Consider the following 42,220-nt stretch of genomic DNA (forward strand, 5'->3'; position numbering starts at 1 on the left):
GCTGCTAGAAGCTGGCCTGGGTTTAAAACTTGCTGAGTCAGTACTCCATTTACCCATACCTCAAAGTAATAAGGAGCTGCTAAGAGAGCTGCACTTACTGTTTTGAAGTCGATTTTGATCGTTGTTGAATTTGTTGCAATTGCAGTCAGTGCTGTCACATTAGCTGGGGGAGTAGTTGGCAATGGTGGTGGAGTTGTTCCAGAAACATCGACAATTTCATAATTGTCATATATAGGATTGGTGGAATTATAAATAGATAGTCCGTGATATACGTTGGATTGGTTAGCTGGATCACTTACTTCCATAGTAAGAACATCATTTAAATAGAAGAGAATTCTTGGCCCTCTTAATTCAACAGCAATTTCATCAGGGCTGCTAGTGTCTGATATTGACTTCTGTGCTAAAACATAAGATGTAGAACCAATTCTTCTGATTATATTCCAATTGATACCGGAAGCTCTTGTTACTTGATACTGATCATTACTCCCTACTGGTAGCAAAGATCTAATCAACAAACCTGATGAATTTTGACCTGTTCCATAATCAACTACTTTAGCTTTAATTCTGATATTATCTGATTTTCCATTTGTAATTAGAGAAGTGGCTCCATAAACAATATCCCCGCCCACTCTATTCTTTACAGCGCTATTTAATACTCCAAGATTACAAGGCACAGACAAGGTTGAATAGGGTTCCCAACGATGCCCAGAGTCACTGATTCCTAAAATCGAATGATCGTCTCTGCTAAATGTATCCAATATATCGCCAGTTGGAATGGAAGCGAGCTGAGTAACAGTTGAGAAATAAGCCGATTCTGACTTGATTGATCCGTATACAGCTAAAACTTTAAAGTTATAAATCGTCCCAGGATTTAACCCTGTTATGTCTATTTGTCGAACACTCCCTGTTGGAGTATAGTTTGTTAGTGTCCAAAGAATATCATCTTTATATACTTCATAACTAGTTGGAACGCCAGTATCAGTAGGTACTGTCCACTGAAGTTTAATTGAGTTTGAAGTTATTGTAGACGAAGAGCTTGCCTTAAGTGCAGTAGGAGCAGCATGTTTCGTAAAGGTAGCCTCAACTCTAGTGCTTGCGTTTCCTGCAACATCAACTCCAAAATACTTAATCGTTGTCGTCTTGGTTAAATTTATTGGGGCTGAATAAACTAAGCTTGATGCAGTTGGAACACTACCATCTAAAGTATAGTAGATGGTTGCTGGTTCATTTGAACTTAATGTAACTGACTCTGAAGTTCCAAAATATCCAGCAGCAGGACTAATTAAAATAATTGGCGGAACCGAATCTGTATTTGTATAAGTTTCACTACTAGGGTCGCTCTTGTTTCCAGCTATATCTACTGCAATGGCAGTTACAACCACACTCTGAGCTATGTTTAGTGGAATTGTATATAGGGTGCTTAGTTCAGTGGGTATGCTGCCATCAAGAGTGAAGTAAATGGAGCCTGGCTCGTTAGAAGTAATAGTTACCGTTTTTGTACCTGAAAATTCTCCACCTGAAGGCGAGATAGTCACAATTGGTTTTTGTAAGTCAGCGATAATGTATTGTTTCGAACTAGGTTCACTTTGATTGCCTACCAAGTCTTCAGCGAAGTATTTAATTGTAGTATTCGTAGTAATTTGTATAGGAGTGGTGTAAATAGTGCTTATTTGGGAGGGTTCAGTTCCATCGATTGTATAATAGATTGTTGCTGGTTCGTTTGTAGACATCACAACCGATTGTGTTTCACCATAGGTTCCAGCATCTGGTATCAAAGTGATAATTGGCGGAGTAATATCAGAACTTTTAGTTGTGACTGTAACGGATACTTCTGTAGAAAGGTTATCAGATGTGTCTCTGGCGCGAACCTTAAATGTATAAGTTGTTAACTCTAATAAGTCACTAACATTAAAAGAAGTGTTTGTAGTGTTTCCAATCAGTGAATTCCCTTTTAGAATGTCATAGGATGATACATCCGTAGATGCACTTGCCGTCCAGCTAATTGTAAGAGAAGAGTCGAGAAGGTTAGAAACAATTATCGAAGATACCGGCAAAGGATTCTCTGTATCATCCAATTCAATTAGCTCTTCAGCAACTAAGGGGACTGTAACAATCCCATTTGCTGTAGGGACAGAACTTGCATCCCATGCACCGTTTTTAAATGTAAGAACGTAGCCCTCTTGGGGATCAATTCCGTGAAAGTTGACATCATCCAGATCCTTTAAATATTTAGCTTCATCATCATTAGGCAATTCTATCACATCTTTTCTTAAGAATTTTAATATACTTTTTTAATTCGCCTGCATCCTTTTCAATTGCAGCTGCTGCATTTCCTTGAACTTAAAATCGCCAAATTGACTCATGCCTGATCCGGCTGCTTCTGCATTGGTTTCACCTCCCAAGAGGATTCGTCCACCCAAAGGCTGGCTCTCAATTAAGTCCTCTTATTATATAGGCCAAAATGTACGTCGGTCGTACGTCAAAAGTTTTTGGATTTTATTTTCTCTTTGGCCCGATCCACATATTGCTGCGCACTCCACTTGGTGATTTGCAGCTCCGCTGCCACCTCGGTAAGGCTCCATCCGTTGGCCATATGGAGGATGTAGCACTGCCTTTCGCGTGTTGAAAGCTCCAGAAGAAAGTAAAAGATCCTTGCTGGCTGTCCGTTTGAGCTTGGTGTTCGTGTGATTCGTGCGATTGTAGCTAAAGAGAGGGAATGGCTGTGGGTGGAAGAGCGGTAGCGTCCGCCTTTAAAGATTTGTTCCAACCCCTCATCCATTCCAATCAAGGGAACAAATCTTTAACAGCGGCTGGAGCCCACAGCCTTTCCCTCCGCATCGCACCCAAGTCACGAAACACGCCCGCTCCTCAAAGGACGCCGCAAGGCGTTTTACATAGGGTTCTATAAAAGTTAGAACTGTTTGGCTCACAAATCGTTTGCTATGATTAACCGTACCAGGTTGCAGATGCCCAAAGTTGGGACCAATCTTGAAATACCTGTTAGTTAAGTGAGGCGATTGTGGCTTGTGATTGAGAGGGGGAGGAGCATTTGAATATGTATCATTTATTTTCAAGAAAGCTGATAAGTGCATCGATTTCAGCATGTTTATTTGTGGTGGTCTATGCACTTTTTGTGCCCAGTCATTGGGTTCATTCGTATACCTCTTGGATCCAGTATATAAGCCACGCTTGGAAAGCTATTCCTATCTATTTAATGTATGCTTTTCCGGTTATCTTGATTTATGGAACGTTAACATCATTAATAAGTGAGTATCTTCTATATAATTTGATCAAATTTACAAAAATAAACCGGCAGTCAAGAGCTATAAAAATCCTCATTTTAGGCATATTGCATCTTGTGTTTGGACTTGTTCTTTTATATATCAGTTTACTTGCTGCTTTCTTGTTTTTTCTAACAGATCTTTGGCTTGCTCATAAGCGGCGGAAATATGATTTGGTATTGGCACTCAAGAGTTTTCTTATTCCGGTTTGTTTATTTTTTATATGTATTGGTTTGATTTGGTTTTTCGATAAAACGTCATAATGCACTAACCAGAAGAAAGGAAGATGAGACGCTAATGAATCTAATCAGGAATGTTTCATGGGTAATGATATTTTTGATTTCTTACTGGGCAGGATTATTTGCTTATGAGCGTACTCTGGAGGTTGTTTGGGGAGAGACTCTTGGAGGGGATAAGACAGCGGTAGTTTTTTGGTCCTTATTGGCCTTTGTAGTAGTACTAGTTCCGTTATATCTTTTAATATGTTACATGATCAAAACTAAAATAAGCCGTACAGCTACGCGCATGCTTTGTTATCCTTTTTTGTGTGGACTCACTTTTATTTTACCTACAGCTTTTATTATGGCTTCTTTCGGGGGTGGGAGTCTTTTCTCGGCGGAGGCCAGGTTATTTTACTCGTTTTTTATCGCATCCGGGATCGTATTTGGTACAGGCTACGGATTGATTTCAACTGTGCTGACATCCCCAAAATCTTCGAGTATTTAAATAGGTGAAACGTTTTCAAAAAACAATTGACCCTTTTTGGAAGATCATGTTAGTATGAAGTCATACTTTTGGGAACGTTTGCAAAGATGGGGAGTCAGGTATGAATTCGACCATTAAAGACATTGCGCAAAAGCTGAACATTTCCACCAGCACAGTTTCCCGTGCGCTGAACGGAAATTACGGTGTTCATCCAAAAACGATGGAGAAAGTGATGGCTGCCGCTCGGGAGATGAATTATGTTCCGAATCTTGGCGCCAAGCAGCTTGTAGGAAAAGGTAGTAATCTGATCGGCTTTTTCATTCCGGAAGTAAATTGGGAAGCCAGGCCGGATGGAGTGATTTCGCTGCTTCCACATATGAATCCTGCTTTGCAGGAGCATGGCAAAGATGTTCTGATTTTCTCAGTCCCTCCATTCAGCTATGTACAGGGGCGGCTGGGCGAATGGATTGCTATGCGGGGGCTTGAAGGATGCATTTTTGAAACGTATTTTACAGACGAACACCCGATTGTTCAGGATGCACTGGACCTGGACATTCCGAGTATCAACTTCAGTGGAGCGCTCGGGCCTCGTTGTTCGTTCGTGCAATCGGATAATTACGAGGGTGGAGTGAGCGGCGGCAAATATTTGCTTGAACAGGGACACCGTTGTATCGGCTACGTCAATGGGCCTCCGCATCTAAGTATTTGCAAGCAGCGATACGCGGGTTTTTGTGCTGCTTTTGCTGAAGCTGGTCTGCACTATGAAACTGATTTGCTGGAGAATGGCGATTTTACAGGTACAAGTGGTGGTCATGCAGCTATGGAATTAGTACTGCGCAGACCTGATATCACTGCGATTATGTTTGCCAGTGACTTAATGGCAATGGGGGCGATCAGGACTTTGCAGGCAGCGGGAAGGAGAATTCCCGAGGACATTTCCATTCTTGGCTACGACGGAAAGGTTTTCAGTGCTTATAGCTCTCCCCCTTTAACGACGCTGATGCATCAATCATCACTTATTGGCACAAGGGCAGCTGAAATGCTGATAGATCTCTTACATGGAGGGACCGGAAAAGGTGAGTTTGTCTCTCCTTCGCTTGTCGTTCGTGAGTCCGCGGCTTGTATAACGAAGTAAGTAACAAAAGCGCTTCCTAACGCTGTGGAGGTGCTCAAGGTTAAGGAGACTATGGAGGTGCTCAAGGTTATGGAGATTATGGAGGCTAGAGGGGCTAGAGAGGGTAGAGAGGCTCTGAACGAACCGATCATTCGTGTCTCCGACGTGAAACGAACATTCGGAAAAGGGACGGGGGCTGTATCGGTATTGAAAGGAGTGGACATCAGCCTGCCTGCCGGAAAGCTAATTGCCTTCAAAGGCCGCTCAGGCTCAGGTAAGACGACGCTGATCAATCTCCTCGGCACACTTGACCGCCCTACAGAGGGAAGTATTATGTTCTGCGGCCAGAATATTACGGGGATGTCCGACCAACAGAGGGATAAGATCCGGCGCACGCAGATGGGACTCGTGTTTCAATCGTTCGCGCTGATTCCGCTTATGTCCGCTTATGAGAATGTGGAATTTGTTTTGCGCATTGCCGGGATTCCGGCTAATGCCCGCAAGGATGCGGCGATACAAGCCCTGGACCAGGTTGGGCTAAAGCCCCGAATGCATCATCGTCCGTACGAGATGTCGGGCGGAGAGCAGCAGAGAACGGCCATTGCCCGAGCCATCGCGCATAAGCCGAAGCTCATCCTGGCTGATGAGCCAACGGCAGAGCTGGACAGCCGGACAGGCCTGCATATCATTAAAGTTTTTCGCGATCTGGTAGAGAAGCAGGGCATGACTATTGTGCTGACGACTCATGATCCGGCTATTATAGAAATCGTCGACCATGTATACGAACTGGAGGATGGACAAATTGTTGCGCATCATTAAACCACTAGTAAAGCTTTGTTTGGCTACCGTAGTTGTAAGCGTTTTAGCTTCATGTTCGCTGCTTCCGAAAGAAGAGGCTGAGCTGACTCCTCCGCTCGTCAAGCCTGCTCAAGAAAACTACAGCACGGCAAAGGTGGAAAAGGGGACGCTCACTAAGGCTATTAATGGAAGCGGTACCTTTGAATCTTTATCAACCGACATTGCCCAATTCACGGGGCAAGGCGGACGAATTGATAAAATCATGGTGAAATCCGGAGATCAGGTTAAGAAGGGCGATGTGCTTGCCCAGCTCCTTCTGGATGGCCTGGATTTACAAGTGAAGGAGCAGGAGCTGGCGCTGGAAAGGGCGAAATATGCCCATGACCAGGCATTGGGCGGGGACAAGCAGACTCTCAAAATCACAACCCTCCAGCTTGAAATCGAACAAATCAAGTATGACCGAATTTTCGCTCAGTTCAGTAGCAAGCAGCTGGTAGCCCATATAGATGGTCAGGTTGTATTTGCCGAATCTCTGAAAGCAGGAGATTTCATCGAACCTTATCAGACACTCGTCATTGTGGCCGATCCAACAAAGCTTCGCATTGCCTTGCGCGTAGAAAATCCAAACGATATAGCCGAAGTAGATGTAGGTGCAGCTGCGGATGTTAAGGTAAGCGACGAGCTTGTGAAAGGCAAGGTTGTCCAGACACCGTCTTCCTCTCCGACCACGCCTAACAAAGAGCTGGCCGATAAATATGCCAAAACCCTATACATCGAGCTTCCCGTGCTGCCCAAAGAAATTTCCATCGGCCAAATAGCGGATGTGAAGATTATTACCCAGCAGCGCGATAATGTTGTAAAAATTCCAAGAGGCGGCCTGCGCTCTTATATGGACCGCAATTTCGTGCGTATTTTAGAAGATGGCAACCGCTTGCGTGAGATTGATGTAGAGCCAGGGCTTGTTGCCTCAACCGAAGTGGAGATTATTAAGGGGCTGGAAGAGGGCCAAGTCATCGTTTTGCAATAGCTGATTCCAGTATTCTTAGTGTTAGGGAGGCTTTGTTGTGGGCTTATTCGTCATGATTATTCGTAAAATGGTACAAAATAAATGGCTCGTCTCCAGCATGTTCTTCGGCATACTGATGACCGTTGCCCTTGTCGGAACGTTGCCGATCTATTCCGAAGCGATCCTCTCCCGCATGCTGGTGAAGGATCTGCAGAATATTCAGGTTCAGAATAACATATACCCGGCCAGTCATTGGTCTACAATGAATTTTTATCATGAAACGCCTGAGAAACGCTTGGAAGCTATCAAAGATCTGGACCGTTATATGAAAGAAGAGGCTGCACCAAGCTTTGGTATTCCAGTCAAGGAGTTGGTCATCGAACGCAGGACCCAATTCATTCGGCTTATTCCCGAAAATGGTGTGGAGGACGAGAAGAGAAAAGATCCTGTCACATCCTTAAGATCTTTAAGCGGGTTGGAGGCGCATATTAAGCTTACTGATGGAAGAATGCCCTCGAATGTGCCGGTTGATGGCGTATATGAGGTTTTGATGACGGAAGCAGCTATGAACTGGTATCAGATTGTGCTGGGTTCTGTGTATCAACTCGTTGACGAGAAGATTCAAGGCACGGTGAAAATCAAACCTGTAGGCCTGTTCACGAAAAAGCAGGATGATGATCCTTATTTTCGCAATACGAGTTTGAGTGATCTGACCTCCGTTTTCATTGTGAACGAGCAGCTATTCGATAATGAATTCCTAATCGCTAACAAAATACCGGTTACAGTAAGCGGATGGTTCTTCATTCTGGACTACACCAAGATGGAACTGCGGAACGTCGATCAATTTCTTGCAAGCGATCAGGGGATTAAAGCGATGATAAGCAGCAAAAAGCCCCAGTTCCAAACCGAGTTGGCTGTGCCTGCGCTGAAAACCCTTACGGCATATTTTGATCGGGCCAAGCAGTTGAACAAGCTGATGTGGTCATTAAACGTTCCTGTACTGATCATGCTTGGTTTCTACATGTTCATGGTGTCGAATCTGATTATAGATCGGCAGAAGAATGAAATTGCGATATTGCGCAGCCGGGGTGCTTCAAGATTGCAGATCATGCTCTCGTTCGCGCTGGAGGGGCTGCTGCTGTGCGCTATTGCTTGGGCAATCGGACCTCTAATCGGGATCGGCTTGACGAAGATGCTTGGCGCTTCCAATGGTTTTCTGGAATTTGTGCAGCGTTCCCGGATGACTGTGCGGCTAAACGGGCAGGCCTACGTGTATGGAGGCATCGCAGCGGCGATTTCATGGATAATGATGCTCGTTCCTGTCATCCTGGCAATGAGAGTGACGATTGTAGGGCATAAGCAGCAGCTCGCCCGTGTGCAGAGAACGCCGTTCTGGCACAAAATATTTCTGGATGTTATTCTACTCGGCATTTCCATCTATGGCTTGTATACGATTCAGAACCGCTTGAAGGTCGTGAACAAGCTAGGGCTGGATATCGAGGATCTTCAGATTGATAACATGCAGTTTATTATGCCTGCCTTGTTCGTGTTAGGTAGTGGTTTATTCCTGCTGAGGCTTTATCCTTTGGCCTTGAAGCTGGTCTATTGGATCGGCCGCAAGTGGTGGCCGCCGTCCTTGTACGCGACATTAATTCAGGTGGGCCGCTCTAACAGCCAATATCAGTTCCTGATGGTGTTCCTGATTATGACGATCGCCATCGGCGTGTTCAGCGCGGGTGTCGCGCGCACGCTTAACACCAATACAGAGGAGCGCATTCGATATGGCAACGGGGCTGATTTTATCGCTCAGGCCCAGTGGCCGAATGATGCGCCTCCGGCTGAACGGCCGCGCGGCCAGGCGGCAGAAGTATCCAAAGTGGATTCGATGACACCGAAGGTCACCCATTATCTCGAGCCTTCCTTCGAACCCTTTCAGAGGTTGGCAGGCGTAGAGCAAGCAGCTAAGGTGTTCATTAAGAACGAAGCCTTATTTACCGTAGGCGACCAAAGCGGGATGGCCACTTTAATTGGCATTGATACCGATGAATTTGGCCGCGCAGCCTGGTTTCCTAAACAGCTTCTTGATCACCCCTTCTATGAGTACTTAAATTTAATGGCTCAAGATTCAAGGGCCGTGCTTATTTCCAAAACGTTAGCTGACCAGCGTGGCATCGGAAAAGGCGACACCATCTATGCAGGCTGGCAAAATGTTAAGCCGCAGCCCTTCGTCGTTTACGGGATTATCGATTACTTTCCGACGTTCAACCCCAACCCGCCCTTGGGTTCGGTAGATGCTGCAAATAATGAATCGAAGCAGAATGCGCCTATGCTCATAGTGGGCCATCTCTCCCGCATTCAATTTCAATTGGCGCTGGAGCCTTACCAGGTGTGGCTGAAGATGAAGCCAGGCGCCTCGACCGCGGAGCTGTTCAACAGCATTAAGGAAGAGAATTTAAGGTTGACGAGTATCGTCAATACGCGCGAGGAATTAGCGGCTGCGAAGAATGATCCGTTCCTTATGGCGCTGAATGGTATATTAACGCTCGGATTCATCATATCTATTTTGATAAGTTTCATCGGTTTCCTGCTCTACTGGATCTTATCACTTAAGGGGCGAACGCTTCAGAACGGAATTATGCGTGCGGTAGGGCTATCGCTTCGCCAGTTAATTGGGATGTTGGCGCTGGAGCAACTGCTGACATCGGGTGTTGCGATCTTCATCGGTGTTATGGTCGGTAATTTGGCCAGCCGCCTGTTCGTTCCTAATCTGCAGAGTGCTTTTAATCCGAGCAACATGGTGCCTCCATTTAAGGTAGTGTTCGAAATGATCGATTTTTACCGCTTATATTCGATCGTTGGTTTGATGCTCTTGCTTGGTCTGGGTATCCTGTCTTACATGCTTTCCAGAATCCGGGTTCATCAGGCGCTAAAGCTGGGGGAGGATTAACAGATGATTACATGCGAAGGCTTGGTCAAAATATACAAGGCGGAGGAGCTCGAGGTCTTCGCGCTGCAGGGACTTGATCTGACTGTGGAGGATGGCGAGCTGATGGCGATCATCGGCAACAGTGGAAGCGGCAAGTCGACGCTGCTGAATATGCTTGGTGGCCTGGATCGCCCATCAGCCGGTACGCTCGAGATTGACGGGAAAAATATGCTGAAGATGAACGAGCGCGACCTTATCCTTTACAAGCGGGAAAGCGTTGGTTTTGTCTGGCAAAATAACGCAAGGAACCTGATCCCCTATCTCACAGCGCTTGAGAATGTAGAGCTCCCAATTCTGCTTAACGGGGGCCGCAAGCGTTCCCGGGCTTTGGAGCTGTTGGAGGCGGTTGGACTCACCCATCGGCGGAAAAACAAGCTGCATGAACTGTCCGGTGGTGAGCAGCAGCGGGTAGCGATCGCGATCGCACTGGCTAACCATCCCAAACTGCTGCTCGCCGATGAGCCGACCGGTTCGGTGGACTCCCGCATGGCGGATCAAATTCTGGATTTGTTCCGTGAGTTAAACCGGACGATCGGGATTACCATCGTCATCGTTACACATGATCCGCTGCTCGCGAAGAAGGTAGACCGCGTCGTGGCCATTCGCGACGGCAAAATCTCCTCCGAGATGCTGCGGCGCAAATCTTACAAGGAGGAACTCGAGGAGCTGGAGCAGGGCATTGCCCAAAGCGAGGAGGAAGACTCCCACGTAGAATATGCCATCTTGGATAAGGCGGGCCGGCTGCAGGTTCCTTCCAGCTACCTCGACTCCATTGGCGTGAAGGATTCGAACAAGGTGAAGCTGGAGCTGGTTGATGGGAAAATCGTGCTGACCTCGCCTGATGAGGCATAGAGGGGAGAAGAGGATGCACTTAAGATACTTGGGATATTTGCTCGCCTGTGGCTTGTTGTGCATCACTTTAATTGGCTGCAATTCTTCTAGCAATCAGCTTGCTTCCACACCTGTTGCCTCCACCGACTTTCTGCAATCTTGGAAGTGGAAGAAGTTGGGCGTTGGTATTCTTGATGTTTTTCATACGACAGATGGGATTATATTATATCCTGAGCCAATAAATGCTATCGGATTAAAGGGGAATTCTGGAAAAGAGCTCTCTTTAGGAACGAGCGCCTACTATATTCGCACTGCTGATGAACAATTTTCAAATCCCGAAATGATTGAAGTTATGGCGAAGCCTTTTGCTTTTGGAATGGGTTTTACAGTGAAAGATCAGTTGTTTCCAGCTGATGGAATATCAAAGAAAATGAGCAGTGGAGAGCTGAATGGAGTCCTTGGAGATGAAACGAACTTATGGCTGGCATCGGAGGATGGCAGTTCGTTAAAACCGATATTGAGTACGGAAGGTTATGATGAGCTAAACGAAAAGGTCAAAACTGACGAAGAAAATACAGGCGAAAATAAGTATATGTTAAACTGGAGTTCAGATCCTCATCCTATGTCGGACGGGGTCAAGCTTGCTTTTATATCCAATAGAAAGGGTATCCTTACGAAACAAAGAGGACAAAGCATTTATATAGTAAACAAAGATGGCAGCGAAGAAAGGCTCCTTCTGGATTCAGCAAAGTATGGTAATATGACCATTATAGGAACAGCCAAGGATTTGATTGCCGCGGATAACGACAAGGATGCTCTAATGATTGTCAATGTTAGTAGTGGTGAGGTAAGAGAATATTCCATAAATGGCATGTCAATCGCGATATCGCCTAATGGGGAGACAGTCCTGTTTCGCAAGGTGAAAGATGCCACTGTCCAGAAGGATTTATGGCTGCTAGATGTAGAAAGTGGCAAGGAAACGATAGTGACAGATTTTCCGCCAGATTATTTCTTCAATACAGAAGGGGAATGGTCCCCTGATGGGGCCAGGTATGCTTTTTATGGTAACGGCTTGGAAGTCACAGATAAAACTAAAGGCTACAGGGACAATAATATACTACTAGTTATTGAAACCGCCTCTGCAAGCATAACCTCTTACGGAAAACCTGAAGGAACTGCCAGCATTTATCCGCTTGGAACCAATCATTGGATCGACGCTGAGCATGTGCTCGTTTACCTGGACGATGACACGGCTTGGATCGCAAAAGTGAAGTAGTCAAATATAGGTAGGGAGCTTGCTTTACCGCGGCTCTTTTTTTTATGGACTTATTAGAAAGGGTAGCAGCAGCCCACCCTCGCTGAAATGAGCGTGTACTCCACTTAACGATGTTTTTCATCGTTAAAAGAGGCAGAATGGCCTTTCAGGGTGGTTAAAAGGGATTTTAACGATGATTTTCATCGTTAAAGCAAGTTTGTGGAGAGGATCTGCTACTTTAACGATGAAAAACATCGTTAAAGTAGCAAGTCCTTCTCACCTGCGCGTGCTCTTCTTCCCCAGCGCCTGCGCCCGCCTTTAAAGATTTGTTCCTACCTCTTCATCGATACCACTTAAGGGAACAAATCTTTAACAGCGGCTGGAGCCCACAGCCATTCCCTCCGCAACGCACCCAAGTCACGAACATGCACCTCAAAAGACGCCGCAAGGCGTTTATCTCATTGAATTGACTATTGAAATAGACTTGTCATTAAGCTAAAGGTCAGATTAGCACAGCCTGCAACTAGCACCAATCGAGCATGAATGTTAGAAAAGTGATAGAATATAATCAAATTAGAGAATGCATGAATCATGTTCTCTAGCTCAAGCTAAGTGCGGTCTTATTAAAAAGCGGTGAACGGAGAGTGTGCAGCGTTGAAAATAAAGGTCATTATTGCCGATGATAACTCCTTTATCCGGGAAGGCATGAGGATCATACTAACCACCTTCGATGAGTTCGAGGTATTGTCGACAGTTCAAGATGGTCAAGAAGCCGTTGATTTCTGCTCGCAGAATGAAGTAGATGTGGCTCTGCTCGATGTGCAGATGCCCGGTATGAATGGTGTGGAAGCGACCAAGCTGATCTCTGAGCAGACAGGAACCAAAGCGCTGATCCTGACCACCTTCGATGACGAGGTGTTTATTCTCGATGCGATCCGCAACGGGGCGAAGGGATATCTGCTCAAGAATAACGATCCGGAGCGAATCCGGGATGCCATCATAACCGTTTACAACGGACATAATGTGCTGCAGGATGCTGTGCTGGATAAGTTGAAATCTAGTTTGCTAGCAGACAAGGATAAAGATAAGAAAGAAGATAGAGGCAGTAAGATCGACAGAAGCTTGTTCACCGATAGAGAGCACGATATTATGTCTCTCATCGCGAAGGGGCTTTCCAATCGTGAAATCTCGAAGAAGCTGTTCATCTCAGAAGGCACTATTGCCAACCACATTACTTCTATCCTAAGCAAGACGGGTCTTACGCACCGTACGCAAATCGCGATTTATTTTCTGACTGGGGAAGTGAATTAGATGACGGAGAGGGGAACCCCTATAGAACTCTGGACAATGGGCATCAAAGCGATTATCTTGAGCTATGTGGTCATCCAATCCTATTTATCTGGAGCTGCGATTTCACCCTGGTATATGCTGTCCATCCTTCTCTACCTATGTTTGAATATATCCATCCATATCGCTAAGAAGGTTAGTATCACGTCGATCGCGCTTCTGCTGTCCATGCTGGTTATCGCTGCGTCCTCATCATACATACAACCTTGGCTTATACTCCTGCTCCCTCTGAGCATATACGAACTCTTCACTATATACCTGCGTAAACGCGGAATTATTCTATTCCTCATGCTGGCTCCGCTCTTGTTGCTGTCACAAGGATCTCAAGCCATCTTGGTTACATACGGTCTCGTTGCGATGCTTAGCTTCCTCTACTACCACTTGCTTAACACTTACATAAGTAGAATTGCAGGCCTCAAAGAGGACTTAGAAAATAGGCATGAGCACATCCAGCAGTTGACTAAGAGTCTGAATGAGAATAAAGAATATATTAGGCAGTCCGAATATACGTTTAAGCTGGAGGAGCGCAACCGGCTGTCCCAGGAAATTCATGATAAGATTGGACACTCGATGACGGGTGCATTGATCCAGATGGAAGCCTCGAAGCGCTTGCTCACCTCCGATCCGGACAAGTCGGCTGAGCTGCTGCAGAATGCAATCCATATCTCTAAGGACGGAATAGAGAGCATTCGCCTTGTGCTCAAGAATATGAAGCCACCGACGGAGCAGCTAGGAATGAATCGGATGAAATTATTCGTAGATGAATTCTCCGCGAAGCATCCAGTTAGAACCTCGCTCACCCATGAAGGAAACGTCGACATTATTACTCCGATCCAGTGGAAGGTCATTCAGGAGAACATCCAGGAAGGATTGACCAATGCCATGAAATATTCGAATGCCACCGTCGTCTCCATCCACATTGAGGTACTGAGAACCTTGATCAAGGTCGAAGTATCGGACAACGGTAAGGGAGAGCAGAAGGTGATCAAAGGCTTGGGAATCATTGGCATGGAAGAACGGGCAGCAAGCGTAAATGGTACGATAATTGTCGATGGCTCAAGAGGCTTCAGTGTCACTACATTAATTCCTCACGGATAAAGATGAGTTTTACGATGATTAGATAGGAAGATTCTCAGGGGTTAAGGATGAACTTGTGCACTGTCGCAGGGGCATCCTTTTTTATTACAATTACATTATCCTAAAGACGAAAACGGGAGTGTGACGAATGAACGTACTTGAAATTAAGCAGCTTACGAAGAAATTTGGGGATTTTATAGCGGTGGATAATATCACGATGTCCGTGAAAGAAGGCGAGATATTCGGATTTCTGGGAGCGAATGGAGCAGGTAAGAGTACGGTCATCAACATGATTGCCTCTCTGCTCCGGGTTACTAAGGGTGAAATTGAAGTTATTGGCAAGAGTATTGCTAAGCACGGTAAATTCGCAAAAATGAACATTGGGATTGTGCCGCAGGAAATGGCTATTTATGAGGATATGACAGCCTACGAGAACGTTCATTTTTTCGCCGGATTATACGGACTTAGGGGGGCAGAGTTAAAGGAGCGCGTGATTGAAGCACTAGCATTCGTGGGACTTGGCGATAAGCATAAGAGCTATCCCAAAAATTTCTCGGGCGGCATGAAGCGAAGATTAAACATAGCCTGTGCAATTGCCCATCGGCCTAAGCTGCTCATCATGGACGAGCCAACGGTGGGTATTGATCCGCAATCACGCAACTATATTCTTGGTTCCGTGAAAAAGCTGAATGAAATGGGCTGTACGATCATCTACACCAGCCATTACATGGAGGAGGTTGAGGAGATCTGTACAAGAATTGCCATTATCGACCATGGAAAAATCATCGCGGAAGGAACGAAAGGTCAATTAAAGGCTATCATTACGACTCAGAAAAATATAGGTATTGAGGTCCGTTCGGCAGAAAATCTGGATAGGAACAAGCTGGAGGGAATCGCAGGCGTAAACCGGGTTGAAGTAGAGGATCGAATCCTTAAGATCACCTCTGATTCCGAGGTCAATAACTTGAACAGGATCATCCAACAGTTGATGGCAGACGATATTGAAATACGTTCAGTGGAAGAGAATGAGCCTAGTTTGGAGATGGTGTTCCTGACATTGACAGGTAGAAGCCTGCGGGACTGAAGAGGCTGAAGGAATAAGGAGGCCAAGGGAAAATGAATGTATTCAGAATAACGCTCAAAGAGTTAAAGGTCATCCGCGATCCCAAGATGCTTTTGTTCTTGCTGGTTTCGCCGCTGTTAACCATGCTCATTCTGGGGACGGCTCTTACGAATGCTTTTAACGGCAGTTTAACGGTTGGGGAAATCAATGTACTCTATAAGAATAATAGCTCATCAAGTGAGTTCTCTAAGTATTGGGACAACTTCACGGGGCAGATGCGTCAAGCCGGCATTCAACTCGAGGAGGCAGACGAGAAGACGGATGGGAAGATTGAAGTGAAGAACAACCGCTATGCGGGATACGTCGAGATTTCGGATAGTGGGCTGGAGTATTACAGCAGTAGTCAGAGCTTGATTGAAAGCGATATTGCTCAGAGTGTACTCAAAGCTTTTACAGATCGTTATCGATTGGCGGCTGAGGTAGCCGGAACAGACTCGGAGCAAGCGGATGCGATCATGGCCGGAAGCGGCGGTGAAAGCTATGTGGTGGAGGAGTCGCTAAATGCGACAAGAAAACCAGGTGCTATGGACTATTTCGCTATAGCGATTACGACAATGATTATTTTATATAGCGCCCTGACGGCCGCTCATTTAATAGACGGTGAACGCAAAAGGAACACAGCTGTCCGATTGCTTGCGTCACCGGTGACGAAAATCGAAATTTTTGCGGGAAAATTAGCAGGGATTGTCCTGCTGAATTTAATACTCACGATTGTCGTAGTGCTCATTAGTAAATACATGTTTAATGCCTATTGGGGAGAAAATTTGGGCCTAGTTTTTCTTACGCTCTTTACTGAAATCATATTTGCTGTGAGCTTGGGACTAGGGCTCAGCTATGTTATCAAGGGTAAGGCGTCGGGCACTGTTGTTATGATTATTATTCAATTGTCCGCATTTCTCGGAGGTTCATACTTCCCGGTCGAGGAGGCAACAGGAATCATGGCAACCCTCGCATCTTTTTCTCCACTGCAATGGTCCAATGCTGCACTTCTTGAAATGATCTACGCAGACAGTCTGTCTGCAGCGGTTAACGCCATGCTGTTAAATATCGGCTTCGCGGTCGTCTTGCTTGGTACCGCAATAACGATGATGCGCAGAAAGGAGGGGTTGTAAGGATGAGAGACACGTTATGGCTGATCCGAAAGACATTTATTTCTACCTTTAAGAATTATTTGAATCTTTTTCTATACTTTGTTTTTCCTGTTATGGCAATCCTGCTCGCGACCTTGGTCCAAGGAGGCTCGGGAGAAGCCAAACTGAGAATGGGCATTGTTAATCATGATGGAGGTCAGTCGATCACTAAGGGAGTTATGGATACGGTGGGCAGACAGGATTCCATGCTTGTAAGTGAGATTGAGGAGCTTGAGATAAAGGAGCTGATTGCCTCAGGCGAGCTGGATGCAGCAATTATTCTTCCTGCAGGTTTCGCACAGAGCTTGATTGCCGGCAAGCCCACAAATGTTAAGATCGTGTCCATTAAGGGGGCGCAGGTTACCGGACATGTGAAGGCGTCCTTGGATCAACATATTAACAATATGGCTTCGATCGGCCAGGTGGCTAAAGGAAATGAGGCTAATTTTAATGCCCTTTATAAGAAATTTCAAGAGTCAGGCTTCGAATTATCAGCAGAGAAAGTAGAGGATCAATCCGTAAATTACAACAAAACCAATCAATCAATAGGTTACTTGCTCATCCTGATGCTGGTGTGCGCTTCGAGTTTATCTGGAATTCTTATTAAGGAAAGAGAGAATAGAACCTATTATCGACTATTATCCTCACCGATCAATCCCAGAACCTATGTCTTATCTAATATCATCGTTAATTTGACTATGATGATGCTGCAGATTGCAGTGACACTGTTGATCATGATAAATATGTTCCGTATCGATCCGGGTATTCCTTACTGGAGCATGTTCCTGATTCTTATGTTATTTGCTTTGGTGGCGATAGGTTTATCACTTGTAATCGTAGCATTCTCAAGCAGCTCTTCAGCAGCCAGCGGAATGCAGAACATGATCCTTATTCCTAGCAGCTTGCTGGCTGGATGTATGTTCCCAATTGCTTTAATGCCAGCAACGATGCAGCAGCTCGCTCACTTTCTTCCCCAGTATTGGCTGCTGGATACCTTTAGTAATCTACAGCAAGGGGTATCCATGGGGGAATTATCATTGAACCTGATCATTCTTGTTGCTTTTGCCGTGGCCTTATTTTTAATCGCCGTCTATAAGTTTGGCAGGAACAATGATACTCGAAGCTATATTTAAAAAAATAAGCTAATCCTACAAAATGTTAAACAAGAACGGAGAGGAGAGGGCAGCTTATGAGTCAAGGTATACAATACGTTCGAGACCTGCTGCACCGCATGACGATCAAGACGGACGAGCAAGGGAGGGAAATTAAGAATTCGCAAGACCAAGTGTCTTGGAAGGCGCTGCGTGAAGCGGAACGGTTGGATGATCCGGCCATGATCGATGCGGCGAAACAAGTTTTGGAGGAAGCTCGGGACGATGAAACAAGGGCGAACGTCTGCTTCCTATGGAGCCATCTGGCGAAAAATACGGGGCATTCCCAGGCCGTCCGCCTGATGCTGGACGAGTTCGCGAAAACGACGAAGATGCAAACGAAGTCGCGGATGATGTGGTCGTTAGCCCGCGTGCCGGAAGTGCCGGATGCCGAACCGTTCCTCGCGTTATCCGGGTCGCGCGATGGTTCGATCCGCAGAGAAGCGCTTCGGGTGCTGGCCCGCTGCCGACCGGAGGAAGTGAAGGGGCGTTTGATTGAAATAATCCGCCGCTCGAACGACGAGTACGACATCATCTATACGCTATGGGCGCTGAAGGAGCTCCGTCTGGGGGAGGCGCTCCCCGACGTGCTTGCGCTCATCGAATCCCCCAACGGCGAAATTCGCAGTCTCGCGATCCGCTTTGCCGCCGATTTCGGGGAGGGCGCTAATGTGCCTTTATTTGTAGCGGCGCTTGAAAACGACAGGTCGCCCGATGTGAAATGGAGCGCGATGGAAGCTCTCGACCAATGGGGAGGCGCTTCAGAAACGAAAATCGTCTTGAGCCGGGTCAAAACAATTGTATCGCGGCAGCGCAAAGGGGGCGGGCAACTTCCAATGAGCGAACTGATGCATGGCATATCTTTTCTTTGGAAAGTAGCGCCGAATAAGGAAGAAGTCAACAAGCTGCTGCAAGCGCTGCGCACCTCGAAAGCGGATAAGCTGTTCGAACACGAGGCGAAATGGTTGGCCGAATTGATGAAAGGTTCGTCTGGAGGCTAATAAAATAAAAAGCCATTTCCGTTACTATCACTCTGTTGTGTGTTCCGCTAGCAGGCTATCGCAGCTTGCTTTTTTTATTACGCTAACGGGCCGTACAGCCCCGAAATATGGTATTATTATCATGGTGCAGAGCAGTTTACTTAAACTAAAATTCATAATAGACGGCATTTACATAAGAACGTACGTGCGATATGATAATTTTGCATATATATCCCAATATTGAGTTGGCGTTGGATTATTGGGTTACATTTAGTGAATTTTATTTAGGGAGTGTGTCTGCATGGACAAGAATTCTGTTTATAGAACAAACATTATAGGCGGTAGTGAGGTTGGCGCCATCTCGATCGACATGGATAAGAGTCTTGTTCATGAAACAAACAGCTTATTTTGGGATACAAAAGGAAATGATGTTTTAGGAGCAACTTCACTTCCTCTTTATGGAGCATTTGTCTCAGAAGAAAAATGCCAGATTTTTGGCGATGTCTCAGGAAAAAAGATACTAGAAATAGGCTGTGGAAGCGGTCATTCTTTGCAATATCTGGGGGAACGCAAAGCATCTGAACTATGGGGTATGGATATATCAGAAAACCAAATCGAGAAGACAAAGCAACATTTGACGGAGTGCGGTCTATCAGCAAAATTAATCTGTTCTCCCATGGAAGAAGAGTGTGGCATACCAGAGGAATATTTTGATTTTGTTTATTCGATTTATGCAATAGGGTGGACAACTGACCTTGAGGGTACTTTTCACCGGATTGCTTCTTACCTAAAAAAAGACGGCGTATTTGTTTTCAGCTGGTCTCACCCTATACACAAATGTGTTGCTGTAGAAAATAATATGCTTGTTTTTAAAAAATCTTATTTCGATGAATCTTGGTATTCGCTATCTCTTGACGGAAGTACGCTAACATTATCGGACCGTAAACTATCAACCTATGTGAATGCGTTGGCAAAAGCGGGATTTGTCATTGAGCAAATGATCGAGCAATCTGATGATGAAATTATACAATCGCATAACAGCGATTTTGCAAAAAAAGCAAAGATGCTTCCTGTAACTTTTGTAATCAAGGCAAGAAAACTATAGAAAGACGTTAGTTAAAATATTACAGCGGCAATTTAAGACTGTATTTTCTAGTCTAAGTGTGCCGCTGCGTCTCTGTGTGAAGTTGGAAACTGGAAATTGTAGGGCGTTATTGAAATGGCTAAACTGATCTACGCTGCTAATGTATCTTTGGACGGTTACATTGAGGACGAGCTCGGCAAACAATGACAGGTACTGGCTTGATTATGGATACCTTTTTGGAGCGATATTATTGAGATGTGGGAAATGGAATAATACTCCCTTGTTACAAGACTCATTACGCTAGCGGGCAGTATGCTGAAAAACAAACTTATTTATTGTCACAATTGTTACATAATCACGGTGGGATACAACCACATTTTTCAATTAAAATTAGCCTGAGGTGAATGACAATGGAACAATCGAAATCATCTAAGGAACAATTTGTTCACTCTATATTTGAAAGTATTGCTCCGAAATACGACTTCATGAATGACCTGATAAGCTTTCGCAGACATAAGGCATGGAGAAAGTACACCATGAACAAGATGAACGTGAAGCCGGGAAGTACGGCCATCGACCTATGCTGCGGCACATGCGATTGGACGATTGATCTGGCACGGGATAGCAGGACTGGACAAATGGTTGGATTGGATTTTAGCCAAAATATGCTTGATCATGGTGCTTTTAAAATTCGGGAGCAAGGATTGGACAAGCAAATCACGCTAGTTCGAGGCAATGCGATGCAGCTGCCTTACGAAGACAACACCTTCGATTATGCCACAATAGGACTTGCGCTGCGTAACGTACCGGATTTAGTGACTGTTATCGAGGAAATGCAAAGGGTTGTAAAACCCGGGGGCATGGTTGTCTCACTAGAATTGTCGAAGCCAACGTGGCAGCCTTTTAAAGGACTTTATTATTTTTATTTTCAAAATATTTTACCGCTGCTTGGTAAATTGGTAGCCAAGAGATATGAGCAGTACAAATGGTTGCCCGAATCATTGATTCACTTTCCAGACCATAAGCAGTTGGCTGATATTTTCAGAAAAACAGGGCTCAATCATGTAAAAGCTTATCCACTTAGTGGAGGCATTGCGGCACTTCATATCGGCATCAAGAAGCAGGAATCGGAATAAACGTACTTATGGACGGTTTAGCATGCGCCGCTCATTCAATGATGTGATAAAAATACCGGAAAGAATTACTGGCTTCCACAATAGAATAGAATATATAATTTACCTAAAGGCTAAAGAACCTACTTGCTGCAACGTACTCGTCCCGCATTTTTTATGATGATGTAATTCGAAAGCAGGTATATCCTATGTATGATAGCAAGGTGAAGGCAGACGGTCCCGAGGAACGCAGAGCTGTCCAGATTGACCGGCTGGAACGGCACTATTTGGTAGGGCGGGACATCGAAATTCAGTATTTCCTGCAGCAGCTGACAGTCGGCGGACAACAGGGACGGATCTTGAATCTTTATGGTACCGGAGGCGTAGGAAAAAGCTATCTAATCGATGAGTTCCGCCGGCTGGCAGTGAATGCGAATGCCGCCTTTCTGCTGATGGACAGCCGGGGGTTCTCTCATACACCGCAGGGCTTCTGCACGCAATTGTTGCGTATGCTCGGCTATCCGATGGAGAAGCTGCAGCAGATTACCGATCCGCAGGCGCTTCTGGAGCTATGCCATGACATCCTGAGGGAAAAGGCGCTGAATCAGAAGCTTGTCCTCGCGTTAGACACTTTCGAGGATATGGGTGATATGGAGCTCTGGCTGAGAGAGGCGCTCCTCCCCCAATTGTACCCGGAAATCCTGATTCTCATTGCGGGAAGATTCCCCTTGCAAGGCATATGGCTCAGTTCTCCGGCATGGCGCCATTGGATACACCGGATGCCCGTTGGGGATCTGGATTATTTGTCCGTTAAGCAATATCTGGAGCGCTCGGGCATTTCTCAGGAGCCGATGATCAAACAGATTTGGATGAAAACGAGAGGACATCCGCTCACGTTGTCCTTGATTGTCTCGACGACGATGTTTCAGAACATTCAGGGCTTGGAATTGGTGGATGAAATCGAAGTGTTCGAACATATTCTGAGCATTTGGTTAAAAGAGGTTCCGGACGACAATCTTAGGGAGCTCGTAGAGACTGTAGCTTTACTTCGGCATTTTAACCAGGAGCTGCTCTCCTATGTATTGGATAGGCAGGTAAAGACGGATTTATTCCAGCGGCTGGTCGGACTTTCCTTCATTCGGAGAGTGGATAGGGGTTGGATCCTTCATGATTTAATGCGGGATGCCATCGGCTATGAACTGCGCTTGCGCCAGCCTGAACATTACGACAGGTTATGGAAGCGATGCATCATGTATTATTACAGCAGGATGACTAACCCGTCCAAGAGAAAGACGATCACATGGGAAGCCGTCGAGTGGTACTTTTATATTGGCGATTATGTTGTCCGCAGTCTCTGTTTTCAGAAATTGACTCCGCATCTCATGGAGCCGCTCAGTCCATCCAATTGGGTGGAGGCAGAGCAGTATTTGGACAATCGTCGTATCAATCTGAAGGAAGTTTGCCTTCCTCTCCTGAACCCGGAAACGGGGGAGAGGTTCGAGTATATACTTTCTAAAGAAGCAGGTTTGTACTCGATTAAGCATATTCATCTTCGAGAGCTTTACGAGCTCGATCCTGGCACTGTTAAGCTGATGAGAGATCAACAGGGGGCAATTCGCGGTCTGACGGCAATCATTCCGATTCATACAGGGACGCTTGACTACTTGCTAACTCATCCGCTGTCATCTGCTTATTTCCAAAGTCTGCCGGACCATAAGTTAAAGGAGCTCCGGGTGCCGATTGAACATATTGCAGGTTATTTTGTGAAATCGATCGATGTGTCGGATTTTGAGGATGAGGCGACACGTACAACTGCAGGGCTAACGTTCATCTCACTGCTTATATCTTCCGATTTTGTCGTGACGACGGGTCCTCCGGACCTCTCTTTCTTAAATGAATTCCATCTTAGCTTGGGGTGCGAGCAGGTGAAGAACGTTGCACATTACGATTATGATAGTAACACGCCTACGCCCTATTACGTTCTCGATAAGAGGGGCGGCAAGCTGCAGGATTATTTGAACAAAATAATAGCGTCCTTCGGCCTTGTAGATCATTCCAAACAGCAGGATGATGGTATGGAGATGCTATCCGAGCGGGAAAAAGAAGTGGTAGGGCTGCTAATGAAAGGTTATACGAATCAAGAAATTGCGGCGGACTTGTATATTACAGAAGTAACGGTCAAGAAGCATTTGACAGCGGTATTTCGGAAGTTGAATGTCAGGAATCGAACGCAGCTGGTTAACAGCTACATGAAAAAAACATAATGATCGTAAGGAGACAAGTTTTCTTTCGGGAGAGAGCTTGTCTTCTTTTTTTATTCGTGAGGAGAAAGAAAGTATACCTGAATTCGACTATTTTGCTACGTTTGTATAATAGAATGCGTGAAGGCAAGATGGTATTCTTAATCATGTTAGAAGCTTTTATTGAGATCATAATACTTAATTTACGGGAGGAATAATAATAATGTCCAATGAAAATGAATCAAAAGATTTAAAGCTTGAAGATTTGGAGAAGCCATTGACGGAGACAGAAATGAAAGAAACAACTGGCGGATCGAACTATTTCTATACTGATCCCATTACCGGCAAACAAATAATACAAAAAGGTAGTCGAAGTTCAAACTAAAGCACAAGTTAAAACGATATACTCGGATTGCAGCAATGATTGGATTCTTTTAAAAACAGATTGTTGAAATGAAAAAACCTAACTATCGTTAGGTTTTTTCCAGTTCAATGTGAAGAGGTGGCTTATTATGGACGCTATGGAGCTAGTAGCGTTTAACGTGAACGGTACGGAATGGTCTCTACGCGATGTACTAAAGCTTGCGTGCATGGAGGGACGCTTTTCTGCTGTCGAGGATAGCATTCGAAGAGTCATTATGAAGGAATTTGCAGAAGAGCATAAGATATCGATCGATGAGCAGGAATGGAAAGCGAAAGTCAATGAGCTGCGACAGCAAGTGGGGTTATATAGTGCAGCAGAAACTTTGGCTTGGCTTAAAATGCGAGGGTTGGAGATGACTGATCTGTTCGAGTCGGCCAAAGCCTGGCTTCTAACGGAGAAGGTGAAGAGGATTGTATCAGAAGATAAGATAAACACTTATTTTCTGGAAAATAAACTGTCCTTTGATAAAGCAATTATTTCTCAATTAATAGTCGGCAGCAGAGAGCAGGCGCAAGAGCTGCTGTTTCAGCTTGAGGAGGGCGAGCCCTTCTACCAGCTGGCGCAAACCTATTGTTTGAACAGCAGCAGCAAGTACGACGGAGGGTACGTTGGGGCGGCTGGACGAGCTGTGATGAGCGGCGAAGAGGAGTCATTTGTTTTCAGTTCGGAAGCCGGACAATCAGGAGGACCTTTTCCAATCGGATCTTGTTATCGATTGCTGTATGTTTGGGAAGTGATTCCGGCTGCACTAACAGAGGAGCTTAGGATCAAGCTTGCTGATTTGATTTATGAAGAGTGGCTGAACGAAGCTGTGAAAAGATCAAAAGTCGATATTAAACTATGGGGCTATTTGGCAGGGGAGCCATTAGGCTGATCGTTCAGGAGGCACAGGAATGCGCGATTTACATCATATCATTTTGGATACAATCCCTATTTTTCAGGTGCTGTCGCCACAGGAGAAAGAAGAGTTATTTGCTTCCTTTGAGAGGCTTTCTTTCCATATGGGAGACACGATTATTGAAGCTGGGGAAAGAGGAGAATCGTTCCATCTCATCTTAGAGGGCAAAGTACGAATGATCGGTAAGGATGAGGATGGCAAAGAGCTCAATTTCGGATTAATGGAAGCAGGCTCGCATTTCGGACAGGAAGCTTTGTTGAATGAAGAATTTCAGGAGCATACGCTGAGGGCATCGGCGAAGCTTGAGCTGCTGCGGTTATCTAGAACCATGTTTATGCAAATGATCGACGAGCACCCTGAATTGAGGGTGTACTTACTTGAACAATTGGCCGATGATGCGATGCGCAAATTTCTGAAGCGGACGGCGTTGTTTGCCCCGCTGCATCATCAGGAGCTGCGCTCGCTGCTGGATATTATGGTTATGAAGGAATATGCACCCGGCCAAGCGATTGTCAGTGAAGGGGAGACAGGAGATGCGTTCTATATCCTTCGTACCGGTACGGCTTCCGTACTGAAGGAAAGCGAGGGGAATCGGAAGCTTAATATCGTCAAAGCAGGGGAGTTTTTCGGGGAACTCGCGCTGTTGACCGGGGACCCTCGAAAGGCCAGCGTTATAGCGGACGAAGAGGTTTCCGTGTTTAGTCTGGCTAAGAGCGACTTTGATAAGTTGATTCTTAAGTATCCGAAGGTCAGGGAAACGATTATCGGTATTGCTTCTGCTTATTTACAGAATGCGGTAACGAGCGTTGCCGCGAAGGATAGCGCAGCTTATGCTCCCGAAAGTGTTACGGAAGAAGCCGAACAGGAGAAGCAGCGGTACGGTGGACGAAGGACTTGGCGTTTAAGGAACCGGTTCCCGGTACGTATTCAGCAAAGTGAGATGGACTGTGGCCCCACCTGCCTCTCGATGATCGCCGAGCACTACGGCAAGCGATTGAGCATTCATCGGCTCAGAGAATTAGCACAAGTCGGGTTGGAAGGAAGCACGTTATTCAATCTGTGCAAAACTGCGGAATTGATCGGCTTTCAAGCGGAAGCGGTCCGCAGCACCTTGAAGGGACTCGCCGAGCAGACGCTACCCGCTATCGCCCATTGGAAAGGCAATCATTACGTCGTGGTCGTAAAAGTTGACGAACGATACGTGACCGTGGCCGACCCGGGCGTTGGGTTACTGACCTATTCGCATGATGATTTTCTGAAAGGATGGACACTGAACACGGTGTTCCTGAAGCCAGTGGAAACTTTCTTCACCCAAGAAGAGTCGAAACCTTCATTCAGGCGATACTGGGCTTTTTTTGCCTCCCACAAGCGGGCGCTGATCCACCTCCTATGGATGACACTGCTATTACAGGTTATTAACCTGGCACTCCCACTTTTTACTCAACAGGTGATCGACCGTGTGCTTATTGGTAGAAATTATGATGACCTGAACGTCATGATGATCATTATGCTAGGGGTCTCGCTTCTTACCCTGCTCGTTCAATCGATAAGAGAATGGGTCATTGCGGGTACATTCATTAAAATTGACATCGACATGATCATGAGTTTTTATCGTCATGTATTTCGCTTACCCATGCGATATTTCGCGACACGCAAAGTGGGCGACATCTTGACGCGTGCCGGGGAGAATCAGGTCATCCGGCATTTCCTTGTAACGAACAGTATGAATGCTGTGCTGAATGTAATGACGATTGTTGTTTACATAGTCCTTATGTTTACCTATAGCGTTACGTTGGCTTGGATCGCCCTGGCGTTCATTCCCTGCTTCATTGCTCTTACGCTGATCGTGACTCCCCTTATGAAGCGCAACAGCAGGAAGCAATTCCAAGCCGATGTCGACTTGCAGAACGTATTAGTAGAAGCTATCGGCTCTATGCGTACCGTGAAAGCTCTCGCAGCCGAGGACGAGGTAAGGAAGAAGGTGGAGGGGAAGTTCCGTCAAACTACTTTTGTCCAAATGAAGGGTTGGAAAATCGACATCTTCTCAGGTTCTGTCGCCACTGTGCTGCAAACCTTAAGCGGTATAACCGTACTGTATGCAGGGGCTGTATTTATTATCGGGGATAAGCTGACCGTCGGGGAACTGATGGCTTTTAGTGCGGTGTTTGCACTTGTTACCGATGCGGCGCTAGGTTTAATCGGAATGTGGGATGAGTTTCAAGGCGTACGGATTGCCTTGGAACGGCTTGACGATGTATTCGAGACGGAGGTGGAGGAAGCCGACCTGAACCGGTTGACAGCACTACCGAAGCTTACGGGTGCGATTACTTTTGAACGCGTATCGTTTCGCTATCATTCTGACGGGAAGAATATACTGCAGAACATTACCTTCGACATGGCGCCAGGCAAAACGACTGCTATTGTTGGTCGAAGCGGGTCAGGGAAATCGACCTTGGCGAATTTACTGCTTAAGCTATATGCTCCAAGCAGCGGGGTGGTTCGCATCGATGGGTATGACCTGCAGCGGGTGCAGGCTGATACGCTCCGTAAGCAAATCGGAGTAGTACAGCAGGAAGCTGGACTTTTTAGCGGAACGGTTCATGAGAATATTGCTTATCAAATCCCCGATGCTTCGATGGATGAGGTGATGGCGGCCGCCATGCTTGCGGGGGCACACGAATTCATTATGACATTTCCGAGTGGCTACGATACACAGGTTGGGGAGCGGGGGGCGAGCCTATCCGGCGGGCAGCGCCAGCGTATCGTCATAGCACGGGCGCTGATCGGCAATCCGCGTATTTTGATTTTCGACGAAGCGACGAGTGCGCTCGACAATGAATCCGAGAAGACGATTCAGCGGAATATGAGTACGATACTCAAAGATCGAACGACCCTCATCATTGCACACCGGCTGAGTACGATTCGGCATGCGGACCGCATTCTCGTACTTGATCAAGGTGTTATTGCAGAGTCAGGTACTCATGAGCAGCTAATGATGGATAAAGGTCTTTATCACATGCTGGTTAGTCAGCCGTTAGATTAAGTACTAAAGGAATTTCCCAATATGCTACGAAAGTTCAACATAAAACAACAGGCTGCAATAGTGGCCTATTGTTGCGTTAACGGGCAGTTTAATACAACTAACGGTTGCAAAATCAAACCAACGATTCCACTAGAACCCGATTTACGTTATTATATCATTATGCATAGCAACCAACCGCAAAGAGTTAGCTATGGCTCAAATACAATTTGGTGGTATCGCTTTGCTTTGATTAACTCTGTGATATGCTTTAACAGGCATAGTTCAACTCAAAAAGGAGGAAAAGAACTTGGAGAGCAATCTTACTCCTAATCAACGTAAAAGACAAAAAGAGCGTGAAATTATTGATGAGTATCACAAATTGGTAACTGAAGAAGCTCTGGAACCCTTGTATCAATCCTTTTTGGAATGGAAATCAGGGGCGTTGCCATATTTCGAACTAACTGAACTCATTCATCTATTCCATAAAAAGAACCAGGGCATATACAAGGACTTTGAGTACACAGGTGGTAATCGCCTCATTCTGCTTGCCAAAATGAAATTGGGCCGGTTAACTGAGAAAGATATTATAGAAAACGAGCGGCTTCTGGAACTATTGGGATATGAGGACAAACCCGGAAGCAGCCCGCTCTCCGCCGAAACGAGCGTACGCCCCACTTAACGATGTTTTTCATCGTTAAAGCAGGTGTTTCAGGTCAATCCGTCACGTTAATGATGATTTTCATCGTTAAAAGAGGGCGGATGGCCTCACAGGGGCTAAAAGGGACTTTAACGATGTTTTTCATCGTTAAAGTAAGGATGTGGAAGGGACCTTATGCTTTTAACGATGAAAATCATCGTTAAAGCAGCAGCTCCTCCCGGTTGTGCGAGCTGGCGGGGCCGTTCTTCATCCCCAGTGCCTTTGCCCAGGGGAAAGGTCCTCCAATCCAGAGAAAAATCCTTGCTGGCAGTAATAGGAAAAATAATTCAAGTTCCTACTCGGGAACTTGAATTATTTTTTTTCTTCCAGCTTGCCTCGTTACGCTAACGGGCAGAGACGGATTATATTAATCGTTAGGTGCATGAACTAGTAACTTCTTGTTATACTAGAAATTAGAAAAAGCAGATAGTGGAATCTGCTAAGGGAATCATGAAAATAGGCAGAATAAGCCCAAAGGAGCATTGGAATGTTAGTAAACATAAATGGTACAACGATATTTTATAGAACAGCAGGAACAGGATCACCACTTATCTTATTACATGGTAATGGTGAAGACCATCATATTTTTGATAAGATAATAGAGAAATTGGAAGACGATTTTAGCATTTATGCAATTGACAGCCGGAATCACGGCCAGAGCCTGAAAACAGGGGATTACTCTTATGAAACCATGTCTGAGGACATTTATGCATTCATACAAGCCTTGAAACTAGAAAAAGTTAACGTTGTTGGTTTTAGTGATGGTGCAATTGTTAGTTTGATTCTTGCGATGAATCATGGAGAGTCTATTGAAAAGATGGCTCTGCTGGGGATCAATCTTAAACCAGAAGACTTTACGGAGGAAAGCTATCAATTCGTCATGGATACCTACAAAGAGACAAATGATCCTCTGTTTAGATTAATGCTTGAGCAGCCCAATATCGAACTCAAAGATGTCGAGAAAGTGAAAACTCCTTCTCTAATCATTGCTGCTGATAACGATGTATTTAAACCGGAAACTTTTGTGAAACTTACAGAAGCCTTACCTAATGCGGAATTGAAAATCATGAAAAACCATGAGCATGATAGTTATATTGTAGACCAAGATATTCTATATGCAGATTTAGTTCGATTTTTCAAATAGATATTGCTCATTTTTAGCTGAGTCCGCAGGTAAACAGAAATTCACTAACGATCTTTATTTTTCTGCATCTGTGTAAGGCACTATGGGATAAAGTGAAAGCCAAAGGATTAACCCTGACAGGTTCTTTTCCCCACATCCATGATATGAGACAAGGGAGGCACAATGGACAGATCAAAAGCGATTCTGACGTTGTTGGCAGTCAATATACTGGCTGTTCTGTACATCGGCTACACGATCAATGCCGCGATTCTCAACAATGGCAATAAGACAAAGGCGGAATTTCAAAGTATGCAACAGCAGGTGCAGTTGCTGGAGAACCAGATCTTAAACGGTATCAGCCGCGAGCTGGCTGCCCGGGCCGACAAGGTGGAGAGGCTCGACTATACATTAACCGGGGCTGATCTGGCGCAGAAGAACGCGAAGGTCACTTTACAGGTTGCGTTGAAAGAAGTAACTTCCTCTGCAGTCATTGCGGTGTCTTTGCGCAGCGACGGGCAAGATCAGCCGCTGGAAGCGGTGCTGGAGCATCAGGGAGGCATGCAGTACGGAGCAGAACTGGAACTGTCGCTGGAGCACAACTACGAGCTGACCGTGTGGGAGCGGGGTGACGCGGGGCAGAAGCAACTAAACGCCGATTCGCGCCGGCTGCCGCTATTCGACGATGTGTACCGTAATAGAATGATCAGTCCGAGCACGGGCACCGGGATTTCAAATGAACGGTTAAATGCGGAATTTTCTTTTTTATTGAAGGATTTAGGGATTCCGGGAACACAGCTGGAGACGGCGCTGCTCCGAATCAACAGAGGCGATAAGCTTTATGACGAGATCGATGTGACTCAGCAAGCGACGCCGCGCTCAGATGGGTATGCGGGGATTGAAGAGTATTACAAGGTAGCTCGAGCATCCGGTCAAATCGATAATTCCGTGACGTTGGAGCAGTTTGCCCACGATAGCGACTTTGATCCCTTTCAGATGGTTTCCATCGAAAAGGCTGGCGAGACATTAGCAAACGCACGGTACTCGTTGTATTACACGATCAATTTTAACAAAGATTATCCGGAACTGAAGCTCACCCGCGATTCGGCCGGACAGCTTTCCTTCCAGTGGGTACTGCGCTTTAAGGACGGGTATGAGTATTTGAATTAAATGGACTGGCTGCGTTGCCGGCTGCTAGGGGATATTGTCCCGGGCGGCTGGTTTACGTTTGCTTGATAGGAAATAAAAAAATATTTACTTCCTTTGTCGATTTGACCATTGTTCATTCGTCGTATTCATGTAAGGACAAATTCAAGTGGAAAGGTCGTTAATATTATGGGAGCACAAATTCACTCTTATTTGATGTCGGAGGATGCAAGAGGTCAGGCGAATTTTTACGTGGAGTCACTTGGTGGCGAAGTTCAGTTTCTTACTACATTCGGTGAGACACCAGGAACACCCGAGGCGATGAAGGAAAAAGTCATGCATTTGGCTTTGACAGTGGCGGGCACGAATACGTTAATGATGTCCGATTCATTCGAGCCGGTTTCGTATAACCGAAGTATCAGTATTTCCTTGAGCTATGACGATGTGTCAGAAGCCAGTACGGCATATGCCAAGTTAAGCGAGGGCGGCGAAAGCAAGTATCCTTTCGCTCTTCAGCCATGGGGTGCTTATTATGGAGAAGTCATAGATAAATTCGGTGTAACATGGATGATTACCAAACAGTAAGAGCTTTCGGAAGATTTGTTCGGAAGTCCCGTGGAATGAAAATTGTGTGAGCGCAAGACGTCAGCAACTGCTGAAAATAGCAGGAAATCCACTAACAAAACACCGCAACCCTGTCATTCGGATTGCGGTGCTTTTGTTCTCGTTCAAGCATCCTTCTATCGTTCTTGTGCAAGATGTGCGTCCAATTTCTCCATCAACTGCAGCACATGCGCTCGCCATTCGTCCCAACTTGGCGTTTCCTGCCACAGCTCTGCCAAATCCCGCTCGGGGTCCCCATCCTCAATGTCATTCCAAATATCCTTCAGATGCTGCAGCAAAGCGTCAAGCGCGGCATGATCAGCCGTGAACGCTTGTACTTGCTTTAAGGAGCGTTCTTCGTACTCCCAACCACCATTCTCCTGAAATTCGATATACAGCTCCGCGAGGCCCAGCGCTGTTTCGTCATAGAGGAAATCGTCCGCTCTGAGCTTCACCATCAACTCAGCCAAATCCACCGTTTCACAAGGAAGCAGTTCCTCTATCGCTGACAATAGATCCAACCCTTCATCACTTTCCAACGCTTTGATTCCCCATGCTCCCATTTGATGCCCTCCTGTCACTGTCATTCTCTTTCATTATATGGAGCGTGTCCAATGCGCGTCAAATGTTACCGGGACTCCTTTTATTAAACTAAAGGGCAGGATAATTCCAATATGTGGTATTATTAAAATGCGGTACTTCGTTCTTGATTAATAACTATTCATATAAGGGAGCTGTCGTTAGTGAGAACCCTAACAGTTGCGACTATTCAACACAATAGCACTGTACCCGATCAAAAACTGAATACGGAGATTGGGCTACGGTATATAAGAGAAGCGAAAATGCTCGGAGCAGACATCGTCTTATTTCCTGAGTGTTGGATCACGGCATATGCCTTTCCGGATATTGTTGAAACGAAGCTGCCTCAAACAGAGATCGAAAATCATCCTGATTTCAAAGCATGGTATGATGCGGCTTTAGATGATAACAGTTCACCGATAAAAGAATTTCAGGATATTGCGAAAGAGTTGTCCATTGGAATCGTGATAACAAGTTTTACAAAAGGAACAAAACGACCTCAAAATTCGGCGTTTGTAATTGACAGGAGCGGAGCTATTCTATTGAAGTATAGTAAAGTACATACCTGTGATTTTGATGCAGAGAGAATGCTGGAGAGCGGTACGGAATTTAAGGTTTGCGATTTTGATGGTGTCAAGATCGGTATAATGATTTGTTACGACAGAGAGTATCCTGAAAGCGCTAGAATACTTATGTTAAAGGGGGCAGAAATCATTTTGGTTCCCAATGATTGTGGGACCATGAAACCAAGATTACAGGCGCTTTCTACAAGAGCATATGAAAACATGGTTGGTATAGCCATGGCAAATCCTCCAGGCGAGAACGCAGGATGTTCCTGTGCATTTAGTCCGGTAATTTGGGATCACAATGGTAAATCAGTCGATAACACGATACTGGTAGCAGACGAGATGACAGAGGGTATATTCATCGCAAAATTTGATTTAGATGAACTGCGAAGCTATCGGGGTAATGAAATGATGGGAAATACGTTTCGGAAAGTACATGCATATAAAGATTTATTGAGTGATAAGGTAGAAGAACCTTTTATACGGACGTAATCATAAATTGAAGGTAAATGGTTCACCATTATTATTCAGCTAATTGGGAACGAGAACTGAATAAACACCTAGGACGAGACTGCCGACATGAACGGCAGTCTCGTTAACCTAACGGGCAGTTTACAATATCAGTGACTGGAACTTTTTGGGGCTAAAATTCGTCATTATGGACAGTATAGTCACTACTAAAAATGGAAAGAAGGCTGACAACATGGGAATGCGTGGATATTACTTTGCTATGGATGACAACCTGGTGAAGCAAATCGCAGCAGGCGACATTGCATTGAAGAGTTTGAAGATAGACGATTATCCCGGACTGGACATTGATAGATCCTGGGAGGCGATTCACTACTTGCTTTGTGGAGATATTTCCGATGGAGAGCCGCCTCTTGGCTATGTTGTTCCGCTGACGTCAGACAAAGGTATCGATTTTGGCTCATTCGGGGCGTTTTCCTTACGCGCCGAGCAAGTTGCAGAAGCGCTTCAGGCTATGTCTGAACTGGATGAAGCGCAGCTCCGCTTGCGGTATGATTTCCGGGCCATGGTCAAGGACGAGGTATATCCTCTTGAGCCTGGCACTGTTTCTGACGAGGATGAGGACGAGTTCTTTTCCTATATGCTTCAGCATTTTAGCAAAATCCGGCGTTTCTGCAGCCAAACTGTAGCCGAGGGCAAAGGTCTCATTTTTTATATTTTCTGATTCCAATAATTTGAATCATCGCAAGCGGCAAAAAAATCATTACATAGGCTCATGGGATTCCCCGCCTAACTTCATATGGTTGGACATAAGAAACGACCCCGAGCTTAGCTAAGGTTCGGGGTCGTGAAACTTTTATTTAATGGAGGCTTCATAAATGTATTGAATGGATTTGGAAAGCACCCCGTTGAACTCACCATCGGTTGCCCGGCGGTGAGATCCTGCGATAAAGCACGTGAGAAGCTCGCGATCAATCCGTGATTTTGTGCCAGCTTTTCGTTTGCTTCCGCTTGCGAATAGCCGCCTGACAAAACGACAATGCGTACAACGTGCGGGTCCTTCATCAGATCATTGCAGAAACTGTTTTCCGTCGGTATGGAAAGTTTAAGCATGACCTTCGCGTCTTTTTCGAGGGTTGATAATTGAGCGGAAATTTCGTCCTTCAACAGTTTTCCGATGCTACCTTATCCGCGCTGTAAATATCCACTTCCGACTCAATGATCGGAACCAGTCTGCCGCAGCTCCTTTTTCATTTATTAAGCTTACGGGCAGTTAAATGCGACAATATATAGTAAAATTATCCATAAGAGATGAGGTGCTTTTATCAAGAAAAGAAATGCTTTCCTAATAGTTGCCTTATTGTTGTTTGTGATGGTTTATACAGCTCCGAATACTCAAGATTATAATATTTACCTCCATAAGGTCCATGGCATTGATTGCGATAGTAGCACAAGCTCCAATTGCTTTCACACCATAAATGACTTGAAGTCGGCACATACCACTCATCTACTTATTTTTATGACAGCAGAAACCCATATATTTGGAGAAGAAGACAATAAAATAAGAGTATTAGGTATTATTAATCACTTCTTTATAATAGAAAATAGTCTTCATCCTCAATCAGATGATAACATAGTTCAAGAATTATAAAACTTATAGTGATCAAATACCGACTAATCCTACTAGCTGGTCATTAAATAAAATCGTATACGAATTAAATGACGAAGTAGAACTAAAACATATTGCGATTAATGGTTTTACGATAACAAGCCTGGGAGAAAAGTATCCAGGAGTTGAACGCTTTGAATGTATTATTTCAGTGAACCTTCCACTAGAAGCCGAATGAAGTTAAAAAGGAAATCGGACCAGACTTATTAAGAGTGTTTATGAGTCCTACTAAGAATGAAAAACTATGTGAAGTTGTTTTAACGGCTAGAGAAATATATAAGAATTACATCGAGAAGTTAAAGTGGCTTATGCAAAAAAAGAGACACTACGCAATCTATTAGAGCTTTATATGTACGAGTTGAGTTCTTATCCGATTAATATCCACCTAAATGGTGGCTTTTTTAATTTACCGGAACATATTCTTGTCATTTCTCCTTGTCAAGATTATAGACCGATTGCCGACAAAAGAACAACAGTATTCAAACGTTGTATTGTTATCAAGAAAATCATTATTAATTAGTATACTATTTGATATTAACACCTGCACTTGCATAACCTACAACGGTATTCAAAAGCGTAGTTCCTGCCGCTGTTGCTGAAAATACCATCAATAAACGGTCACCTTCGGATACAGAAATATCCAAATCGGAATTTGTCCCCCTGCTGCTGGCGCCAATCGCAATTGGACCCGGGATAGGTGGGGCTAGTGTTACAATGGCACCTGGAATTGGACTAAAGATGTTGGTTGTTGTTTCAGTGAATAATTGAGCTGTGATGGTTATAGTGGTTGTTGCAATATCCAGTGCTACTGCTGCGCTAAAAAATCCAGAAATAGATTTTATCGTTCCATCGCGGGGGACTGAAAATGCCATATTAAGAAGCGTTCCAGCAGCTCCTGTGAGATTTATCACCCCACCTGCCAGTGCGATATTGGAAGCAGAATTTCCGAAGCCGATGAGCCCCGTAGTTCCAACTAATCCAGTCGCTAGGGTAGTCAATGTAACTGGAAGTCCAGATGCATAAGGAATTATCGCACCAGGACCTGCATCGCCTTCTCTACCTCTTCTGCCCCGGGAACCTCTTGGGCCCTGAGTTCCTCTAAGCCCTCTAAGCCCTCTAAGCCCTTGTGGAGCTTTCACACAAACTTTTGGTGAAGGACAAGTCACCTTCACTACTTTCTTCTTTGGACAACTCATAAATGAACACCTCCGATTTAGTATGCTCTATCTTATGAATTGTCTCTTATTATAGATTGGACTTGCATCTCATTTTTAATAGACTTCAAACTATTTTATGGAAAATAGTTTTGAATGGTTTTTAAAGTTATGACGGCGATCTAATAAGCCCATTTTTACGTATTAGAATTTTGATAATTGAAGGATGAAACCAAAATAGCACATGGAACCTTTACATGCTTAGGTCCATGTGCTGCTTTATGTGGTGGTGCAGTTGTTTTAAGTTCTTTCCCTATCTCGGCTTCGCAGTCCAGCCAATCCAACTAGTCCGAGAAGTCCAAGCCAACCCCAGTTATTTCCCCTATTATCAGTTGCGTTGGTCCTGTAATTATTATTTGTATTGTTACTACCTGCAGCTGTAGCCCCATTTATGTTCGTTGAGCTGACGCTTTGCACTCCTGAATATGAAGTCGGGTGTTCCATATCCATTTGATTTTGATTCGCAAAAGCCGGTACTGAAAGGATAACAGCCAAGATGATTGTTATCAAAAGTGAAATAGTTTTTTTCATTTAATGGCCTCCATTTTTTATTTAAGCTTTCACTAATTCCGGTGTTTTGATTTGAAGAGGGGGCGGGATAAGCCAGCCTTTTTCCTTATTCATTTTTAATATACGAAGGCCCATCGCGGTTTTTGCGAGATGATATTTGGCAAATAGGGCACCGATATCTACACGCACGGATGAACCCATCACTTGGCTGCAAGTCACAAGTCCGATTGAATTATCCGCGGATATGGCTGCCGCGATCTCCGGATCACTGAATCTTGCTCCAACAGGAATATCTTCTAATTTTGCTTTCGGCTTATCGGGGAGCGCTGGTGCTGGAATAACACCATTATCTTTAAGCAGTGTGTCGCACTCTTTCTCTTCTTGTTTCGCCTCATTGATCATGTCTTCAACCAAATTCTTCAAATCCTTATCACCGGTATGGTTGAGATAAGACTGATAACAAGAAATAGCGCTTTTCACTGCCAACGAATAACTCCACACATTAAATATTTCGCCGTAATGCATTGGCTCGTCCTTTGGATTACCACTAAGTATTCCCACTAAATGTTTTCCTCCTTTAATATATATTCAATGATAAGATCCCCTCTTTTGGGCTAAGTATTCAATCCACAAAGTTATTTTTTACTTGAAACTAAAATAGCCCTCACCTGGGCTGTGAAGGCTATTTTATATTTTAAAATCATTAGGCGGTCTCGATTGCTTCAATGGAGTCTGCAATAGTTTCGAACCTCTGGTCCTTGAATCGTTTTTTATTGATTCGGTACCCGACGCAGTCATCATCAATATCCGCACCATCACGTACTTGAATATCAACACTGAGATGCGTGTGTACGGTTACCCACATCAAGATATCCCCCTCAACCCCATAAAGGGCAAGCACAGTTTATATATTTTATTCAGTCACTCCTAAAGTGTTATCGATGAAATAACGCTTGCTGGAATCCTGCTTTCCTTGCAGCAAGCCCCAGGTTCATTAAGGTTGAAGCAGTCTACGATCCCATCTATTTACTTATTCCATTGATTCTTTCTCAACATCCGTCAGCTGCCGACCTATGGCCATCTCCAGCATGATTTGATTCAAGCGCTTCTTCTCCTATAGCAGTCTCGCTAAGTCGCCTTTGATGTAATCCAGCGGCGCTAATGATTGTGCGTATATCCTCGGCGTTAAGCTAACAGGCAGGTTAATGTAGTGGAAAGCCCATGGAAATTTGACAGTAAAGAGCTTCATAAAACATAAATTTTTATACAAAAGTTGTCATTTTATACCCAAAATATGGTACATTTGAATTTGGAGGGATACTAATATGTACATAATCGGACAAATTGTGAATTTTATTTTTTTCTTATCTCCCTGGGCAGTGATATACCTGCTGTATCGTTTTTTAAAAGTGTACGAGTCGAAAAAACGTACAGATGAGGAACTACATCGTAAACTCGATGAATTAAACAAACATATTGCAGAAATAAAGGAGAACATGAGTTAATTGGAATAGATAGGAGACTTTTTTTCTGCAGCAGTCATTGCGCTAACGGGAGACTTTAGTTTAAGGATACAAGGAGCAGTTTGCCGCGGCAGTTGCTCCTTGTTTTTATTAAGCTAACGGGCACGATAGCAAAAAAATAGGACGAAATCCTCTTTTACATCATGTATCAGTAATTGGTAAAATTAGCACATGAAATAGCAAGGGAACAGCCCTGATACTATCATAGCTGGTTGTGCTGATGATAGGCTTGCGCTGTACTCACAATATGACTAGATAAGGGTTGCTAGAAACTGGAGGAATGTGTATGAAGATAAAAGTATCTAAGAGATTGGAAACCCATATGCTGCCCAACCAAATATGTGACAACGATTATCAATACTTTATCCTTGAACCGAATGGAAGATGCTTGCTTTATAATCGAAGCCTTTCATTGGTAAAGATATTGGATGTATCGATAATGAAAACAGAGAAATCTTGGGAGACAAATTATCCGTATCACATTGATTTATCAAATAAATGGATATGCTTATATGGGGAAACGGGATTACAAATATATGATTTTGAAGGAAGAGAACTCTACGCGTTACAACAAAGTGTGCTGGCTATTTCTACTGCCCCGGATGGTTTCATATGGTTGGCAATCAATGTCGATAGCAAGCAGGTGGAGTGTAGATTAATCAATATTACCACAAAGAAAAGGGCTTCAGTTTACTTGAATGACCCTATGGCGGGCATGGTGCCAGATGGAGAACATGCCGTTGAGATTTTGGGGATACCTGGAATAATAGATGAGGTCTGTTTATGTCTTAGTGATGCTCAATGCAGCATAAAAACATATTGTATAATAGAAAACAATGGACAACTTGAGATTTTTAGAGAACTTGAGGATGATTTTTATCCACTGTGTTTTTCCGACAATGGTCTGCAAGTGTTAACCAGAACTTTTGGAGATTTTGATGGTGTATTCAGGGTTTATTCGATTCCAGAATGGAAGGTTGTGGGGGAAGTAAATTTCCCCGATGAAGAATCCATGTTTTCTATGACTGGATTTTACTTAAACGAACATACGGCTTTGATTTATGAGGAAAATATAGAGGAATACTGTTGCCTGAACGTCGATAGTATGCAGTTGGAAAAACTGGAAATAGACTGGAATGGATATGACAAAGGTATCAATGATGAGATTTTAAACGACTATCAGATTTTCAAGAGTGGAAATGAACTTTTTATACGAGTAAAATACCCTAACGAAGAAGGTTGGTATTATTGGGTTGAAAAGTCCGCGTAAAGCGGGCTTTTTTTAAAATCGGAAGAGATTGTCCGATGTCCACGGATTTTTTTTGACGTTCCACTGCTAAGCTTTCGGGATATCAAGTGTTTTCCAATGATTTGGCATTTCATGCATGACGAGTTTCATATGAATTTGTTCTGGAACCCCCAAGAGTTAAAATTATTTTGAACAGATAAAATTATCGGGAGGCACATATGCGAGATATAGATTACAGCAATTATTATTGGCAAGATGATGAAGTTAGATTGCGTTCCATATAGGCTGAAGATTGGGAAAGTTGTTACATAAGCGGATATGATACTCCTGCACGTCGTCTTTTAGAATGTGCTATTGAATTACCACCTACAATTTCAGGGGCAAAAAAATTCACAGAGGAAAATGCTGATTTTTCTTCAACTAATAGACGAAAAATGTTTACTATTGAAAATTTGAACGGAGAAAGTATAGGTGGTATCAATTTAAACAGTATCGACGAGAGAAATGGAACATTTAGTATAGGTATAGTGATTGATAAACAGTACCGTGGTAAGGGGTATGGTACAAGGGCTATGAAAATTCTCTTAAAGTATGCTTTCTTTGAACGAAGACTTAATAAATTCAATGACTATGTTCTTGAAGGAAATGAAGTTTCTGCGAAGATGATGAAGAAACTCGGCTGTGTTCAAGAAGGTATACGTCGACAGGTCGTGTATATAAATGGCCAATATTTAGATTTTATTTTGTTTGGTTTAACTAAAGATGAATTTATTGAGAAGCAAAAAGTGGATTGAGAATTGCCACTAGCGGGACACGATAGTTGAGGAGCTTGCATTGCCGCAGCTCCTTTTTCGTTTATTAAACTAACGGGCAGATTTGTTGAATTAAGATATGTTTTTGAATGAATTTCTGCTACGATTTAACGATAGCATTTATTACCATATTGATTGATGGCGAGGGGGCTGTTATTTTTGGACAGTGAAAAAATAAAATTTCACAATCTCCATTTACCAAATGAGGTACGAGTGTTTCAAATTCCTAAAACTAATATTCGAGTGTGGAATGAAAAAGTAATGGTTTACGAAGTTAAAATTGATGATGCGATTGGTGGGAATTTCACTTTTAGGCATTATTCATTTTATGATAAATGGTTTGAAATAAACATTACTCTTGATGCAAGTGGTAAATTGATTACTGAACCAGGACCAATTGATTGGAGCTTTAACTGTGATATATGTACGCCTTGTTTTAGTAAAGGGACTAATTTTTTTAATTTAGATTTGGAATTAGACATCTTAGTTAGTAATGACGGCAAAGAATATGTAGTTATTGACGAAGACGATTTTGAAAATGTAATTAGTCAGGGACTCCTAACTGTAAACGAACGTATTGGAGCAAGAAAAGGACTTGAAAACTTAATTCAATTGATATTATCAGGAAATCTAATTTCATATTTGGAGGGCATTTGTTCTTTTACAGATTTAATCAGTTTATCCGACCCAATCCCATACAATAAATTGCAATTATCTGAAGTATCTTTATTAAATATGTCTGAAAGAGAAAGTTATTACGGTAAAGAGCTTGAGAGCTAAGAAGGAATTCCTATTGTGGTATCGGATACGATAGTTGAGGAGCTTGTATTGCCGCCGCTCCTTTTTCATTTATTAAGCTAACGGGCAGGATACTTCAAGCGATAAGGTGTCAATTGACGTGGGAACGTATGGTCGATATGCTGGTTATAAGTTCCATATAACATAGTAACTCTTAATTATCTCTGAGGAGGGATGGTCCAAGTGTTTATGTGTGAAGTGTTGAGAAAGAGGAGTATGAGGCTGGCGGGATTAAGTTTCTCCGGCCCGTTGTCGGAGTTTCCGGATGCGTGCGTAAGAGTGGAATTGGAACTTTATAAAAGGAAACAAGATTTTACGCAATTAAGAAGTCCGCATATCTGTTACAGCCCACATTACGAAAAAGGGAATCTCGGCACCTACTGGGCTTGCTTCGAGGTGGAAAATTCGGCGGCGATACCGCACGGAATAACAGCATTTGAGTACCTCAACAGAAGTATGCGAAGGTGATTTGTGATGGTAATTCCATAACGGAAGCTTATCAATGGATTTATAAATGGATCGAGGAGAATGGTAATCAACGAAAATCGGACGTATACGAGATTGAATGTTATTACAAGAGCATCGATAATGATGCTGTAGAAGAAAAAGTCGAGATCTGGGTGCCGATTGCATAGAGAATAATTGCATAATTACGCTAACGGGACACGATTCAAAAGTTGCAAAGGGAGTGATATCCAAATGAAGCTATATCTATTTCGTCACGGGGAATATGATCGCAACAGTCAACTGGTTAACGTCCGTGGAATTTTCGATCCTCCGTTAAGCTCCAATGGGAGAGTTCAAGCCGGAGCGCTTGAGTCCCGGCTTCAGGGCATTTCGTTTGCCCGACTTTATTCGAGCGATTTCACCAGGGCACTGGAGACGGCGGCATTATTAGAGCATCCGCTGAAGTGCGAGACACGGGCCGAGCCGGCTTTGCGAGAAATCTTCTCCACCTTTTCCGAAGATCAAGTCGAAGCCGCTGTGGAATCGCTCCTGAGCTTTTTACGTAGCATCCCGGATGAGGCGGGACATGATGTCGCGCTGGTCACGCATGGTACTCTGATTCAATATTTAGTCTGCTATGTATTAGGGATGGAGAGAACAAAACGCGTCAAGATTGGGCCTGTCAAGGAATGCGGCATCACGGTGCTGCAGCGGGAAAACGATATCTTTAAACTACTCAGCTACAACGCATAAGCTACTGCAGACAAGAGGCAAATGGTTGAATGGGAAATGTAGCGAGATAAAGAACGAGGCTGGCGACATGATAGGCAGCCTCGTTTTGCCAACATCATATTCCAAACTGGTAAAAAATACTCCAGATAGTTCCACTTAGAATCCTTTGTGGGACGAGTTCATTCCGCTAACGGGACACGATAGCTAAGGAGTTGCTACGCAGCAACTCTTTTTTCGTACTGGTAACATCCCATTAAGCTAACGAGGAACGATAGTTGAATCTACTCATACACCGCGGCAGCCGGCCATACGATCGGCTGCCGTTGTTCGTTGAAGTAACGGGCAGGATACTGAAATTATATCTTCATTCCCTATCATTTCAAGATAATGTAGTGACGTAGGCACCCCTCAAAAATCCACCTTCTTTATTAAATCTTTCGTTTGTATCCTCTTAATTACTTGACAAAAGGTAACTAGTTAGATATTTTAATACATAACCAGTTATCTATTGTGGGGGTGGAAA

The 42,220-nt window shown here is 44.3% G+C and carries 38 protein-coding genes and 1 pseudogene (1 of these 39 running past the window's edge); 31 read left to right on the forward strand and 8 right to left on the reverse strand.

Annotated features, from left to right (window positions below):
* Positions 1-2,252: the 5' portion of a chitobiase/beta-hexosaminidase C-terminal domain-containing protein gene (locus tag J2Z66_RS34100; protein WP_209977251.1), read on the reverse strand. The gene continues 127 nt to the left of window position 1, outside the view; 2,252 of the gene's 2,379 nt are visible here — the first part of the coding sequence; its start codon is at positions 2,250-2,252; its stop codon lies beyond the left edge, outside the window.
* A gap of 227 nt (positions 2,253-2,479) precedes the next feature.
* Entirely contained in the window at positions 2,480-2,767 is a 288-nt protein-coding gene (locus J2Z66_RS34105; protein WP_245376060.1) for a sigma factor-like helix-turn-helix DNA-binding protein, read from the reverse strand.
* 282 nt (positions 2,768-3,049) lie between these two features.
* Here J2Z66_RS34105 and J2Z66_RS34110 point away from each other — a divergent pair, with 282 nt between their 5' ends.
* The 23 genes from J2Z66_RS34110 (at position 3,050) to J2Z66_RS34220 (ending at position 31,112) form a co-directional block, all read left to right on the forward strand.
* Positions 3,050-3,544, forward strand: coding sequence for a hypothetical protein (locus J2Z66_RS34110; RefSeq protein ID WP_209977252.1), 495 nt, complete (start codon positions 3,050-3,052; stop codon positions 3,542-3,544).
* A gap of 563 nt (positions 3,545-4,107) precedes the next feature.
* Positions 4,108-5,121, forward strand: a complete 1,014-nt coding sequence (locus tag J2Z66_RS34115; protein WP_209977253.1) for a LacI family DNA-binding transcriptional regulator — start codon at positions 4,108-4,110, stop codon at positions 5,119-5,121.
* Positions 5,122-5,199: 78 nt separating this feature from the next.
* Positions 5,200-5,919 (forward strand): ABC transporter ATP-binding protein, encoded by a 720-nt coding sequence (locus J2Z66_RS34120; RefSeq protein WP_209977288.1) that lies wholly within the window; start codon positions 5,200-5,202, stop codon positions 5,917-5,919.
* Positions 5,903-6,925, forward strand: a complete 1,023-nt coding sequence (locus J2Z66_RS34125) for an efflux RND transporter periplasmic adaptor subunit (protein WP_209977254.1) — start codon at positions 5,903-5,905, stop codon at positions 6,923-6,925. The genes J2Z66_RS34120 and J2Z66_RS34125 overlap by 17 nt, the downstream gene beginning before the upstream one ends.
* 37 nt (positions 6,926-6,962) lie before the next feature.
* The gene (locus J2Z66_RS43110) at positions 6,963-9,851 is read left to right on the forward strand and encodes an ABC transporter permease (RefSeq protein WP_209977255.1); all 2,889 of its coding nucleotides are present in this window, start codon (positions 6,963-6,965) and stop codon (positions 9,849-9,851) included.
* A gap of 3 nt (positions 9,852-9,854) precedes the next feature.
* A complete protein-coding gene (locus J2Z66_RS34135; RefSeq protein WP_209977256.1) occupies positions 9,855-10,742 on the forward strand; it encodes an ABC transporter ATP-binding protein in 888 nt (295 codons plus the stop codon).
* A 13-nt stretch (positions 10,743-10,755) separates the two neighbouring features.
* Complete coding sequence (locus J2Z66_RS34140; RefSeq protein ID WP_209977257.1) at positions 10,756-11,997, forward strand: TolB family protein; 1,242 nt, start codon at positions 10,756-10,758, stop codon at positions 11,995-11,997.
* Positions 11,998-12,630: 633 nt separating this feature from the next.
* Positions 12,631-13,287: a response regulator transcription factor gene (locus tag J2Z66_RS34145; protein ID WP_209977258.1), complete on the forward strand. Its 657-nt coding sequence runs from the start codon at positions 12,631-12,633 to the stop codon at positions 13,285-13,287.
* 21 nt (positions 13,288-13,308) lie between these two features.
* Entirely contained in the window at positions 13,309-14,421 is a 1,113-nt protein-coding gene (locus J2Z66_RS34150) for a sensor histidine kinase (RefSeq protein WP_209977289.1), read from the forward strand.
* 127 nt (positions 14,422-14,548) lie between these two features.
* Complete coding sequence (locus tag J2Z66_RS34155) at positions 14,549-15,484, forward strand: ABC transporter ATP-binding protein (RefSeq protein WP_209977259.1); 936 nt, start codon at positions 14,549-14,551, stop codon at positions 15,482-15,484.
* A gap of 32 nt (positions 15,485-15,516) precedes the next feature.
* Complete coding sequence (locus tag J2Z66_RS34160) at positions 15,517-16,635, forward strand: ABC transporter permease (protein ID WP_209977260.1); 1,119 nt, start codon at positions 15,517-15,519, stop codon at positions 16,633-16,635.
* Between the two features lie 2 nt (positions 16,636-16,637).
* A complete protein-coding gene (locus J2Z66_RS34165; protein WP_209977261.1) occupies positions 16,638-17,786 on the forward strand; it encodes an ABC transporter permease in 1,149 nt (382 codons plus the stop codon).
* 56 nt (positions 17,787-17,842) lie between these two features.
* Entirely contained in the window at positions 17,843-18,805 is a 963-nt protein-coding gene (locus tag J2Z66_RS34170; protein ID WP_209977262.1) for a HEAT repeat domain-containing protein, read from the forward strand.
* A gap of 280 nt (positions 18,806-19,085) precedes the next feature.
* A complete protein-coding gene (locus J2Z66_RS34175; protein ID WP_209977263.1) occupies positions 19,086-19,889 on the forward strand; it encodes a class I SAM-dependent methyltransferase in 804 nt (267 codons plus the stop codon).
* Between the two features lie 383 nt (positions 19,890-20,272).
* Positions 20,273-21,004, forward strand: a complete 732-nt coding sequence (locus tag J2Z66_RS34180; protein ID WP_209977264.1) for a demethylmenaquinone methyltransferase — start codon at positions 20,273-20,275, stop codon at positions 21,002-21,004.
* Between the two features lie 185 nt (positions 21,005-21,189).
* Positions 21,190-23,244: a helix-turn-helix transcriptional regulator gene (locus tag J2Z66_RS34185; RefSeq protein ID WP_209977265.1), complete on the forward strand. Its 2,055-nt coding sequence runs from the start codon at positions 21,190-21,192 to the stop codon at positions 23,242-23,244.
* Positions 23,245-23,443: 199 nt separating this feature from the next.
* Positions 23,444-23,605: a hypothetical protein gene (locus tag J2Z66_RS34190; RefSeq protein ID WP_209977266.1), complete on the forward strand. Its 162-nt coding sequence runs from the start codon at positions 23,444-23,446 to the stop codon at positions 23,603-23,605.
* 127 nt (positions 23,606-23,732) lie between these two features.
* Positions 23,733-24,518 carry a peptidylprolyl isomerase gene (locus tag J2Z66_RS34195; protein WP_209977267.1) on the forward strand — a complete coding sequence of 262 codons (786 nt, stop codon included), beginning with the start codon at positions 23,733-23,735 and terminating at the stop codon, positions 24,516-24,518.
* Positions 24,519-24,537: 19 nt separating this feature from the next.
* The gene (locus J2Z66_RS34200) at positions 24,538-27,585 is read left to right on the forward strand and encodes a peptidase domain-containing ABC transporter (RefSeq protein WP_209977268.1); all 3,048 of its coding nucleotides are present in this window, start codon (positions 24,538-24,540) and stop codon (positions 27,583-27,585) included.
* Positions 27,586-27,871: 286 nt separating this feature from the next.
* On the forward strand, positions 27,872-28,243 hold the full coding sequence (locus J2Z66_RS34205) for a hypothetical protein (RefSeq protein WP_209977269.1): 372 nt from the start codon (positions 27,872-27,874) through the stop codon (positions 28,241-28,243).
* A gap of 505 nt (positions 28,244-28,748) precedes the next feature.
* A complete protein-coding gene (locus J2Z66_RS34210) occupies positions 28,749-29,405 on the forward strand; it encodes an alpha/beta fold hydrolase (protein WP_209977270.1) in 657 nt (218 codons plus the stop codon).
* A 162-nt stretch (positions 29,406-29,567) separates the two neighbouring features.
* Entirely contained in the window at positions 29,568-30,551 is a 984-nt protein-coding gene (locus tag J2Z66_RS34215) for a hypothetical protein (protein ID WP_209977271.1), read from the forward strand.
* Between the two features lie 165 nt (positions 30,552-30,716).
* Positions 30,717-31,112 (forward strand): VOC family protein, encoded by a 396-nt coding sequence (locus J2Z66_RS34220; RefSeq protein ID WP_209977272.1) that lies wholly within the window; start codon positions 30,717-30,719, stop codon positions 31,110-31,112.
* Positions 31,113-31,267: 155 nt separating this feature from the next.
* On the opposite strand, the gene J2Z66_RS34225 is transcribed toward J2Z66_RS34220, so the two are convergent.
* Positions 31,268-31,693, reverse strand: a complete 426-nt coding sequence (locus J2Z66_RS34225; protein WP_209977273.1) for a DUF4259 domain-containing protein — start codon at positions 31,691-31,693, stop codon at positions 31,268-31,270.
* A 180-nt stretch (positions 31,694-31,873) separates the two neighbouring features.
* Here J2Z66_RS34225 and J2Z66_RS34230 point away from each other — a divergent pair, with 180 nt between their 5' ends.
* Both J2Z66_RS34230 and J2Z66_RS34235 read left to right on the forward strand, forming a co-directional pair.
* Positions 31,874-32,767 carry a carbon-nitrogen hydrolase family protein gene (locus J2Z66_RS34230; RefSeq protein WP_209977274.1) on the forward strand — a complete coding sequence of 298 codons (894 nt, stop codon included), beginning with the start codon at positions 31,874-31,876 and terminating at the stop codon, positions 32,765-32,767.
* Positions 32,768-32,978: 211 nt separating this feature from the next.
* Complete coding sequence (locus tag J2Z66_RS34235) at positions 32,979-33,467, forward strand: YfbM family protein (RefSeq protein ID WP_209977275.1); 489 nt, start codon at positions 32,979-32,981, stop codon at positions 33,465-33,467.
* Between the two features lie 104 nt (positions 33,468-33,571).
* On the opposite strand, the gene J2Z66_RS34240 is transcribed toward J2Z66_RS34235, so the two are convergent.
* From J2Z66_RS34240 to J2Z66_RS34260, 5 genes are all read right to left on the reverse strand, one after another.
* Entirely contained in the window at positions 33,572-33,910 is a 339-nt protein-coding gene (locus tag J2Z66_RS34240; RefSeq protein ID WP_245376062.1) for a beta/alpha barrel domain-containing protein, read from the reverse strand.
* A gap of 1,026 nt (positions 33,911-34,936) precedes the next feature.
* Positions 34,937-35,608 (reverse strand): exosporium glycoprotein BclB-related protein, encoded by a 672-nt coding sequence (locus J2Z66_RS34245; RefSeq protein WP_209977276.1) that lies wholly within the window; start codon positions 35,606-35,608, stop codon positions 34,937-34,939.
* Positions 35,609-35,866: 258 nt separating this feature from the next.
* On the reverse strand, positions 35,867-36,157 hold the full coding sequence (locus J2Z66_RS34250) for a WGxxGxxG family protein (protein WP_209977277.1): 291 nt from the start codon (positions 36,155-36,157) through the stop codon (positions 35,867-35,869).
* A 21-nt stretch (positions 36,158-36,178) separates the two neighbouring features.
* Positions 36,179-36,697, reverse strand: coding sequence for a DUF3231 family protein (locus J2Z66_RS34255; protein WP_209977278.1), 519 nt, complete (start codon positions 36,695-36,697; stop codon positions 36,179-36,181).
* A gap of 142 nt (positions 36,698-36,839) precedes the next feature.
* Positions 36,840-37,001: a hypothetical protein gene (locus tag J2Z66_RS34260; protein ID WP_209977279.1), complete on the reverse strand. Its 162-nt coding sequence runs from the start codon at positions 36,999-37,001 to the stop codon at positions 36,840-36,842.
* Positions 37,002-37,461: 460 nt separating this feature from the next.
* On the opposite strand from J2Z66_RS34260, the gene J2Z66_RS34265 reads away from it, so the two are divergent.
* The 6 genes and pseudogenes from J2Z66_RS34265 to J2Z66_RS34290 all read left to right on the forward strand — a co-directional run bounded on the left by J2Z66_RS34265 (position 37,462) and on the right by J2Z66_RS34290 (position 41,718).
* The gene (locus tag J2Z66_RS34265) at positions 37,462-37,641 is read left to right on the forward strand and encodes a hypothetical protein (RefSeq protein WP_209977280.1); all 180 of its coding nucleotides are present in this window, start codon (positions 37,462-37,464) and stop codon (positions 37,639-37,641) included.
* Between the two features lie 304 nt (positions 37,642-37,945).
* The gene (locus tag J2Z66_RS34270) at positions 37,946-38,929 is read left to right on the forward strand and encodes a hypothetical protein (protein ID WP_209977281.1); all 984 of its coding nucleotides are present in this window, start codon (positions 37,946-37,948) and stop codon (positions 38,927-38,929) included.
* A 350-nt stretch (positions 38,930-39,279) separates the two neighbouring features.
* On the forward strand, positions 39,280-39,702 hold the full coding sequence (locus J2Z66_RS43115; protein WP_312894921.1) for a GNAT family N-acetyltransferase: 423 nt from the start codon (positions 39,280-39,282) through the stop codon (positions 39,700-39,702).
* Between the two features lie 177 nt (positions 39,703-39,879).
* Entirely contained in the window at positions 39,880-40,500 is a 621-nt protein-coding gene (locus J2Z66_RS34280; RefSeq protein WP_209977282.1) for a ribonuclease FAU-1 family protein, read from the forward strand.
* Positions 40,501-40,970: 470 nt separating this feature from the next.
* Positions 40,971-41,153 (forward strand): annotated as a pseudogene (locus J2Z66_RS34285) (GyrI-like domain-containing protein); the annotation flags it as partial.
* A 64-nt stretch (positions 41,154-41,217) separates the two neighbouring features.
* Positions 41,218-41,718 (forward strand): histidine phosphatase family protein, encoded by a 501-nt coding sequence (locus J2Z66_RS34290; protein ID WP_209977284.1) that lies wholly within the window; start codon positions 41,218-41,220, stop codon positions 41,716-41,718.
* The last annotated feature ends 502 nt before the right edge of the window (positions 41,719-42,220 follow it).

Origin of the sequence: Paenibacillus eucommiae (genome assembly GCF_017874215.1) — a bacterium.
GTDB lineage: Bacteria > Bacillota > Bacilli > Paenibacillales > NBRC-103111 > Paenibacillus_AI > Paenibacillus_AI eucommiae.

Bases quoted from the DNA above. Each gene is read 5' to 3' on its own strand.
- J2Z66_RS34115 (WP_209977253.1), top strand. From the start codon at position 4,108: ATGAATTCGACCATTAAAGACATTGCGCAAAAGCTGAACATTTCCACC.
- J2Z66_RS34120 (WP_209977288.1), top strand. From the start codon at position 5,200: ATGGAGGCTAGAGGGGCTAGAGAGGGTAGAGAGGCTCTGAACGAACCG.
- J2Z66_RS34135 (WP_209977256.1), top strand. From the start codon at position 9,855: ATGATTACATGCGAAGGCTTGGTCAAAATATACAAGGCGGAGGAGCTC.
- J2Z66_RS34140 (WP_209977257.1), top strand. From the start codon at position 10,756: ATGCACTTAAGATACTTGGGATATTTGCTCGCCTGTGGCTTGTTGTGC.
- J2Z66_RS34155 (WP_209977259.1), top strand. From the start codon at position 14,549: ATGAACGTACTTGAAATTAAGCAGCTTACGAAGAAATTTGGGGATTTT.
- J2Z66_RS34160 (WP_209977260.1), top strand. From the start codon at position 15,517: ATGAATGTATTCAGAATAACGCTCAAAGAGTTAAAGGTCATCCGCGAT.
- J2Z66_RS34165 (WP_209977261.1), top strand. From the start codon at position 16,638: ATGAGAGACACGTTATGGCTGATCCGAAAGACATTTATTTCTACCTTT.
- J2Z66_RS34170 (WP_209977262.1), top strand. From the start codon at position 17,843: ATGAGTCAAGGTATACAATACGTTCGAGACCTGCTGCACCGCATGACG.
- J2Z66_RS34175 (WP_209977263.1), top strand. From the start codon at position 19,086: ATGGACAAGAATTCTGTTTATAGAACAAACATTATAGGCGGTAGTGAG.
- J2Z66_RS34180 (WP_209977264.1), top strand. From the start codon at position 20,273: ATGACAATGGAACAATCGAAATCATCTAAGGAACAATTTGTTCACTCT.
- J2Z66_RS34185 (WP_209977265.1), top strand. From the start codon at position 21,190: ATGTATGATAGCAAGGTGAAGGCAGACGGTCCCGAGGAACGCAGAGCT.
- J2Z66_RS34190 (WP_209977266.1), top strand. From the start codon at position 23,444: ATGTCCAATGAAAATGAATCAAAAGATTTAAAGCTTGAAGATTTGGAG.
- J2Z66_RS34195 (WP_209977267.1), top strand. From the start codon at position 23,733: ATGGACGCTATGGAGCTAGTAGCGTTTAACGTGAACGGTACGGAATGG.
- J2Z66_RS34200 (WP_209977268.1), top strand. From the start codon at position 24,538: ATGCGCGATTTACATCATATCATTTTGGATACAATCCCTATTTTTCAG.
- J2Z66_RS34210 (WP_209977270.1), top strand. From the start codon at position 28,749: ATGTTAGTAAACATAAATGGTACAACGATATTTTATAGAACAGCAGGA.
- J2Z66_RS34215 (WP_209977271.1), top strand. From the start codon at position 29,568: ATGGACAGATCAAAAGCGATTCTGACGTTGTTGGCAGTCAATATACTG.
- J2Z66_RS34220 (WP_209977272.1), top strand. From the start codon at position 30,717: ATGGGAGCACAAATTCACTCTTATTTGATGTCGGAGGATGCAAGAGGT.
- J2Z66_RS34225 (WP_209977273.1), bottom strand. From the start codon at position 31,693: ATGGGAGCATGGGGAATCAAAGCGTTGGAAAGTGATGAAGGGTTGGAT.
- J2Z66_RS34235 (WP_209977275.1), top strand. From the start codon at position 32,979: ATGGGAATGCGTGGATATTACTTTGCTATGGATGACAACCTGGTGAAG.
- J2Z66_RS34245 (WP_209977276.1), bottom strand. From the start codon at position 35,608: ATGAGTTGTCCAAAGAAGAAAGTAGTGAAGGTGACTTGTCCTTCACCA.
- J2Z66_RS34250 (WP_209977277.1), bottom strand. From the start codon at position 36,157: ATGAAAAAAACTATTTCACTTTTGATAACAATCATCTTGGCTGTTATC.
- J2Z66_RS34260 (WP_209977279.1), bottom strand. From the start codon at position 37,001: ATGTGGGTAACCGTACACACGCATCTCAGTGTTGATATTCAAGTACGT.
- J2Z66_RS34265 (WP_209977280.1), top strand. From the start codon at position 37,462: ATGTACATAATCGGACAAATTGTGAATTTTATTTTTTTCTTATCTCCC.
- J2Z66_RS34270 (WP_209977281.1), top strand. From the start codon at position 37,946: ATGAAGATAAAAGTATCTAAGAGATTGGAAACCCATATGCTGCCCAAC.
- J2Z66_RS34290 (WP_209977284.1), top strand. From the start codon at position 41,218: ATGAAGCTATATCTATTTCGTCACGGGGAATATGATCGCAACAGTCAA.